Genomic DNA, 55287 nt, shown 5'->3' with positions numbered 1-55287 from the left:
CAGCCCGGCGAGATCAACCGTCAGGTGCCCGACGGTCGCGGAAAAACCAAGGCGTGCAACACAACCGGCACATCGGCCAGCGATGGCTACGCCGAGCACGAATTCACCTGGGACGTCGCCATCCGTGTCCGGGATGCCTTGGCCGCCCGCGGAATTCGCGTCGTGCTGACCCGCGACGACGATGCGGGCGTCGGCCCCTGCGTCGATGAACGCGCTGCCATCGGAAACCGCAGCGGCGCAGCGGCTGTCGTTTCGATCCATGCCGACGGCGCGGACGCGGGCGCGCACGGTTTCCACGTCGCGTACTCCTCGCCGCCACTGAACCCGGCTCAGGGTGAGCCGTCACAGCGACTGGCAACGACATTGCGCGACACCATGATCGGGTCCGGCTTCGTTCCATCGACCTATGTCGGCTCCGATGGCATGAACCCGCGCGCGGATCTGGCGGGTCTCAATCTGTCCGAACGCCCGGTCGCGCTCGTCGAATGCGGAAATATGCGCGATCCGGGTGACGCGGCGCTGATCGAATCGCCTGATGGGCGGGCGAGGTATGCCGACGCCATCGCCGATGCGATCGCCGCGTTCCTGGGTAGGTAGGGTGATCTGGATCACTATTTGTTAGCTGTGCACCTCTACCTCCCTTGAGTTAACGGCGTTACGCTAACGTTGTTAACTGAAGGCAGTCGAACCAGGGGAGTCGCTCATGCTGGTACGGATAGCACATCTGACCACCAGGCATCCGAAGACGATTCTGCTCGCCGCCGCACTGTTGGCCATACTCTGCGGTGCATTCGGCGCCTCGGCGATGTCGCATATGAAGACCGGCGGTTTCACCCCGGACGACGCCGAATCGTCGCAGGTGACCAGGCTGGTCGCGGATAACTTCGGCGGCGCGGAACCCAACCTCATCCTGCTGGTGCGTGATGAGTCCGGCGCGGACAGTCCGGCTGCCAAGGCCGCGGGCGCGAAGGTGGTCGACACGTTGCGCTCGCGCGGCGATGTGATCGGCATCCAGTCCTATTGGAACGCTCCGCCGTCAATGTCGTCCGCATTGCGCAGCAAGGACGGTAAGAGCGCGCTGGTGCTCGGCTATATCACCGGCGAGGAATCTGTGGCCCAGAAGGCCGCGGGTGCGATCGCCGAAGATCTCACCGGAACCGATGACGGCGTCAGCATCTATCAGGGCGGGCTCAGCTCCCTCTACCACGACTCGAACGAGCAGATCACCCACGATCTCGCGGTCGCCGAGAGCGTGGCCATCCCGCTGTCGTTCATCGTGCTGATCCTGGTATTCGGCAGTCTGGTCGCGGCCTTCCTGCCGCTTGCCGTCGGCATGTTCGCGATTTTGACCACCCTGGCGATCCTGCGCACACTCACGGTCTTCACCGATGTGTCGATCTACGCGCTGAATTTGACCACGGCAATGGGCCTCGCGCTCGCGATCGACTACAGCCTGTTCATTGTCAGCCGATATCGTGAGGAACTCGGCAATGGACTCGATGTCGAGGCGGCCGTGGTGCGCGCGGTGCAGACCGCGGGACGCACGGTGCTGTATTCGGCGTTGACCGTCGCGCTCTCGGTGGCCGCGCTGGCCGTGTTCAATCTGTACTTCCTGAAATCCTTTGCCTACGCGGGCGTCGCGGTGGTCGCCGCGGCCGCCGCCGCATCGATCCTGATCCTGCCCGCGGTGCTGATGCTGCTCGGACATCGGGTGAACGCATTGGATCTGCGAAAGCCGTTGGGGCGCTTGCTCGGTCGTGACCTGCACGCGGAGCGGGCAGCCGAGCAGAGCTTCTGGTACCGCACGGTGCAGTGGGTGATGCGCCATGCCGCACCGGTCGCCATCGCGATCATCGTGCTGATGCTGGCGGTCGGATCCCCGTTCCTCGGCGTGAAATTCGGTTATCCGGACGATCGAGTGCTCAATGCGGGCGCTTCCTCCACTAGCCGCACGGTCGGCGACGCACTCCGCTCGGACTTCCAATCCAATGCCGCGACCAATGTCACCGTGGTACTCGACGACTACCACGGAAATCCGGCCGCAATCGGCGATTACGCCGCCGCGCTTTCGAAGGTCGACGGCGTGTCCGGAGTGCTCTCGGGTGTCGGTCTGTACACCGGAGGACTGAAGGCGGCGGCGGCCGGATCGCCGCAGATGACCAACGGCACCGGCGCATTCCTCACTGTCGCGACAACGGTCGATCCCTTCACCACCGCGGGTAAGACCCAACTCGACCGGCTCCGCGATGTCCCGAGCCCGGGACCGGTACTCTTCGGCGGCAGCGCCGCGATAAACCGCGACTCCCTCGACGCGCTGGGTGCGCGACTTCCGCTGGCCGGTGCGCTGATCGCGCTCGCCGCCTTCGTGGTGCTGTTCCTTTTCACCGGTAGTGTGCTGCTGCCGCTGAAAGCCCTTGCCCTCAATACGCTTTCGTTGACCGCGGCGTTCGGTGCGATGGTCTGGATCTTCCAGAACGGGCATTTGTCCAGCGTTTTCGGTAATGACGCGACCGGATATCTGGTCCCGACCATGCCGATCCTGATGTTCTGCCTCGCCTTCGGAATGTCCATGGACTACGAGGTATTCCTGCTCTCGCGCATTCGCGAGGAGTGGGTGGCCTCGGGGCGCACCGCCGCGGACAACACTCGCGCGGTCGCACTCGGTGTCGCGCGCACGGGCCGAATCTTCACCGCTGCCGCGCTTTTGATGGCCATCGTGATGGCCGCAATGGTCACCTCGAAGGTATCGTTCATCCAGATGACGGGCCTGGGGCTGACTTTGACGGTGCTCGCGGACGCTACGCTGATCCGCGGCCTGCTCGCGCCCGCACTCATGCGGTTGCTCGGCACCCTGAACTGGTGGGCCCCCGCGCCGCTCGCAAGGCTGCATGCCAAGATCGGCTTGACCGAGGGCGAAACCTCGCCGGGCACAACCGAATCCGATAAACACCAGCTAGCCGGACGACCGTGAATTTTACTCCGAGACAGCGTTCGGCACGTGGCTCCGGTGCGGAGCTGCGTGCCGAAATCCTTGATGCCACAAAGAAACTGCTTGCCCGTAGCGGGCATGTCGATGCGGTATCGATCCGGCAGATCGCCAAGATCGTCGGTGTCACCCCGCCGTCGATATACCGCCATTTCGCGGACAAGGACCAGCTGATCGAGTCGGTGGTGGCCCAGGTATTCGAGGACCTGAACGCGGAAATGCTGGCCGCATCCGATCCGAACGAGTCGCCGATGGAGCGGCTGCGTCAGCAGGGGCTGGCCTATGTCCGCTTCGCCAGGCAGCATCCCGAGCAGTACCGCCTGGCCATGACGCCCGGTGAGACGGCGGGCGCGGTCGACCAGGTGCTGACCAGCAGTGCCTTCGCCCATTTCGCGGCGACCGTCACCGAATGCATGAACCTCGGCGTGATCACGCCCGGCGACCCGGTGCCGGTCGTCTTGGAGCTGTGGACGAGCGCGCACGGCATCGCCTCGCTGCTGATCGCGAAACCCTATTTGCCGTGGGGCGATGTGGAGGCCTTCACCGATCGGGTAATGCGCTCGATCTGCGTCGGTCGGGTTGTCATCGACAACGTGCTCGGTGCGGATGTGTCCGCCGATGCCCTCGCCCAGTGGGCGGCGGAGAACCGTCGGGTGTCCTGAGCCGCGCACAGCGCCGCGAACGCGAGGGTGGCGGCTACCGTTCGCACCGCATGGGAGAGCTGCCATCGGTCGCGCACGGTCGCCCAGTCATCGGGTGGCATGGTGACGAGCCAATCGCGTTGGTCGGCATTGATCGGCAGGTTGATGATGATCGTCAGGATCAGCACGCCCGCGAGCAGGGCGAACGCAATGATCGGGAGCCAGCGACCTCGGTCGCGGAAGCGGATCGCGATGATGAGGACGGTCGCGACCAGAGCGGGTAATAGGGTGACGCTGGCAAGGACATCGAGCCATTCCAGTTCGATCTGCCTGACCTGGGTATAGACGGCGGCGGTGGCATCTCGCATCGAAAGTTCGAGGACGAGTACGGCGATCAGGAATCCGGCGAAGATCCCGCTGAATATCTGAGCGGCGAAATGGGCGACTGTGCGCATGGCTCGCTCAATTCCGGAAGGCGGCAGCGTGATCGGCGGCCCACTCGGCGAAAGTTCTTGTGCGGCCGAGTATTTTCTCGACGCCGTTGGTGACGGGTGCGGGTTGGCCGACGCCATCGGCGTACCGGGTCAGCAGGGCGTCCACGAAATCCTCGGGAAAGCCGCGCGCCACCATGCCTTGCCGCACCACTGCGGCGGGGACTTCCTCGTAGCGCAACGTCCTACCGACGACCTCGCCGATGATCCGAACCATATCGGTGTGCGTAAGTGATTGGGGCCCGGTCAGTTCCACCCGTCGGCCAAGCAGCTCATCGGTCAGGAAGGCATGCGCCGCGACCGCCGCGATATCGCCCTCGTGCAGCGGACTCTCGGCGAATTCGGCATAGGGTCCGCGCACCACATCACCCGCGCGAATCTGGGCATTCCATCCGCTCTGCACTACATTGATCGCAAAGCTGCTGGCGCGCAGGCTCACCCACTCCAGACCACTGTCGACCACCGCGCTCTCGGCCTCCCTGTTCCGATCGCCGCGGAAGCGTGACGGCTGTGCGCCGAGCGGGTCGTCGATATTGATGGCCGAGAGGGCGACAAGTCGGCGCACGCCACGCTTACCAGCCAGTTCCGCGAATTCGAAGGCCGCATCACCCACGGCACGCGGATGCAGGAATGCCGCGGACGCACCGTCGAGAGCATCGGCGAGGGTGTCCGGCCAGGCAGGATCACCGCCCACCACCTCGACACCGGCGGGCAGCGCGGCACTTTCGGGGGACCGGGTGACGGCTCGTACCTGAACCCCTTGTGCGGCAAGCAGTTCGACGAGCGGACGGCCGACGGTTCCGGTGGCTCCGGTGACAAGGATCATGACATCTCCATCTATTCGAGAATCATATCGTATGAGTCTCATATTAAATTAGGTGGAGTGTTGTGCGGTATGACTTCCGTAACATCTGGTTGGTGGCGACCGTCCGGCGGGATCGGCGCTGCCGCCGGTTGCATGGCTGGACGCCGGGGGTAGTCGAGCTGCTGAGCGCGGAATCTGCGCAAGTTCATCGAACTGGATCTGCGCACGATTAGCGGCGGGCCGGCCGGGCGACCGGTTCGCCCGGACCCGTTTGCCTCTACCAACGATCTTCCACGGCCTCGCGCTTGCGTCGGGTGACGCGGCGAATTGGTGGTCCTGCGTAGTGCCGCCTCGCGCCGCGCGATCCGGCTGCACGGATGCGCGGACAGTACCCTACGTTGTACCCTACATGCTATGAAGACCAAGACCAGCGTGTATCTCGAAGCTGAGCAGGCTGCGCGTCTCAAGAAGGCAGCGGAGGAGTCCGGGCGATCGGAAGCCGACCTGATCCGGGAGGGAATCGCCCTCGTGCTGCTCCGCGCGCACCAGGTGCGCCGCAGTCGGCCATGGCCATCGTTCGACTCCGGTGATCCGAACTTCGCCGCCGACAGTGCAGAACTGCTCGGCGAGGCCTACGGGAAGTGAGCTTCTTCATCGCCGACACCTCGGCCATCATCGCCGCCTACGATCGTGCCGCCGAGTTGCACACCCGCGCAAGAGATTTCCTGGCCACCTCGGTGGCCGTCGTATCACCGCTGGTGCTCGACGAGATCGATCATCTGCTGATCGCGAGGTTCGGCAAGGACCGTCGTATCGCCGATCTCGTCCTCGACGACCTGCTCACCTCGGCCGAGGAGGGCGCGGTACTCGTTCCGGCGGTCGACCATGATGATCTGCGAGTAGCGCAGAAGATCATCGAACAGTATCGAGGGCTCCGCCTGGACCTCGCCGACGCTGTCAATGTGGTACTCGCCGAGCGCTACCTCACCAACGACCTCCTTACGGTGGACGAGAAGGACTTTCGTGCCCTCAGACCACTAACGCCCGCCCATCGGTCCTTTCGGTTACTTCTCCAGGATGAATGAAGCCCACAGCTATCTGGGCTCTCAACCGGCTGCGTGCCGTTTGTGCGGGATGGCCTTCCGTCAACCACACTGCAACGGCCCCGCCTCGACGTCATGGTTTCGTCGCGCGGGACCGCTTTGTGGTGTTCGGATCTGCCTAGCTCAGGCGGGGCGGTTGAACTCCGTCGGTGACGCCGTCGAGCCATGCCACCTCGGCACAGTCGGTCTGGCCGCCACTGTGGCTGCGCCACCGGTCCGCCGCGGGTCGCTGTTGCCTGCGATCAGGAGAACGTCTTGTGTGGCACTCCTACGGTCAGGCCGCCATCGATGACGAATTCCGCCCCGGTTGAATAGGACGATTCGTCGCTGGCCAGATAGGTCACCAGGGCGGATACCTCGGAGGGATCGGCGGCGCGCCCGAGTGGGATCTGCAAAAAGTCCTCCGGAATGCCCTCGGTCATCGGGGTGCGGATCAGCCCCGGATGTATCGAATTCACTCGAATTCCGTACTGCGCCAACTCGAGTGCGGTCGATTTGGTGAGTCCGCGGACCGCGAATTTGGTTGCGGTGTACCCGTGCAGGCCGGGGCTGCCGCGCATACCTTCGACCGAGGAAATATTGACGACCGACCCGCCGCCCGCCTCGATCATCGCCGGTGTGGCGGCCTGCATGCCGAGGAAGGTACCGGTCAGATTGATATCGATGATCTTCTGCCACTCGGACAATTCGAAGTCGACGAGCAGGTTGCCATTGACGATCCCGGCATTGTTCACCAGGACATTCAGCGCACCGAAGCGCTGCACGGCCTCGGCGACCGCATCCTGCCACTGTTGCTTTTCGCGCACGTCGAGGTGGACGTAGGCGGCATTGTCGCCGATTTCCTTGGCCAGTGCCGCGCCCTCCTCGTCGAGGATATCGCCGAGCACCACCCGCGCGTCCTCGGCCGCCAGTGCCCGCGCGTGCGCGGCGCCCATGCCCCGTGCCCCGCCACTGATCAGTGCCACCTTGCCGGTCAACCGCCCCATCGCGGCCTCCTCTCGATCCCGTCGACTTGTTGAAACACGTTACAGATAGTTGCCGGTCGAATCTCGCCTCGGTATCGACCAGTGGAACTCGGCACGACTGTGCGATCTATGAGTGAGCCGACCGTCTTCAGCATGGAATCACTGGGTATCGCAGCGGGTGCGGATCTCGGCGTGCGTCATCCAGGCGACCATCGAACGCGAGGGCGGCGATAAGCCCGCCTGCATCGCCGAATACATCGTCCGCGCTCTCGCTTGAACCGGTCCTATGGCATCATCGATGTAGAACGTGTTCTAGTAGGACCGTGAGGAGGCTGGTGATGACGAATCCGAATCCCGCGGTGGTGGCCCTGCGACGGTTCTCCCGGCGTTCGGGGGTGCCCGATATCGCGGAGGTGCCCGGCGGACGGCTCGTCGAGCTGCCGGGGCGCGGGCGCACCTACGTCGTCGATATTCCGGGCCCCGAGGGCGCACCGACCCTGATCCTGCTGCATGCCACCGCCTGCACGGGCTACCTGACCTGGTTCCCGGCGCTCGACGCGCTGGCGAAGAATTATCGAGTGATCGTGTTCGATCAGCGCTGGCACGGCCGTGGCATCCGATCGGAGCGGTTCTCGGTGCAGGACTGTGCCGACGATGTCGTCGCGGTGGCGGACGCACTGGGCGTCGAGCAGGCGATCCTTGCCGGGTACTCCCTCGGCGGCGTGGTGGCATTGCTTGCCGCACACCGGCATTCGGATCGGGTGAGTGGCCTGGTGCTGTGCGCGACACCGTATCGGTTCCAGGAGAAGTTGCGCGAGCGCGCATTTCACCTCGCCTTCGGCACATTGGCCGGAGCCATCGGCCCCTATTCGTACCGTCGTGCCGCGGAGTTTGTGGGTCGGCTACCGGAATTGCCGGAGTACACCTGGGCCCCGGGACAGCTGAATCGCTGGGCGCTCACCGAATTTCGCAGCAGCAGCGGTTGGGCCATGGCTCAGGTCATCGCCGAGGTCGGCCGATTCGATGCGACCGCTTGGCTTTCCACGCTGCGGATGCCGACCGCCGTCGTGATCACGACGCGGGACCGTGCGATTCCCGTCTATCGGCAATTGGAGATGGCGACCATGATTCCCAGTGCGAGCATTCATCTGGTCAAGGCAGGTCACGCATCCTGTGTGCTCGAGGCCGACCGCTTCGTGCCGGTATTGCTGGATGCCTGCGCCGCCGTTGCCGCAAGGCAGTAAGACTTCGAATGCGGCCCTGTCCGGCGGCGATGGCGAACAGGGCAGCGGTGGGCATTAGCCCAGATCGCGTGCCGCGGTCAGCAATTCATCGACAACGTCGGGGACCGCATCGGCGATCGCTTGCAGATCGGGTACCAGCTCCCGGCAGGCGATGAACCCGAAGTCCAGGTCACCGTTATTGGACAGCACGGTGACGGTCAGTCCCGCGCCGTGGAAAACCGGCCCGAACGGATACATGGCCTCGACCTGAAGGCCGAGGAAATACAACGGCATCGGTGGGCCCGGCACATTCGACACCACCAGGTTGTGTACCACCGGATGCAGCTCGGCCAGTTTCAGCGAGGAGTAGACGCGCGCGGCCAGCTGAAAAGTGTTCGGCGGAGCGTACTTCGACCAGTCCATCAAGAAATCCGCGCCGACGAATTCATGTTCCTGCTTGGCCTCGCGGTTGGCCTCGGCCACCTGCCGCAGTCGCTCCACCGGATCGGCGATATCGGTGCCGAGCTGGGAGAACAGCGTGGAGACCTTATTGATGCCCGCGGTGTGCCGGGAAGCATCGTGCACCGACACCGGCACCGAGGCGATCAGGGATTTGTCCGGCAGCTCGTCGTGCTTCTCCAGATAGGTGCGCAGCACGCCCGCCACGATGGTGAGGACGACATCGTTGATTTTCACATCGAATGCGGCCTTGATTTCCTTGATCGCGGCGAGCTCGGTCTCGGCACAGGCCACCACACGATCCGGGCTGATCGCGCCGTTGAACGGCGTTCGTGGTGCGGTCAACGGTAAGGCCATGCCCGCCTGGCTGTTTCGGCGTCGCTGCGCGAAACCGGCAACCATGCCAAGGGTTTTCGGCACCATGCCGACCAGGCCGAGTTTGTTGGGCAGGTTCAGCACCGCCTCGGCCGCCAGCTTCAAGTCACTCGGCTGCGGCTCGGGCTGCCATTCCTCGGCCGGTTCGGGCTCGCTGAGTCCGGGCTCCAGATCGCACAGATGCATCATCATGTTGGCGCCGGTGATGCCGTCCACGGCGGCGTGGTGGTACTTGCAGATCACCGCCAGTTTGCCGTCCGCCAGGTGCTCCACCACACTCATTTCCCACAGCGGACGGCTGCGATCCATCGGCACACTGGCGATCTCGCCGACCAGGTCCGCGAGTTCCCGGCGTTCCAATGGGTGCGGCGTTTCGATGCGTCGGACGTGGTGGTCCAGGTCGAAATCCGGATCTTCAACCCAGACCGGATGGTCGAGATTGAACGGCACCTCGTGGATTCGCCGCCGCATCTGCGGGATCAGCGGCAGCCTGCGGCCGAGTTCTGCTTTGAATTTTTCGAAGGTGTAGTGCGCGCCCCCTGCGGCGGGATCCAGGATCAGCAGTGCACATACGTGCAGGTGCTGAGTCCCGGTCTCGAGATACAGGAAGCTGGCATCCAATCCGGTGAGTCGCTCCATAGCCAAAGACTACTAGAACGTGTTCTAGTTTACTGCCGGATCGCGGGGATATCGGTCACAGTGGAGCGCTCTATTGTCCAGCGGGATTTCCGGGCCGCATTCGCGCTGGTGGCGCGTGTGTGTAACTGAGGGTTTCATATACGTGTATGCTCATTGCTACGGCCATGAAGGAAGGTACGCAATGTCGCGGCTTCGGGCTGAGGCGCGGCGGGTGAGATCGAGGAGTATCGATGAAGCTACTTCGTAGGGCACAGCGGAGGTTCGACGCCGATCCCGGTGAGGTCGCCCTCAATGCGCGCAATGTGCGGTTCGACTGGGCGGATACTCCCTTGCGCTGGATGCCCGAGGAACCCATCGCCTCGCATCTGATCAATGCGTTGAACCTGTTGCTGCCCGAGGGCGAGCGAATGTTCTGCGCCGCGTATTCCGAAGCGCTGCCGCACGTCAAGGACGAGAAACTGCGCGAGGCCATGCTCGGCTTCATCGGTCAGGAATCCATGCATGCCGAGACGCACGACAAGGTGCTGCACGAAGTGCTCGCCGCCAACGGCATCGATCCGGAACCGTATGTTCGGCAGGCGGAATACCTGTTCCGCAAGTCGCTGGGGCCCAAGGATGTCGATGGTGTCGCGCAGCGGCAGGTCATGGTGGAGCGGCTGGCATTCATCGCCTGCCTGGAACATTTCTTCGCCTACCTCGGCGATTGGGTGCTCAATGCCGATTTGGAAAAGTTCGGCGCCGACCCGAGAGTTGCCGACCTGTTCCGCTGGCACGGAGCCGAGGAGGTCGAGCACCGGCATGTCGCCCACGATGTGGCCGTCTACTTCGGCGCGGGCTATGTGCGGCGAGCTGCGATCATGACGATCGTCTTCCCGATCTTCATCACACTGGTGGTGCGCGGCACCAAATTCATGGTCCACCAGGATCCCGCGCTGCCCGACCTGGGTTATCCGCGCCTGATCACGCGGGTTCTCGGCTCGATGTGGCGCGGTGCGCTGCCCGGGGTGCCCTCGCTGCTGTGGAGTGCGTTGACGACGTTCAAGCCGGGCTATAACCCGGCATCCGTCGGTTCGACCGCACAGGCGGTGGCGTACTTGGCGAAATCGCCTGCGGCCCAGGCGGTTGCGTCTTGAACTGGCGGCCGATGCCCGAGCAGCGGCCAGCCGATCTGTTCGGCAAGCGCGAGCAGGATCGGGCGGTGCGGGTACTCGACGCGGTCGCCTCGGCGCGGCTGCGGTGGACCACGATCATCAACCGCCGTGATCTGTCACCGCGCGCCGATGACCACCGACTGTCGCTGGTCGTGACCGGTCGACGCATCGAGGCGCACGACCAGGATGTGGTCAGCCTCCGGCTGGAATCTCCGGACGCGCGCGAACTTCCGCCGTGGCGACCGGGCGCGCATCTCGATCTGGAGTTGCCGTCGGGTCGGTTGCGGCAGTACTCGCTGTGCGGCGATCCGGCCGATACCCGGGCGTATCGGGTTGCGGTGCGTCGCATTCCGGATGGTGGCGGCGGCTCGGTGGAGGTGCACGACGAACTGCCGGTCGGATCGCGCATTGTGGTCCGCGGCCCGCGCAATGCGTTTCCGTTCGCGGTGCCCGGTCACGGATCGCCCGCCGCGCGTTTGCATTTCATCGCGGGCGGGATCGGGATCACACCGATTCTGCCGATGGCGCGGCTGGCGCTGCGGCTCGGGATCGACTGGTCGATGGTGTACACCGGGCGTAACCGCGACGCGATTCCGTTTCTGGACGAGGTCGCGGGATTCGGGGATCGGGTCACCGTCCGCACCGACGACGAACACGGATTGCCCGACGCCGCAACGCTACTCGCGGGGGTCGCCTCCGATACCGCTGTGTACTGCTGCGGTCCGGTGCCGATGACCACCGCCGTCGCGGACGTGGTGCGCGAAATGCCTGGCGTCGAACTGCATTCCGAGCGATTTTCGCCGCCACCGATCGTGGACGGTGTGGCATTCGAGATCGAATTCGCTTCCACCGGTGAAGTTGTCGAGGTGCCCTCGGATGAGTCGGCGCTCGCAACGATTCTGCGGAGTCGCCCGGATCGGCCGTATTCGTGTCGGCAGGGCTTCTGCCGGACCTGCAAAGTGCGGGTGCTGTCCGGTGAACCCGAGCATCGCGAGAGCGTGCTCACCGCCGCCGATCACGAGGCGGGGGACATGCTCGTCTGCGTCTCGCGTTCGCGCGGTGGGCGATTGGTATTGGACCTGTGAGTAGGAATCGCGAGGAGATACGGCAATGACGACCGACCTGGACTCGACCGCGACGCGGCGGATCGTGCGCAGCGGCGAATTCGATATCGCCGTCTTCGAATACGGCGATCCGAGCGCGGAAACCATTGTGCTGGTGCATGGTTGGCCGGATACCCACCATCTCTGGAATGCGGTGGTGCCGCTGCTGACCGAGCGCTTCCACGTCGTCACCTACGACACCCGCGGTCACGGGGAATCCACCCGCACCCGGCGTGCTCGAGACTTCCGCCTGGATGCGCTGTCCGGTGATTTCTTCGCCGTCGCCGACGCGGTCAGCCCGGATCGGCCGGTGCACGTCCTCGCGCACGACTGGGGTTCGGTCCAGGTGTGGGAGGCGGTGTGCGAACCGCGGGCAGCAGAGCGGGTCGCCTCGTTCACCTCGGTTTCCGGGCCGAACCTGGACCATCTCGCGAAGTGGGTGCGCGCCAGGCTGTCCCGGCCGACGCCGAGCAATCTGTGGCAGCCGCTCACCCAGGCGCTGTCCTCGGGATACACGGTCTTCTCCATGACGCCGGGGCTCAATCAGGTGTTCCGGCTCGTCGCGCACGAAAAACGTTGGCAGCGCATCGTTTCGATCATGAACGACACCACGCCGTCGAATATCGTTCTCGGCCCGACGTTCCGGCGCGACGCCGTCGAAGGCCTGCTCATCTACCGTGCCAATATCCTGCCGCGACTGCTCGCCCCGCGCGAGCGCCGCACCGAGGTGCCGGTGCAGTTGATCGTCGCCGGTCGCGATGTCGCGGTGCGTCCAGCGGGCTATGACGATGAGCGCAAATGGGTTTCGCGGCTGTGGCGCCGCGATGTACCCGCCGGACATTGGCTGCCGTTCTCGCATCCGGAATTGCTCGCCACCGCGACCACCGAGCTCATCGACGCGGTCAACGGCGGTGCGGCGCCGCGCGGCCTGCGTCGTGCCGAAATCGGGCGCGCCCGAAGGTCGTTCGAAGATCAGCTCGTGGTGATCACCGGTGGCGGCAGCGGCATCGGTCGCGAAACGAGCCTGGCGTTCGCCCGGCTCGGTGCGGAAATCGTGCTGTCGGACATCAATCTGGATGCGGCCAAGGAGACGGGTGAGCTGATCGCCGCGGAAGGCGGTGTTGCGCATGCTTATCAGCTCGATGTCTCCGACGAGGAAGCGGTGCACCTGCACGCGGTGGACGTACTCGCCGCGCACGGCGTACCCGACATTCTGATCAACAATGCCGGAATCGGGCAGGCCGGTGGGTTCTTCGATACGCCGTCGGCGGAGTTCGATCGGGTCATGCGGATCAATCTCGGCGGCGTGGTCAATGGCTGCCGCGCCTTCGGTCCGGCGATGGCCGAGCGCGGCCTCGGCGGGCATATCGTCAACCTGTCCAGCATGGCGGCCTACAGTCCGCAGCAGGGGTTCAGCGCATACTCCACCAGTAAGTCGGCGGTATTCATGTTCTCCGACTGCCTGCGTGCGGAACTGGCCGGGCGCGGCATTTCGGTGCACACCATCTGCCCCGGCATTGTGCACACCAATATCGTTGCCACAACAAGGTTTTCGGGTGTCAGCGCGGAGGAGGAGCAGCGCAAGCAGCAGCGGTACGACAAGCTGTACCAGGCCCGGCGCTACGGGCCGGAGAAGGTGGCGGCGCAGATCGTGCGCGCGGTCGAACGTGATCGCAGTATCGTGCCGGTCACTCCGGAGGCGCGGCTGCAGTACCAGCTCAACAAGTTTGCCCCGGCGGTGGTGCGGTTCTTCGCCGCGCGGGTGAAGCTCACCTGAGCTGCTGAGGTGTGCCTGCGAGTTCGGCCTCGATGGCCGTGACTCGCTCGGCGCCGATGCCCCACGGTTGTTCGACGCCCACCTTGCTGTCCAGATCCCACAGCACGCACGCTTCGCCGGGCTTTGCGACCATCGACCAAGCGACCACGGTGCGGCCGAGTTGTTCACCCATGGACCCGTGCGAAATACCTTTTGTCGCAACGCCTTCCGGAAAATGATGGAGGAACCTGCCGTATGCCGCAGTGCAGAACGCGGCGTACATCTCCGTGCACAGAATGAATCCGTGCCAGGCCTCATCCACCGCATGAGACGGCATACCGATGACCTGACCGTCACGCATGGCCGCGCCACAGCAGCGCAGCCACTGCCGCAGGCCGGTCTCCACCAGTTCCCGCGGCTGCCAGGGGCTGGTTTTGAAAACCGCGTCGGGAAATTCGAGTGCGGCTACCACCCGGTCGACCTCGTGCAGGTCGATTCGGCGCTGGGGACGGTTCCGTAAGAAAGCCACGATTCACTCTACGGCGAATGGGTGATTGTTCGGGGAGGCGTTGCTTTTCGTGGGTTCAGTGTGGGGGCGGGCCTATACCATTTCGGAATGGCGGTTTTCTTCGTTGTACTGCTGATCATCCTTCTGGTCGGTGGTGGCATCACGGCACTGGTCGTGTATCTGATCACGCGGGCGACCAACAACGCGTTCTCGCGTGCGCAGCGGGAGTTCGGGGGCTCCAGTGACTCACCGTGGGTTTTCGGGGCCGCTGGGTTCGATTCGGGGACGGGGTTCGATCCGGGTAGTGGTGGGGGTCATGGGCACGGTCACGGTCATGATCACGGGCATGGGCACGGGCATGGGCATGGGCACGATGGTGGCAGCGGCGGCAGTTGTGGTGGGGGGAGTAGCTGTGGTGGCGGGAGTAGTAGCTGTGGCGGCGGGAGTAGTTGCGGCGGTGGGGGGAGCAGTTGTGGTGGCGGGAGCAGCTGTGGTGGTGGCGGGTCCTGAATGCTCGCTCTGCTGCTTGTCTTGCTGATCACGGTCCTCATCATGGGTGGGATCGCCGGGTTCGTGCTGTTGGTGAGCAACCTGCCGAGTCGGCGGGCGCGGCGCGGGTTCGGATGGATCGGAGGGACCAGTTCTTCGTCCTGGGATGCGGGAGACGGCGGCAATGATTCCGGGAGTTCGGGGGGTTGCGGGGGCGGGGGTAGCGGTTGCGGTGGAGGCGGCGGTTCCTGACAGTGCACGCTGCGCCCTTGTGCTCTCCGCGCGCGTGGGGGCTCGGGGGTTGCTTCTATTCCGAGTTCTGCGCTGAGCGTAATCGGCCGCCTCGGCTTGACCTCAACCCTGATTCAGGTTCCAGGCTGGTCCATGTCGGATCGAGTCAGGAATTGATGGAGGTTGTCATGCGCGCTGTGCACGCTACGGAATTCGGTGGGCCCGAGGTTCTTTCGGTGCGTGAGGTGCCGGAACCGGTTGCCGGAGAAGGGCAGGTCGTCGTCGACGTCGCGGCCGCCGATGTCATGTTCCTGGATGTCCAGCTCCGAAGTGGTTGGGGCACCGAGTTTTTCCAGCTCGAACCGCCGTATGTGCCCGGTGGTGCGGTCGCTGGGGTGGTTACTGCAGTCGGTCCGGATGTCGACCCGAGTTGGATCGGCAAACGGGTTGTCACCGATACCGCCGCGAGCGGCATCGGCGGTGGCCAGCCGATCGGCGGCTACGCGGAGCAAGCACTTGCCAAGGCGGAAACCCTGGTCGCGGTGCCTGAAGAGCTGAGCCTGTCGGCGGCGGTGGCGCTGGCGCACGACGGCAAGACCGCGCTCGCCGTCTTCGATCGAGCCGCGATCCAGCCCGGCGAATGGGTGCTCATCACCGCGGCGGGTGGGGGATTGGGCACCTTGCTGACCCAGCTCGCCCGGGCCGCCGGAGCGAATGTGGTTGCCGCGGCGCGGGGCAGCGCCAAATTGGAGCTCGCGGCACGACTCGGCGCAAATGCGGTCATCGACTACTCCGAGTCCGACTGGTCGGCGAAAGCGCGTGCCGCGACCGGTGGGGTCGGGGCCCATGTCGTATTCGACGGCGCGGGTGGCGCATTGGGCGCGGGCGCGCTCGAAGCCGCAGCCGACGGCGGGCGTTTCATCGGATATGGCGCTGCCGCAGGGCAATTCGCCGACTTCGATCGAGAAGCGGTGGCAGCGCGCGGAATCGACGTGCTCGGACTCTTCGACCTGACCGGAACGGGTGATATCGATTGGCTCGCCTTGACCGCACGTTCGCTCGCCGAGGCGGCATCAGGACGGCTGGAAGTCGTTATCGGCCAGTCTTTCCCGCTCGAGCAGGCCGATCGCGCACATGTGGCAATAGAATCGCGAACCGCCGTCGGACGCACACTTCTCACAATATGAACGGTCTTGCGTGGCAACTTGTCACACATACCTGCAGGTAACCCCTTCGGGGCGCTAGGGTGCCCCGCGTGGAAACGCTGATTATCGTTGTCGTCGTCCTCGTCGTCCTCGGTCTCGTCGCTCTCATCGTGCAGTGGGCCAGCCGCCCGCCGCGCGACGAGTCCGCTTGGGACCGTGGCGATATCGACGACGACTACGAGGGCTGGGAGAGCGACTGACCTCAGCTGACCGGAGTCAACACCACCACCGCGATCGGTCGCTTGGTCATCTTCTGGTACGCGCTGTAGCGCCCCTTGTTGGCCTTGTCGACGATCGCCCAGCGCCGCGCATAATCCGGATCGTCGGGCAACGTCGCCCGCGCGATCACCGCCAGTTTGCGCCGCCCGACCTGAATCTCACACTCCGGCTCAGCCTTCACATTCGCCAACCACCCCGGTGGCCGCGGCGACCCACCATTCGACGCGGTCACCAAATAATCCGCCCCATCCCGCCCGTACGTCAGCGCCGACGTCCGCGCCTGCCCCGTTTTGCGCCCCACCGTCCGCAACAACAACGTCGGATTCCCGAACAGCGCCCGATGCCCAACCACCCCACCACTGTGCTCATAAACCCACTGATGCACCTTCAGCACATTCGCGAACAAACTCGCCACAGCCCACCCTCCAGCCAGTTCCCGGATTACACCCCCACCCTAACCACCCCGCACCCCCACCCTGCTGCACCACGCCACCCCTATCCGAGTGGTGCCCACCCCACCCCACCCGGTACCATCCCCAACGCACACGGGGCGGTAGCTCAGTCGGTTAGAGCCGTGGACTCATAATCCATTGGTCGCGGGTTCGAGCCCCGCCCGCCCCACAAATAGCCCTCTCACTGCGGCGGCGCGGATGGCCTCGGATCCGGCGTTGACGCTGCCGGAAGTGCAGACCGTGATGCGGCATCGGCACCTGTCCACCACCGAGGTCTACCTCCAGTCGCGGGTGGAGGAGTTGCACGACAAGCTCGCCGAGCACTATGTCCGCCCACGGCAGGAACGGCGTTTCGCTGCCGATTACGCGGCGGAGGACATCGCGGCGGTGTTCGGTGCCGTGCCCGACCAGCACTGGCGTCAACTGCTCGACCACGCCACCACAGCCGAACCGGACCAGCTGATGGCCCTCGACGGCAGCACCTACCGCCGCTTGTTCACCCAGGCTCGCCGTGCCCGCATAGCGCGCCACGGCGAAGCGAACATCCGCGTCCGCGCCGAACACACCGGCAAGGCGATCGACCTCAGCCTCAAAGAAGACGCCGCGTTCTGGGAGTGGGCGGTCATCGAGACTTTCCGCCATAGCGGTCTGCGCTGCGAGGAACTGCTAGAACTGTCGCAGCTGAGCATCCGCCAGTATCAACGCCCCAACGGCGAGGTCATAGCCCTTCTGGTGATCGCGCCGTCCAAAACCTATCGGGAACGTGTCATCCCGATGTCGGCGCAGCTGTTCCACGTCATCGCCTGCATCATCCGGCGACTTACCAAGGGCCGCAAGATGATCCCGTTGGCAACCCGATACGATTCCATGGAACGGGTCACACTCCCCAGGTGGTGGACACGCGTTGACGGTTACTGTTGACAGCCCGAAAGCGCCGACAAGGGCGAGCGTGCTTGGGATGGTCAGAGCCGCGCGTAGGTCAGGCTGACCACGCCGGAGTCCAGTGTGTGGGTGTCGGTGAGTCGCAGCGTCGCGCTGACGCCGCCCTGCGGGAACAGTGGGGTTCCGCCACCGAGCACGATCGGGTGCACCGCGATCCGGAATTCGTCGATCAGGTTGTGCCGCAGCAAAGTCTGCACCAATGTCGCGCTGCCGTACACCTCGATGTCGCCGCCGGATTCCGCTTTGAGCCGGGTGATCTCGGCGACCACGTCCCCGTTGATCGCGGTCGCGTTCCATGGCAGCGGCCCGGTCAGCGTGGTGGAGGCCACCAGCTTCGGGATTTCGTTCATCCGGTCCAGGTATTCGCTGCCTTTGATGTCTGCCCAGGTCTTGTGGAGCAGTTCGTAGGTGAGACGACCGACGAGGAAGTAGTCGGCGGCCCGCAGATGGTCCAGCGCGTTCCGCTGTGCGTCCGGGGTGAAGAACGGGTTCGCCCAGCCGCCGTATTCGGTCTCACCGAACCCGCCCGGGTCCTGGATGACGCCGTCCAGGCTCACCAGGGTCGACACACTCAACTTGCGCATGATGTTGCTCCTTCGGTTCCGACGGGCCACTCGGCACCGTCGGAAAGGCAGACTCGGCGCGTCCGCGAAAGGAATCGGTCGGATATCCTCGACATCCTGACGCCGCGAGGGGATGACGGATGCCCGCTTCGATCGAGACCGCCCTGAGCGACGACGATTTCGTCCGTCGTGCCGAGCCCTACCGTCGGGAGCTCCTGGTGCATTGCTACCGGATGCTCGGCTCCATGGTCGACGCCGAGGACGCGGTGCAAGAGACCTATGTGCGCGCATGGCGCTCGTTCGACTCGTTCGAGGCGCGATCGTCGGTGCGGACATGGCTCTACCGCATCGCCACCAACACGTGTCTGACCGCCCGGCAACACCACAGCCGACGAGTCCTGCCCTCAGGGTTGGGTGCGCCATCGGATGATCCGTCCGCCCCGCCGAACTCCGCGGATCCCACCGTCGCATGGCTGGGACCGATCCCCGACGCCCGCGTCGGTTCCGACACCGCCGACCCCGCCTCGATCGTGGCCGCTCGCGACAGCGTCCGTCTCGCCCTCATCGCCGGTCTGCAATACCTGCCTTCACGCCAGCGCGCCGTGCTGATCCTGCGCGAAGTGCTGGCTTTCCCCGCAACCGAGGTCGCGGAAATACTCGACATGTCGCAGGCCGCGGTCAAAAGCACGTTGCAGCGGGCGCGTGCTCGCCTTCGTGAGGTCGCTCCCATGGCCGACGATATCGCCGAGGACATCGAGCCGGACTATCGCGAGCTGTTGGAGCAGTACATCGCCGCCTTTCAGAACGCGGACGCCGCGGCGTTGGAGAAACTGTTGCGCAAGGACGCGATGCTGGAGGCCCCGCCACTGCGCACCTGGTACTCCGGTATCAAGTTCTGCATGCCCTACATGGCATCGCATGTGCTGGGCTCGCCCGGCCACTGGCGGATGCTGCCGACCAGCGCGAACGGTCAGCCCGCGGTCGCCGCGTACTATCGCGGCGGCGATGGCGCCTACCTGCCGTACGGCATCGCCGTGCTCACCGTGACCGCGGGAGGCATCTCACATATCACCGCATTCGGCGACCCCGCCCTGGTCACCGCGTTCGGCTTCCCACCGACGCTACCGGCAGGCGACAACTACGCATCGTGAATATCCTTCGGCCGACAGGGTGATGGCTGCGCGCGTCAGGTCCTGCGCGAGATAACCATGATGTATTCGCAGAGAGACAAAGTCCTGCTCGTGGCAGGTGGTGTATCCATGGAGTCGGTCGAGAAGAACGCGCCGGGCTGCCTCCCGTTCAGCACCGAAGTCGCGATGACCGTCCCGGCCGGCCCGAACTGAACCGGCCGACGCTGCCGAATTCGGGCAGATGATGCGGCGGTTCCTCTAGAGCGTGTGCCGACACTGAACAATGCGATTGCGAATCACCTAATCCATCACCGGCCTGTCGATGTAACCTGAGGCCTGTCGCCGACGATCAGCAGGCCGTGCGCGGCATTCGTGACCAGTGCCAAACCACCGACACCGCACTGTTTTTCAAACTTCTCTGCACCCTGACTGGCACAAGCCATGACGAGGTGCTGGGTTTGTCAGGCGCTGCGCAGCCGAATTCTTCGGGTCGCGTCGAGATATCGGTCGACGGTGAACTGTGCGGTGGTGCCGACGACGGGGGGTGTGCCCGACCAGGACAGGCTGGACCAGAGGCCATCGAATGCGACGGAGTATTCGCGGTTGCTGGGGAAGACGTCGGTGATCTCGGCGGTGACTGCGGAGCCGACGGGGTGGCGGTTCTTGGCGGCGCACCATTCGGACTCGCTCATGACGGGGAACCTTGTTGTGCTCGATCGGAAGGCGGGATCGAGAGGCCAGAGGCGAACCTGGCCGTGTGTGTGCTGGAGGACCTCGAACTCGGTCACTGTGCCGACGGCTGGCCATTGGTCGGCGGAAAACGGCAGATTCAGGATGTCGACGAATCCGGTGGGTGGATGGCCCAAGTCGACGAACAGTCCGATGGTGCCGGGTCGCGGAATCAGTGTGACCACTCCGGTCACATGGTCGCCGATCGGATAGAGGCTGTGAGCGGCGTTGAGTTCCTCTTCGAGTTGGGGGTCAGGCTCGATCATCGTTGGACTATTTCAACGATCATTTCTGCCGGTTGTCAATGGTCAGGACTTAGTGGGAGATCAGTCCCGACCGTTGCCCACGGTGCATTCGTGGTGCAGTCAACTGGGCAGTGGGGTGCCCGCCACCCCAAACAACTCGGCCGCGAACTCGACGGTCGCATCTGGGGTCAGATGCCGCAATCAGGCCCGGTCCGCCGCCCCACTGCGGCCGGGTGAACGCACATGTCGCTCCGCAATTTCAAGGATGCTGGCGCTGCCAGCTGTCAACTATCTGATCCGGTTCTCTCTGAAATCCAGGATGCCGATGGCGACCCCGTTCACCCCGGGATGGCCGCACCGACGCCGATCGGTGATGTGGCCAGACTGACGCGGTCTCAGCGGGAAATCCGCGTGCGTCGCCTGATCGAACAGGCTGAGCAGATCGTTCAAGTAGCGGTCTCGGCTCACTTGGGTGGACGTCGGATCGCGGCGTTGTGTGTGTGCTGTTCTCCGGCGGTAACGACTCCACGGCGCTGGCACATCTGTTCCGTCACAAGGCAACACACGCCGTTCACTGCAACACCACGCTCTTGGACGTGCACCTCGTGCGACGAACGCGTGACCGACCGCGGCCCCTATGAAGGCCACCCGGCCGACAACGAGACCGGCCACGCGACGGACTGCCCGCGACACCAACGCGAAATTCTCGCCTACCGAACCAGATTCGACCTCGATCAGGACTGGGAGTTCGAGCGATGACCGCAACGAACGATAGCAATGGTGTTGCACCGCGACGCCGCAATGTCGCAGCCGCCAGCACTGTTGAACAACAGCGTCGCCGTGCGCGTCGCCCCGGCACCACTGGACGCGACGCCGTTGCATCCCACAGAAACAGTTGGGTGCGTGGCTGGGTTGGGTACGGAAGCTGCGGTTGGCAAGGTGGTTACGCGACAGGGCTCGTGCGTCGAGTCGTCCGCCGGGGCGGCCTTTGTCGCCACACAAGGCCAGCGTTGCTACGTCGGGCACTCCGCTGCTGAGCACGACAAACAGAAAGCTGCGGTACTTTTTCCGGCGCGGGACCGGTCGAGCCTGCTTGTGATCGGCAAGGGCGGTCGGCCGCGGACGTGCCCGTTCGGCGACAAGACCCGAACAGCGCTGCGGAGGTACCTCCGTGTCCGGGCTAAGCATCCCGGCGCGAAGAACGACAACCCGGACCTGTGGCTCGGATACCGCGGTTCTATGACGGATTCCGGCATCCGGCAGATGCTCGAACGTCGTTGTGACGCCGCGGAATAGAACGCTTGCATCCGCATCAGCTCCGACACTTCTTCGCACACTCCTGGCTCGACAGCGGCGGCCAGGAACAAGACCTGATGATGCTCGCCGGATGGCGATCGGGGAGTGCGAACTTCGACGGCAGCGTTGATCGGACAGCTGGATCGTGGCTGGGGGACCATCGGCAACACCTCGCGAGTGGAAGAAGTGGTTGCAATTAGCAAGCACTACCGTATATGGTTTCCACCAGTGATTGCGAAGTGCAACCACTTGACCGATCGGAGTGTCTGATGTCCCTCGTCCGGATCCACAACTTTTCTGTCTCACTCGACGGCTTCGCCACCGGTGAAGGCCAAGCGCCCGACGCGCCGTTCGGTCATGCGGGCGAACGGCTACACGAGTGGATGTTTGCCACCCAGTTCGGCAATCGGATGTTCGGCACTCCGGGCGGCAGCACCGGCACGGACAACACGTTCGCCGAACGGTTCCTCCCCGGAATCGGCGCCGAGATCATGGGAGCGGGCAAGTTCGGTCCGCCGGGCTGGCAGGACGATGCCGAGTGGAAGGGCTGGTGGGGTCCCAACCCCCCGTTCCACACGCCGACCTATGTGCTCACGCACCGCCCGCGTCCGTCGATCGAGATGGAGGGCGGCACCACCTTCCATTTCCTCGACGCGTCGCCCGCCGAGGCGCTGGCGGTCGCCCGCGACGCCTCCGGGGGCCAGGATGTTCGCATCGGTGGCGGGCCTACCGTCGTCCGTGACTTCCTGCGAGCGGGTCTCGTCGACCAGCTGCATGTTGTGCAGGTCCCGATTCTGCTCGGCCGTGGTGTCCGGCTCTGGGACGGCCTGGAGTCCCTGGAGGACGCGTACGACGTCGAGATGGTTTCGACGCCCAGTGGCGTCACCCACATCACCTTCTCGCGGCGCGCTTGACGCTTAGTGCCGCAACGTCACTCGCGTGAATTAGTGCTGGTAGACCCGTCGGGTGGTGTTGGATCGGCTGGTGGCCGAACTGGATTCGTTGATGGCGCGGGTCGGGGACCGGTTCTGTCGTTCCGAGCCACGGCACTGCAGCGACTGCTGCGTAAAGCCGACTGGGATGTTGGTGGTGTCCGCGACGAGGTGCGTGGCTATGTGGTCGAGCACCCCGGTGACCCCGAGGGTGCGCTGATCGCTCCAGCTGGAATCGGAGTCACCGGTAACAGCAGCGCTGCGCGCACATCGTCGGTCGGGCGGACAGGGCGCGCACCGTGATGGTGCGCCTACGTCGGGCTTTGTTCTCTCTGGTACTGGGCTTGCAGTTGCCGTTTGTACACCTTGCCCGAATCGTCACGCGGCAGCGTGCTGACGATGCGGATTTCGGCCGGGATTTTGTAATTGGCGATCTGTCCGGCCAAGGCCGCCCGGATGTGCTCTTCGGTGAGCTGGGTGCCAGGTCGTGGGACGATATGGGCGGCAACGGATTCGCCGAGGTCTCCGTGGTGGGGGATGGCAAAGACAGCGACGTCCTCGACACCGTCGACCGCGGCGATGGCTGCTTCGATTTCGGCGGGGTAGATGTTGACGCCGCCGGAGATGATGATTTCGCTCGAGCGGCCGGTGAGGTACAGGTAGCCGTCGTGGTCGAGGTATCCGGTGTCGCCGACGGTGATGAATCCGGGGACCGAGCCCGCCGATGCGGCGTCCTGGTTGAGGTAGGTGAAACTCGGCCAGTAGTCGGCTCCCCGGACGAACACTTGCCCGATTTCTCCTGGGGCACAGGGGGTTCGGTCGTCATTGACGACCACGGCGGCGGAGCCGTCGGCACCACGGCCGACACTGCCGGGGTGTGCGAGCCATTCGGAGGCGGTGATCCAGGTGATGGTGCCCGCTTCGGTACAGCCGTAGAACTCGATGAGGGCATCGCCGAACCATTCGATCGCGGCGCGTTTGACCGACGGCGGGCAGGGGGCGGCGGAGTGGATCACATGGGTGAGGCTGGAAACGTCATAGCGGCTACGGATTTCGGGAGGAAGTGACAGGAGCCTGGAGAGCATTGTTGGGACTACTTTGGCCTGGGTTATGCGGTGTTCGTCGACGAGTTGGAGGAATCGCTCGCTGTCCCAACGCGGCATGATCGTGATGTTGGTGCCCATCCGCAGCGCGAGCACCGCGACCGCGTTCGGGCTGGTGTGATACAGCGGACCGGCCACGAGCATCCGCCCGCCGGGCGCGAGTCCCATGCGGTTGGCGGTGCCGCCCGCGATGGATAGCAGTTGATGCGGTGTCATGCGTTCGCGGAGAACGCCTTTGGGTGTGCCGGTGGTTCCGGAGGTGTAGATCAGCCCCATCGAATCCGCGATGGCTCCCTCGAGGTAGCCCAGAGGTTCGAGGTGATCCCCGATCCGCTCCTCGAGGGTGCGGTGGCGGTGTGTCGGCTGTGCGAGCGCCCGGTCCAGGCCCGCTTCATCGAGGAGTTCGACCGGCATGGCGACTTCGATCACGTGCGCTTCGACGCCGGATCGGGCGATTGCCCGTTCGATCGTGTCGATGAACTCGGTGTGGGCGATGATGACTCGCGCGCTGCTGTCGGTGAGAACGTGGGCGACCTCTGGCGCCTGCCACCGGGTGTTGATCGGGACCGGATTCGCTCCGCATGCCGCGATGGCGAGAGAGGTCTCCAGGAACTCGATGTCGTTGCGCAGCATGACCGCGACGCGGTCTCCGCGATTGATACCGTCGGCGACGAGAGCGGCGGCGAAGCGGCCAGCTCGACTGTGGGCGTCGTGCTGGTTGCGTGTCCGGGTTCCGCAGGCGATGGTGGGGTTCGTCGGGTCCTTGGGCGAGACGTCATCCATGAGCCGCAGTGTGCCACCACGGCGGGGGTTGCGGTTTGCGCTGCTGACTCAGCCGGGAGTGAGGTCGAAGAAGTCGGCAATCGCGCCGGTAGCATCGAAGCCCGAGACAGGGTTGCCGAAAACCCATCGCAGCCCGGTCGAGGCACCGGGAATCTGATGTCCGCCACCGACGACGGCGTAGAGGGTGACTGGTGCGTGACCGGATTCTCGATAGTCGGTCCGACACACGTGCCCCTCGCCCGCGATCGTGTCGTCGGCGTTCATCCAACGAAACGACGGCGGCGCGGTGATCCCGTTACGGTGGGCGAAGTACGCCGCCGTTTGCGCCGCTGACAGGTGTGCCCCTTTGGGGAACCATCCCCGGAAGCTGACGTAGCCACCGCTGTAGGGCGCGAGAGGGTCTTCGGTGCCATGGATGAGGACCACTGGCACTGCCAGCGGTGGTCGAGACGATGTCGTGAGGTTTTCCGCAGTGGGCTGATTACTCGCGATGAGTGCCGCTCCCGCCAGCAGTTCGGGCGCATCGTGCAGCAGCCGAATCGTCATCTGCCCGCCGAGTGAGAATCCGACCGCGTACACCCGGTGTCGATCGATCGACCAGGCCGACGAGATCTCATCGACCAGAGCGCCGAGGAAACCGACGTCATCGATGTTCTTCACATTGCGGGCGAGCATGGTTGCTTTGCGCGCCCCGTTCCATTCCCGCTGAACGGCGTCGGGGTAGGCCACGATTGCTCCGCTCGACTCGACGAGAGAGTCGAAGGCTCCGGCAGCGAATTCGCGGATGGAATCACCGGTTTGCAGGGTGCCGTGCAGAACCATCACCAGTGCCGCGTCGGCACGTAGGTGCCGGGTTCGAACGAGGGTATAGGTACGCCGTCGTTGCGAATGGGTCAGCGTGTGATGGCTGACGACAACGTCCGGCCCGTTCTGCGTTCGAGTCCCCACAGCTGATGAGTGTGACCCCACAGCGCGACACATGACTAGCCGAGACCGAAGCGCTGAGCGCACCAATTCGGCTCAACCGGAAACAAATTCGCTGATAGTAGACTCCGAATTCGACTTCCGTGGACGACCAGCCGGAAAGTTGCGGGGCGCGACCACAGCAGGCGATGAAGGACCGCCAGACAGTCGAATGAACGGGGGAAGAGCAAAGCGTGTGGTATCTGATCGATGCCGCGACACCGGGGATGGTCATCCGTCACGTGCCGGAGGAAGGCATGCCCCGCGAGCGGACCCTGCATCGCGCGATCCGTCCGAAGTCCTTGGCCGGTATTGCGTCTTCGGCGATCACGGACGCCATCGCATCGAACCGGATGTGCGCGCGCGAAATCCGGATCCGCGGCGACGGATACAAGGTCTTTGCGCTACCGGTGCCGGGACCCGACGGAGGGCCTCTGGCCGTTCAGATGTGGGTCGGTCCACGGGACGATATCCCCGCGGACCCTCCCGCGATCGATGTCCTGGTGTGGGATGGCAAGCAATGGACCGTGCGCACCAGCGGGCGGGGTGGGGCAGTGCTGCCCGAGGAATTTCCACTGCTGCACGGGGCGTGGTTTCTGTCGCGGATCATCGAGTGCGAGGAACGCGACCGGCTGATAACCGCAGCGCTCGACGCGCAACCAGGAACGCAGTGGCAGGGACCGATGCGCGTCCTGACCGCCGATGGCGAGAAGACAACTCGTGTCTTCGGACTCTTCCGCTACCACTCACCGCATTCCCTGCGTGGGCTGCTGCTCCAGGTGGAGCAGGATCGGCAACCGGGCATCGTGCTACCGACCTATCACGGCGACGCGGCTGTCGGGCTGCTCGGCGGCACGATCGCATTGATCGACACCGAAACCCTCCAGATTGTCGAGTGGCTGACGCCGCCGCTGACCAGCATCGCCTGGCGGCATCATCCAGCATCCCGTGGCACCGACCCGTCGGCGGACCGAAAAGAATTCAACTTGACCACAACACATCTCATCCATCCGGACGATCTTGCGTACTACCTCACACCGCTCTTGGACTTGGTGAAAGACCGCATCAAATCGGCCCGATCGGTCGTTCGGCTGCTCACCCTTGAACATGATTGGCAGCTCGTCGAGCTCTACTGCATACGGCTACCGCACGGGCTGCCCAGGTTCCTGACGTGCCTGATCCGACCAGTGGGGGACGACATGCGGCCGGGGCTCGTTTCCGAAAACTGAATGTCGCCGTGCTGTGGGCTAGGTCCGGATGGCGTGTTACACGCATGGGAACACATGGCGAGGCGATGGACCCGGACGGCAACCGGATCTCGCTGCGTCAGCAGCGCAAGCCGTGACTGCTCACCCGTCCGGCCTGTTAGCCGAGGGGTTCGAAGCCCAGCGCGATCGGTTGCGTACCGTCGCGTACCGCGTGCTGGGTTCACACGCCGACGCCGAGGACGTGGTCCAGGAAGCCTGGATGCGCCTCGTCCGTCAGGACGCGGCGGCCATCGGCAACCTGGCGGGCTGGCTGACCACGGTGGTCGGTCGAATCAGTCTGGACCTGCTGCGCTCCCGCCAGGCCCACCCTGAAACCTCCTATGGCAGCAGTTTTCGGACTTCGTGGTGCTGCCAGATGACGACCCGACCCCGGATGAGCAAGTGGCGCTGGCGGATTCGGTCGGCCTCGCGCTGCTCGTCGTGCTCGATTCGCTCACCCCGAGCGAGCGCCTGGAGTTCGTCCTGCACGATATGTTCGCGGTTCCGTTCCACGAAATCGGCCAGATCCTGGGCAAACCCGCCGCCGCAAGCAAGGTGATCGCCAGCCGCGCCCGCCGCAAGGTTCAAGCCACGGACCGGCCGGCGGATCCCAGCCGACCGCTCATCGGCCGGTGAAGGCTGGCGGTCTGCGCTCCAGCATGGCAGCGACCGCTTCGCGGTGATCGTCGGTATGGTGGGCGGCCGCCTGCATCGCGGCGGACAGCTCGAGGTGGCTGTCCAGGCTCTGGTTTCGGCCCTCGCGCAGTAGTCGTTTCGTCATCCGGAGTACGTGCGGCGGGTTGGCGGATATCCGGGCGGCGAGGCGGTGGGCGGTGTCGAGGAGGGCGTCGGGTTCGACAACATCGGAGATCAGGCCCCAATCGAGCGCGGTGTGCGCATCGATCGGTTCTCCGGTGAAGGCCATTTCGCACGCTCGGGCCATGCCGATCGCCCTCGGCAACAGCCATGCGCCACCGTCGCCGGGTACGAGTCCGACCCGGACGAAGCTCTCGGCGAATACCGCGGTGCGCGTGGCGATCCGCAGATCACAGAGCAACGCCAGATCACACCCGGCACCGATGGCCGGACCATTGACGGCGGCGATCGTCGGGATCTCACAGTGGTACAACGCTTTTGGAATACGCTGAATACCGTGCCGGTACCCTTGGCGTAGCTCCGCCGGTGCGCCACCGAACATTCCGGCACGATCGCGCATCTGTTTTACGTCGCCGCCGGAGGAGAAGGCCGTCCCGGCCCCGGTGAGAATCGCCGCCCGCACGCTGTGGTCGCGATTTACCGCCGTCACCGCGTCCTCGAGGGCGGTAATCGTGTCGACCGCGGATATCGGGTTGCGCGCCGCCGGGCGGTTCAGTGTCCAGACGACTACATGGCCGACGCGGTCGATGCGGATCGGCTCAGTCATTGCCGTCTCCCGTGTTCTCGCGCAACACAATTCGAATATCGACAGGGACTATGCCGGAGCCGGAAGCGATCACCGGATTGAGATCGAGTTCGGATATCTCCGGGTGCGCGGCTACGAAATCACCGACGCGGACCAGAAATCGGGCCAGCTGGTGCCGGTCGACCACCGGGAGATGGCGGTAGCCGTCGAGCATGCGGGCGGCGATCGTCTCATCGATCATTTCCCGGGCCTCGAACTCGGTGAAGGGCGCGGCGCGAAATGTGACGTCGCGCAACGCCTCGACCATCACCCCACCGCTACCGAAGGCGACCACCGGCCCGAAAATCGGATCGCGAGTGGCACCGACCAGCAGTTCGATTCCGGCATCGGCCATCGGGGCGACGATCATCCCGTCGATGCGGGCGTCGGGCAGATGCGCGAGGACAGAGTCGATGATCGCCTGTGCGTGCTCGGCGGCCTTGGCGGCCACTACGCCGACCTTGACTCCGCCCACCTCGGATTTGTGGATGACTTGCGGGGAAACAACTTTCAGCGCGCACGGTCGCTGATAGTCGGTGACAGCTGTGGCCACATCATCGACGGTGCGTGCGAAAGTCCATGCGCCGAGCTCGATTCCGGTGGCGGCGACAACCCGCCGTGCGGTCGGTTCGTCGAGGAGTCCCGATCCGGGGATGGCAGGGGCCGGTGGTGGAAGTACGAGGGTGGAGCGTTGCGGGGCAGTCGCCAACAGGCGACCACGCCGATCCAGGGCCGCCACGACCCGCACGGCGTGATCGATGGAGCTGATCACCGGTATGCCGCCCGCTCTCAGACGGTCGTGGTTGGCGATATCGAGACCGGCGTAGCAGCTCTGGATCACCAGCGGGACACCGTGTTCGGCGACGAGCGTGAGCAGTAATCCTGCGGTGGAATCCTCGATCGCGCGCAGCTTTGGGTCGAAGCGCAGATGGTAGCCGCCATAGAGGCCGATGACCAGTACGAGACCGACCTCGGGATCGCGCATGAGGATGTCTGCGGCCTCGGCGAATACCAAGGGGTCGGTGTCGGTGGCGCCCGCCACGTCAACGGGGCCGGCCACGGCTGCGGTCGCGCCGAGTAGGTGCCGCAGCCGCTTCTGGGTCCGCTCGCTGAGCCGGGCCAGTTCGATGCCGCGGGCGGCGAGGGCGTCGGCGGCCAGCGTGGCGTGGCCACCACCGTCGCTGAGGATCGCGACTTTACGTTCCGCTGCGATCGGGGCGCAGTCGGCAAGTGCACCGGCGACGACCGCGAGCTCGTCGGAGCGGTCGACCAGCTCCACCCCGGCCTGCCGCAGCACGGCCGCCGCCACGGCGTCCGATCCGGCGACTGCGCCGGTGTGCGATCGTGCGGCGCGGCGGCCCGTCTCTGAGCGCCCACCGCGCAGCATGGCAACCGGTGTGTCCGGCACCGCACGAGCGGCGGCGATCAGGATTGACCGTCCGTCTGTAAATCCCTCGGAATGAATTGCCACGACGCCCGTACCCGGATCACGGACGAATTCGGCGAGGCATTCGTCGTACCGGATATCAGCCTGGTTTCCCAGCCCGACACAGATGTGGAAACCGGGACCTTTGAACGCCTGATTATCGTTGACCAGCGACAGCAGCATATTTCCGCTTTGTGTGATCACACTGATCGGGCCACACGGAACCTCCTCGAGGCCAACGAGATTCGCGCCCGAGGCGACGTTGAGCAGGCCCGAGGTGTTGGGCCCGATAACCCGAATGCCGGTCTCGGCGATCGCGGTTGCGAGCGCGGCGGCGAGTTCGGCGCCGGTTTCCCCGATCTCTGCGAAACCGTTGGCGAGCACGACGGCTCCCGCGATACCGGCGGCGGCGCACCGGCGCAGCACGTCGGGGACGGCGGCGGCAGGCAGAGCGATCAGCGCGACGTCGATGCCATGGGGGAGCCGATCGATCGAGGAATACACGCCGAGGCCGAGGATCTGCAGTGCTGTCGGGTGGACCGGGTAGATGGGATAGGCGTAGCCGGACCGCTGTAGGGCGCGGATAGCCTGGAATCCGCGCTTGGCGGGATTGGCGGACGCGCCGACGATGGCGACGGAATGTGGGTCGAACAGCCGCTCGAGTGCGGTGCGGGTGGGAGCTTCGATGCTGGACGCGCGGTCGTCGATGCTGGTCATCGCTACTTTCCTTCGAAGACGGGGGTGCGGCGTTCGGCGAATGCGGCGACGCCCTCTGCCCAATCCCGGGTGGCCATCAATGCCAGCAGCTCGCGCGGCTCAGTGGCCAGCGCCACATCGAGGGGGTCATCGCGGTGCAATGCCGCCTTCATCCGGGCCAGCGCGAGTGGTGCCTTCGCCGCGAGGGTTTCGGCGAGCGATTGGGCCGAACTGAGCAGAAGATCCCCGGTTACCGCGGAATGGGCCAATCCCCACTCGAGTGCCTGCCGACCGGTGAACCGCTCTCCGAGGATCAACATGTCCGTGGCCATACGCAGGCCGACCAGCCGTGGAAGCCGATTGGTCACGCCACCACCGACGAAGGTGCCGATGCTGACCTCGGGAAACCCCATTTGCGCGTCCTCGGCCATGACCAGGAAGTCCGCGCTGACGGCCAGCTCCGCACCGGCACCGAGGGCGTATCCGTTGACCGCCGCCACCACCGGGGTGCTCATCGTCTGGATCTGCTCGCAGGCGCGCTGGCCCAGCTCGACGTAGCGCGCCTGCTCCGCCGGGGTTCTACTGCCGGACTTGTGCGCTTTCAGGTCGGCGCCCACACAGAACGCCCGTCCGGCACCGGTGAGGACGACACATCGAATCCCCGGGTCGAAGTCGGCGGCGGTCAGTTCGTCTATCAGCGTCCGGTACAGCTCCGCGTTGACGGCGTTGAGCCGTTCGGGGCGGTTGAGAACGAGCGTTGCGATGGAACCGGATCGGCTCACCAGCACTGTGGACATGGACCTCACTTCTTCCTCGGGGGTTCGATACCTGCACTATGCCATGACATTTGCAATCGGTACATCTTATGCAATTTCTATTGCATAGAACCGGCTGAGCGTGTTGTATGTCACTACTCGCCCACGGTTCATGGAAGAAGGCATCGTGCCCAGCTCGGGAAATCTGAAGCACAGCATCAACACTCGGCAGCTGACGATGATCGGCATCGGTGGAGTGATCGGCGCCGGGTTGTTCGTCGGCAGCGGCAAAGCGATCTCCGCGGCAGGCCCGGGCATCGTCATCGTCTACCTGCTCACCGGCCTGGTGATCATCCTGGTAATGCGCATGCTTGCGGAGCTTGCGACGGCCAGCCCCGAAACGGGATCGTTCTCGAGCTACGCCTCCCGTGAACTCGGCACCTGGGCAGGACTGTCGGTGGGCTGGGTCTACGCCTATCACTGGTGTGTCACAGTCGCTTTCGAGGCCGTCGCCGGTGCGGCGGTCGCCGGTCAGCTCCTGCCGTCGGTGCCGACCTGGCTGTATTCGCTGCTCTTCATGAGCGCCTTGACCGGCGTAAACCTCGCGGCGGTAACGTCTTTCGCGCGTTTCGAGTTCTGGTTCGCCATGATCAAGGTCGTCGCGATCGTCGCCTTCATCGCAATCGGCATCGCGGCCATCTGCGGCCTGCTTCCGCACTATCGGGCGCCGTGGACGGCCAACCTGCTCGGGCACGGTGGCCTTTTCCCGAATGGCTTGATGCCTTTGCTCGTGGCGTCGTTGACGGTGTTCTTCTCCTACTTCGGCACCGAGCTGGTGACGATCGCCGCGGGCGAGGCGCAAGATCCGGTCAGCGCGGTGCGCGCGAGCATGCGCAGCGTCGCCGGACGCATCCTGATCTTCTACGTCGGCTCGGTACTCGTCGTGGTCACGCTATTGCCTTGGAACGCAACGCAAATCACGGAGAGCCCGTACACCGCGGTGCTGGACCTGCTCGGCGTTCCCGGTGCGCGGACCACCATGAATCTGGTTGTACTCACGGCGGTGTTGTCGTGCCTGAACTCGGGTCTCTACTCGTCATCGCGGATGCTGTTCTCGCTCTCGCGCCGCGGTGAAGGCCCCCGCGTGTTGGGGAGGACCGCGCGCTCCGGGGTGCCTGTCGCCGGTGTTCTCGCCGCCTCCAGCGCCGGATTCCTGGCCGTCGTGGCGAACTACTTCCTGCCCACCGGAGCGGTGTTCACCTTCCTGCTCAGCTCCTCGGGTGCGGTCGCGGTCGTCGTCTACCTGTGTATCTGTGCCACCCAGATCATCGGGCGTCGGCGTAAGACCGCGGCGCAGATCACTGCACTGCCGGTGAAGATGTGGGGCACTCCGTACCTGTCCTACGCGGTCGGAGTCGTCCTGCTGGCCATCGTCGGTGGAATGGCGCTGAATTCCGGTACCCGGACGCCGCTCGCGCTGACCCTCCTGGTTACCGCGACCGCGGTCACCGCGGGTCTGATTCATCAGCGCCGAGCCCGCGCGGCACAGTTGGCGACGGCCGAGTAGCCGACCGCGCCGCTGTCACTCGGGGGCGTAGACGCCGAACTCGCTCAACAGCTTCTCCTCCTCGAGCAAGGTCGGGCGAACCTCATGCCCCAGGACTTGTGCAACGGCACCCGTCATCGCCTGCGCGAGGGAGATGAAGGCGGTCATCGATCGCAGGATGCTCGCGCTGGACGCATCGACGTAGAACGTATCGTGCGCCGACACTGCCAGCGGAGATACGGCGGTATCGGTCAGTGCGACGACGTGGGTACCGCGCTGTCGAGCCCACTGTGCGGCACGCACGGTGTCCAGGCTGTACCGGTGGATCGACATCGCGACGAAGCAATCGCCCGCACGTACCCGACGCAGTTCGTCGGTGAGTGTTCCCGCAGTGGCATCAATCGCCGACACATCCTCGCGCAGCATCCGCAGCAGGTAGGTCAGCAGATATGCGGGGGCGTGGCATTTGCGCAGACCCATGACATGCACCCGGGGCGCGTGGGCCAGCCGATCGATGGCCGAATCCCACATCGCGTCGTCGATACGCGCGAACGTGCGGGCGATATTCGCTTGATCCAGCGCCACGGTCTGTTCGCGCGCTCCGACACCTTCGGCTACGAGGTGTTCGAGATTGTCGAAGCGCCGCAACAGTTGCGCTTGCTCCTGCAACCGTTCGCGACACAGTCGCGTAAGCCCCGGATACCCCTTCAGACCCAGGCCATTGGCAAAGCGCACGACCGTGGCCTCATTGACATCGACCGCGCTGGCGAGCTCGGAGACAGTCATGAACGCCACCGCTTCGGGGTCCGACAGCACTCGCTGAGCCAGCTTCTTGTGTGCGGTGGACAGCGAATCCATCCGACGGCGTATCTCGACCGCCAGTTCGTCGAAACTCGCGGAACCCGTCGTCTCCGCGTTCGTATCCACCGAACCTCCTCAGCACCTCGCACCGCTTGCCTTGCCACGCGGTTCTCTGCCAAGTTAGCCGATTCCCCTGATGGTCCGGCGGGCCGAGCACATCATGTGCCGCTCATGTCGGGGTCGATTCGGCGCAGGGCGGAAGCCAGCCATTCACTCTCGCGGTGCTCGGTTGGCATCGCGGCCAGCCCGTGTGTCGCCGCTGCGACCGCTTCGCCGGTGTACCCGAGCATGGCCAGCACACCGCCGCGTTGGACGGCACCGAATCCGGTACTCCACCAATACATCGACGCGGGGGGTTCGACGCCGTCGGCTGCTTCGGCCGCTGCTTCGGCCATGGCCAGCGCGCGCTGTGCGTCGCGCTTCTCGCCGTGGGCGGCCAGCAGTTCAGCTCGTCGCATTCGGCCGTAGGCGCTAATGATCGGGTGCGCGCCCGGCACCGCCAGTGCGGCATCTGACAGAGCGACGACCTCGTCATAATTCCCCGCACTTACCGTCACGTAGCCGAGAAAGCCCAGACTATGGGCAAGCCGGTCGGGGTCGCGGGACTCCTTCGCCAGGCTTACGGCCGTGCCGAGGCTACGCCGGGCGGCAACGTCAGCGCCGATCGCATGCTCCAGCCAGCCCCGGTACTGCGTGACCTCTGACGCGAGACCTGCCGCCGCGGCCCGTGCCGTGCGCGCTTCACTGGCAAATGCCTCGGCCATAGCAGACATGCCTCGCACCGCCGGAAGTACCGCGACCGCCCCAGCCGCGTCCTCGATTCGGCGCGTAGCCGCCAACATCACTGCCACGTCGGACAGGGCAGTGGTGTCCACGCTGGCCGGTGTTCGCGTCACTACCGTCAACCGCTCCAGATCCGCGCCCAGCACTCGCTCGTAGGCCGCGAAGACACCGGCGGGTACTGGACGCTGGCCGGTCTCGATCAGTGACAGGTACGCCTTGCTGTAGTAGCTCCGCTCCGCCATTGCGCGCAGCGAGACGCCCGCCGCTTCACGAGCGGCGCGCAGGAGCGCACCCGGTTCCATTACTCCAGCCTAACGGGTTGGCTGACCTGTGGACGCCTGTGAACAGCGAAATCGTATGCGGCCCAGGCTTTTCCTCATAGCGTCGATTCCGGCCCCGCTGCCGGGTCGGAAGTGTTCCTCGGTAGCGGGAGCTAACCAATGACAGGGGACGAAGGGCAGGGGAATGCATGCGCTCGGATGGATAGACCCGACATCGCCGACGCTCGAATGGGACTTGGCTCAGGTGCGCCGGTTGGCGCGGCGCTTGGGGTATCCGCTGCGCTGGGCAGACCCGGGTTCGGTACTGGGTCTGGCCGAACAGGTTGAGTCGTCGGGTGCGGATGTGGTGTTGCTGCCGTCCTCAGCGCACGTGGACGCCGTGACGTTGGATCGCGTGATGGCTGTCGCCGACGTCGAATGTGCTGCCCCGAGAGTGTCGTTCGGTCGCTGGTCTCCGATGGGTGGGGTGCGCCGGTGAGCGCGGCGCAGGTCGGGCTTGTGTTCGCTATCGGGCTGCCGCTCGCGGTTGTCGTGGTAACGGTCTTCTGGCCGTCAGATTTCGATTGATTGCCTGGACTGCCCGAGTTCGTCCGCGGTGGGAACTTCAGGTGGCGTCGGTGCCGATCACCGTCGCGTGACGGTGACCTGCACGGTGTCCTGTCCGGGGGTGGTGCTGAGTTGGAGTAGCTGGGCGTCGGGTGACGATACGACTTCGGCGCCCTGGACTTCGACCCGGTAGCCGTTGGGGTAGTTGCTCGGCGGCAGGTATATCTCGGTGCGGGCGCCCGGTGGGAACGGTTGGCCGGAATCGGCTCGGCGGGAACTGTATTGGATGGTGAATGTCCCGGTCGCGCCGTCGTAGTGCCACTGCTGCGGCGTGCCTGCGATCGCACGGGGATATGGCCGGACGAGGGTCGGGTCCATGAGGTTTGGGCCGGTCGGCGGCTCCTGGGGATGACCAGGTGTCTGATTCTGCGCTTGGGACCAGAACAGCCACGAAGCCATGTTGTCGTCGTAGGTGTCGGCGAGACGAGTCAGCCTCGTCGCATCTTTGGTTGCGCCGAACTCGGTCACCAGCCCGACAACGCCGTCGGCGTCGGCGCGATCCAATCCGTTGCTTATGCAAGTGTCGACCGGGCCGACGCAGTAGTCGTGAAAGCTCAGGCTCGCGTTCGGATCGCCGGTGGGATTCGGCATCCAGTCCGGCGTACCCAAATCGTTGGTTACAGACGGCTCGTAGAACAGCAGGTGTTTCGGGTCGGCTCGGCGGATGGCGTTCATCGCTTTGGCTTGCGACGGCGCGAGCACATCGCGCTCGAACCGGGGGCAGCCCTGTGGAAAGCAGGTCGGGTATTCCCACCCGGGCCACGGCTCATTGATCAGGTCGTAGCCCAGCACGTACGGCTCGTCCGCGAACCGTTGCGCGACATGCTCCCACATGGACGCATAGTGTTCCTGTAGTCCGATGCCATCGGGGGCAGCGCGGTTGTGCCATAAGTTCGCCCACGTTTGGTTTTGCGCGGGGCTCGTAAAGTAGACCAATGGAAAGCCGGGGTCGGGCTGCAAGGGGAACCCGTCGGTGATCGTCGCCCAGTCGGGGAATCCGCTCCAACTCGCGCCCACCGATTCGTTGAACGCGTCTTGATGGGAATCGATCAGGCTGTAGATGTTGTACCGGGCCAGCAGCTGCTGGGTCTGCTCGAGCTGCGCGATGTAGTTGTCGTCGTAAACGCCGGGCTGCGGCTCGACCGCGTTCCATGCGAATCCCAGCCGCACCGCGTTGAAACCGTTGTCGGCCAGGAACTGGGCGTCGTTCTCGCCGAAACCTCCCGCCGCTGGGAAGTACGGCGGGTACTTGTAGACCAAATTCACGCCGTGCAAGGTGACCACTCGGCCGTGCTCGTCGGTGAGCCAGCGGCCCGCGTGCCCCAGCTCGGGAGCCGTCGGTGTCGCCGCGGCCGGTGTGGTCAGTCCCAGCAGCAACACGACCAACCCGAGACACCGCACTGTCGAGGACATGATGGTCAATGCGCAAACCTTTCGACGAGTATGCGCCGACGACACTTCTGCGGCGCTGACGACTGCGGTGGATCAATCCGTACGACGAGATGGTCGGGGCCACGGCTCTGATGCGGAAATGCTATATATCGCTGGCCGGATTCGGTTACGACACTCCGCCGCACATCGGAGGAGGAAAGTTGGGGCCCGCGAAGCTCCGGAGGCAGGAGGTGGTCGCTCGATTCGTCAACCAATTGGACGCGTTCCATCGGTCTATCGAGTCCTCGGCGGACGGGAACCGCAACGCCACCCTCGTTGATGGTGAAGTGCCGCAATGTATTTGAGCGGGGCTTGATCGACTGATCGCGAGCGGAGATCGACGCGGCGGGTCAGGTCGCCTGCGCGCCGATGCTGTACTGACGGTGCAGGCGCTGGACGGCGTCGTCCATGTGCTCGACAAGCAACGTGCGCGCCCGGCGCACCGGCCCCGATCCGATCGCATCGCGCAACTCAACATGCTCGCGGGCCTGTTCGCGCAAGTCGGGATACGTTGTTTGCAACGCCCCCAAGCACATTCGGGTTTCGATCAGCAAGGTGCGGGCCGCTCGGACCAGGCGCGGACTGCCCGCGCTCTCGACCAGCGCCTCGTGGAAGGCTTGGTCGGCGTCGGAAACGCCTGCGGCATCACCGTTTTCGGCGCACGCGCCCATGGCGGTGACGCTCGGCTCCAGCGCCGCATAGGCGACATCCCGGCGGCCGTCGAGGATGAGGGCAAGGGCGCCGCCTTCGATGGCGGTTCTGGCGCGGTAGATGTCGATGACGTCGTCGATGGTCAGTTCGATGACGAAGATGCCGCGGTTGCGGATGCTGTACAGCAGGCCCTCGGTGAGCAGGCGTTGCAAAGCCTCGCGAACCGGGCCGCGCGATACCCCGAATCGGGTGGCGAGGTCGGCTTCGCCGAGTTGGGCGCCGGGGGCGAGGTTGCCGCGCATGATCGCATCGCGGAGTCGGTCGGCGATCATTTCCGCCGTCGACTGCCGATTCACCGGCTCGAAATCAACGACCGACATGGATATGCCTTTCCGAGAAGAGGGAACCGAGCACAGCGGATGCCACCGTGCTGCCCGTCAGCCGCAGGCCCTCCCAGATGGTGACCTGATTGGCCGTCAACACGATCTTGCCCAAGCGCGCCTCGAGTTCCGGTAGAACCCCGAGGGTGTGCATGGCGGTGTCCGGGATCAGCAGCGCCTGCGCGTCGGGATGGTCATTCGCCACAGCCAGTTCGCGCACCTGTGCGGCGGTCAAGGTGCCGACCTCGGCGGCGGTATCTATACCCGCGCTGGAGAAGGCGACCACTTCGATTCCGGCATCGGCCAGGAACTCCACGAATAGCTGCGCGACATCGTCCGGGTAGCTCGCGGCGACCGCGACGCGCCGCACGTCGAGCGCCTGCGCGGCGGCGACGAAGGCGAGGCTGGTGCTCGACGCCGGTACACCCGCGGCCGAAGCCAGCTCGCGCACCTGCTGCCGCGCACCCTGCGGGCCGTACACGAAACTCCCTGAGGTGCAGGCCCAGACGACGGCGTCGGGCTCGTCGGGTGCGAGCAGTGCGGCGCCGTGGCGCAGCTTGTCCGGACTGCCGAGATCGAGCAGCTCCGGAATGGCGTGCAGATCGGTGCCGTAGATGTGGGCCACCGGCAGCCGCACGCCGAGCAGCGACGCGGCGAGTGGGTAGTCGTCCTCGGCCGCGTGATCCGGGTAGATGAAACCGACGGTGGGTGCCTGCATGTTCTTCCAATCAGAAAACGTTGAGTAGCCACTTTCCCGGACCCGTCATCGGCAGCTTCATCCGGCCCAGGCAGGCCCACATGGTGAGCTGATTCGCGGTCAGGACGGGTTTGCCGAGCGCCTGTTCGAGCGGCTCGATGACGTCATAGGTGGGCAGGTTGGTACAGCTGACGAAGATGGCCTGGGCGCGCGGATCGTCCGCGCCGACAATGCGTTCGGCGATGGTGCGGTAGTTGACCTTCCAGATGCCGCCGCCCAAACCCAGGTGGTCCGAACGGATTACGGTGCAGCCCGCCTCGGCGAGGAAGTCGTGCAGTTTGTGGGTGAGGATTTCGTCGTAGGGGGTGAGCACCGAGACTCGGCTGATGTCCAGATGCTGGATTGCCTCCACGAGCGCACCGGAGGTGGTGACGGCGTCTTGGGCTCCGGCCCGGCAGATGGTGTCGCGCAATGACTTCTCATAGGCGAGGCCCCTGATGAAGCTGCCCGAAGTGCACAGGTAGGCAACGACTTCCGGCTCGACATGCATCACATCGCGCGTCGCGGCCGTCAGATGTACCGGATTGGAGACCAGCTCGGCCATCGCCATCGAAACCGGCACCGGTTCATACGGCGTGCGGGCCAGGTGCAGGCTGACGTCCAGCGGTGCCCAGCGCCAGAGTTCGCGTTCGAGCGCGAGGTCGAACGGTGCGATGATCCCGATCCCCCGTTGTGCCACGGGCCCTTCGATATCGGGAAAGCCGAGTTCCAATGCGGCCCCTCTCGCGCTCAGCCGTTAGACCTCCGAGAACGATCGGATTGTTGACAATCATACGATGCGATTTTAGTGTGTCAATGTGGAACAGGGCCCGATTGTCACCGTCCTGCACAGTGACAGTGTGCCCGACGCGGACCTCATGGCCCCGGTGGCCGATCGAGCCGAAGTACGGTACACGGAAGCGTCCGGACTCGCCGACGCACTGCGCGGCGCCGACGTGTTATTCGTCTACGACTTCCTGACTCGCGCGATCCCCGGTGCCTGGCACGCGGCCGACCGGTTGCGCTGGCTACATATGGGTTCGACCGGGGTGGATCCGGTGATGTTCGGCGAACTGCGGGAGAGCGAGGTCGTGGTCACCAACACACGTGGCGTATTCGATACGGCCATCGCGGAATATGTCTTGGGTCAGATTCTCGGCTTTGCCAAGGATCTGTCCGGATCGCTGCGCTTGCAGCAGCGGCACGAATGGCGGCACCGCGAATCCGAACGCATTTCGGGCGCCACCGTACTGATAGTCGGAACCGGATCGATCGGTCGCGCCATCGCGCGTTTATTGCGCGCCGCCGGAATGACCGTGCGCGCGGTGGGCCGCCGCGCGCGTGCCACCGACCCGGATTTCGGCACCGTGAGCACCGATCTGCACGCCGAACTTCCCATTGCCGACTACGTGGTCGCGGTGGCGCCGCTGACGCCGCAGACCCGGGAAATGTTCGATGCCAAGGCGTTCGCCGCGATGAAACCACATGCCAGGTTTGTCAATGTCGGACGTGGGGAACTCGTTGTCACCGACGACCTTTTCGCCGCACTCAGCACCGGATCGATATCCGGGGCGGCACTCGATGTGGTGGATCCGGAACCGCTACCGGCGCGGCATCCGCTATGGGATCTGCCGAATGTGCTTATCACTCCGCACAATTCGGGCGATTTCAGCGGCTGGCGAACCGAGGTCGTCACGGCGTTCACCCGAAATTTCGATAATTGGATCGCCGGCCGGACTTTGGACAACGTGGTCGATAAAGAGCTGGGGTACGTGCCCGGCTGAAGGAGAGCCCTGCCATGAGCTACCCGGACAGCAATACTCAACCGGCCGCGATGACCGCCGTCGAATTGGTTTCGGCGTACGCGGCGGGCACCCTGTCCCCGGTCGAGGCGACCGAGGCGATTCTGGAAGCCATCGCGGCGCGCGACGGTGCGGTGAATGCCTACTGTCTGGTCGATCCGGATCGCGCACTGGTACAAGCCAAAGATTCTGAGGCGCGCTGGAATTCGGGCTATGCCCGCGGACTGCTCGACGGTGTGCCGATCTCGATCAAGGACATCTTCCTGACCGAGGGCTGGCCGACTCGGCGCGGCAGCACCTCGGTCGATCCGAGCGGTCCCTGGCAGGTCGACAGCCCGGTCGCGGCCCGGCTGCGCGAGGACGGCATGGTGTTCCTCGGGAAGACGACAACGCCCGAAATCGCTTGGAAGGCCGTCACCGACAGCCCGCTCACCGGCATCACCCGCAACCCGGTCGATCCCACGACAACCTCGGGCGGCTCCTCGGGTGGCAGCGCGGCGGCGGTGGCGGCCGGGATGGGTCCGGTATCGGTCGGCACGGACGGCGGTGGGAGCATTCGCATTCCGGCCGCGTTCTGCGGCATCGTCGGTTTCAAGCCGACGCACGGCCGGGTCCCGCTGTATCCGGCGAGCCCGTTCGGTCCGCTGGCCCACGCCGGGCCGATGACCAGGACCGTCGAGGATGCCGCGCTGCTCATGGACATTCTGTCGCTGCCCGATCCGCGCGATCCGACCGAGCTGCCGCCCACGGTGACGACCTTCCGCGGCCAGATGTCGCGCGAGGTGCGCGGACTCACCGTCGCCTACTCGTCGACGCTCGGTTATGCGAAGGTCGATCCGGAGGTCGCCGCGATCGTGGATGCGGCGGTGCGGCGGCTGGCCGATGCCGAGCTACGGGTCATCGCGACCGATCCGGGCTTCGATGACCCGCGCGAGGCGTTCGAAGTGCTGTGGGCCGCCGGTGCGGCCACCATGTTGTCGAAATTCCCGGACGGTGCGCGCGAGAATGTGGACCAGGGACTGCGCGCGGTCTGGGAGCGCGGCGAAACCGTCAGTGCCGTCGACTATCTCGACGCCCGCGCGGTTGCCGCTCAACTCGGCATCACCATGGGTGCCTTCCACACCACCTATGACCTGCTGATCACCCCGACGATGCCGATCACCGCCTTCGAGGCGGGACACGATGTTCCGCCGGGCAGCGGGCTCGACAGCTGGCCGCAGTGGACGCCGTTCACCTATCCGTTCAATATGACCCAGCAGCCCGCGATCAGCATCCCCGCGGGCAAGACCGCGGCGGGGCTGCCGGTCGGACTGCAGATCATCGGGCCGCGCCACTCCGATGATCTGGTCCTCGCGGTCGCCCGCTATGCCGAGTACGTGTTGGGTTAGGCGCGGGCGAATGCCAAGGTTTCGCCCTGGACACCGTGCAGCCAGAGAGTGTTGCAGGCGGCGGCGAGATCGGTGAGGCCCTCTTCGATGGTGGCGAAGACATTGCCGGGCACCCAGCCCATATCACCATTGATGAGTAAGTTGTTGCGGCCGTAGAACAAAGCGAGGTCGGTGGCGCCCTGCTCGTGGTGCGCCGCCGTCCCCGGCTCGTAGCCGTAGGCCGGATTGCCGATCTCCCACGCTTCGAAATCGAACAGGCACACGTCGCCCGGAATGGGGGTGACGGTCGGGTTCTCCCGATGTGGTGCCGCCGCGATCCGTGGCAGCAGCGTGTACACCTCGTTGCGGGCGTACTTGGCGTGGAATGCGTCGCCCTCCTTGGGCAGCGCATCCCACACCGCCGCGCAGGTCTGCGGTGCTTCCGCGTCGAGCAGTCGGGCTCGGCAGGTCACGCCCGCCTTGGTCAGAGTGATCGAGATGTAGCGGGCCATCGGTTCTGCCTCCTGGTCACGCGGGGAGTTCGGCGAGCACGGTCGACCAGATCGCGAGCGCGTCGTCGATCTGGGTATCGGTCACGATCAGCGGCGGGATCATCCGCACCACATTCATATACGCACCGCAGGTGAGCAGCAGCAGTCCCTTCTCGACCGCGAGCCGCTGGGCGGCGGCGGCCGTGGCGGTATCGGGTTCGCCTGTGGCCGTAGTGAATTCGGTGCCGCAGAGCAGTCCGAGGCCGCGCACATCGCCGATCGCCTTGGTGGCACTGTCGCGCAGTCCCGTGAGCAGTTGAGCACCGCGCGCGGCGGCGTTGTCCACCAATCCCTCCGATTGGATCACCTCGAGTGTCGCGATCGCCGCCGCGCAGGCCACCGCATTGCCGCCGTAGGTGCCGCCCTGCGAGCCCGGCCAGGCCTTGGCCATCAGCTCGCGCGGCGCCGCGATGCCGGACAGCGGGAACCCGCTGGCCAGGCCCTTCGCGATGGTGATGACATCGGGACGGACGTCGAAGTGCTGATGTCCGAAGAACTTTCCGGTCCGGCCGAAGCCGGTCTGGATCTCGTCGAAGATGAGCAGAATGCCGTGCCGGTCCGCGCGTTCGCGCAGCCCGCGGAAGAACGCGGCGTTGCCGGGGATGTAGCCGCCCTCGCCGAGCATCGGTTCGACCACGAATGCGGCGGTCTCGGCGGGGGAGGTGACGGTGGCGAAGAGGTAATCGAGTTCGCGCAGTGCGAAGGCGGTGGCCTCGGCCTCGGTCCAGCCGTAGCGGAACGCGGTGGGGAACGGCGCCACGTGCACACCGGACATCAGCGGGCTGAACCCGGCGGAGAACCGGGTGCCCGAGGTCGTCATGGTCGCCGCCGCGACGGTGCGACCATGGAATCCGCCTTGGAAGACAACGATATTCGGCCGTCCGGTGGCCTGGCGGGCCAGCCGCAGCGCGGCCTCGACCGCCTCGCTGCCGGAGTTGGCGAAGAACAGCGTGTCCAGACCTTCGGGCAGGACGGTGCCGAGTCGCTCGATCAGTTCGAGCAGCGGCCGATGCATGACAGTGGTGTATTGGCCGTGGATCAGGCTGGCGACCTGGGCCTGGGCCGCCGCGACCACGTGCGGGTGGCAGTGGCCGGTGCTGGTGACGCCGATGCCCGCAGTGAAATCGAGATAGCGGCGGCCGTCGGTGCCGTAGAGGTAGCAGCCCGACCCGTGGTCGACGGTTACCGGGGTGGCCTGCTTGAGAACGGGGGATAGCTCGGTCATGTTCCGCCTCCCGGGGCGCGTATCCACTGATTGTCTATTGTCGGATTGTTGACAATATGCATAACATGGGCACCGGGTTCGCAGCAATGGCCGAAGGCCGCGTCGGGAATGAAAAGGAGCCCACATGCTCACCGAAACCGCCCTGACCGCAGCCGAACGCGCCGCGATCGACACGGTTCCGACCGGACTGTTCATCGACGGCGGATGGCGCGGAACAGCCGCCACGCTCCCGGTCATCGATCCGGCGACCGGTCAGTTGTTGTGCCAGGTGGCCGATGCCGATTCGACCGACGGACTGGACGCCTTGGCCGCGGCCCACCGGGCACAGGCGGAATGGGCGCGAACGACGCCTCGGCAGCGCAGCGACATCCTCATGGACGCGCACCGGGCGCTGCTCGCCGATACCGAACGACTCGCGCTGATCATGACGCTGGAAATGGGTAAGCCATTGGCCGAGGCGCGCGGTGAAATCGCTTATGCGGCAGAGTTTTTCCGGTGGTTCGCCGAAGAGGCTGTTCGGCTGGACGGTGGGTATATGCCTGCCCCCGCGGGTGGTTCGCGATTTCTGGTGACCAGACAACCGGTCGGTCCGAGCCTGCTCATCACGCCGTGGAACTTCCCGATGGCCATGGGTACCCGCAAGATCGGTCCGGCACTGGCCGCCGGATGCACCTGCGTTGTGAAACCCGCTGAGCAGACACCACTTTCGATGCTGGCGCTGGCGGACATTCTGGATCGGGTCGGTGTTCCGGCCGGTGTGGTCAATGTGATCACGACATCCGATCCCGGGGCGGTGATGACCCCGATGATTCTGGACAACCGCTCGCGCAAACTGTCGTTCACCGGTTCGACCGCCGTCGGGAAGTTGCTGCTCGAGCAGTGCGCGCGGACCGTGATGCGCACCTCGATGGAGCTCGGCGGCAATGCGCCGTTCATCGTATTCGAGGACGCGGATCTCGATGAGGCCGTCGAGGGAGCGCTGGCGGCGAAGATGCGCAATATCGGTCAGGCGTGCACCGCCGCGAACCGAATCTTTGTGCAGCGCAGCGTCGTCGATGAATTCGCGACTCGGCTGGCGGATCGGCTGGCGGCGCTGCCGATGGGGCGCGGCACCGAGCCGGGAGTGGTCGTCGGTCCGCTGATCGACGCCGACGCGGTCGCGAAGGTGACCAGTCTGGTCGCCGATGCGGTCCGTCGCGGAGCCACCGTCCGCACCGGCGGCGCGGCACTGGATGGTCTCGGAAACTTCTATCCCGCAACGGTATTGACCGATGTGCCGGATGAGGCCGAGATGTGCCACACCGAAATCTTCGGACCGGTCGCGGCGATTGCCGCCTTCGATACCGAAGCCGAGGTCGTCGCGCGCGCGAATAACACGCCATACGGATTGGTGGGCTATGTTTTCACCGAAAATCTGCGGCGCGGATTGCGGGTGTGTGAGGCGTTGGAAACCGGCATGGTCGGTCTGAATCAGGGGGTAGTCTCCAATCCCGCCGCACCGTTCGGCGGCGTGAAAGAATCCGGGCTCGGCCGTGAGGGCGGACTTACCGGCATAGACGAATTCCTGGAGACCAAATACATCGGAGTGCGAGTATGAGCAACTACCGGATAGCCACCATTCCCGGCGACGGCATCGGTGTCGATGTCACCGCCGAGGCCGTCGCGGTACTCGACGCGGTACTGCCCGGCATCGAATGGACCGAATTCGACTGGTCCTGTGAGAATTACCTGCGTACCGGAGCGATGATGCCCGCCGACGCACCCGGTCAACTCGCCGGATTCGACGCGATCCTGCTCGGCGCGGTTGGCTTTCCCGGTGTGCCCGATCATATTTCGCTGTGGGGATTGCTGATTCCGCTGCGCCGTGCCTTCGGCCAGTACGTGAACCTGCGCCCGGTCCGCCTGCTGCCCGGCACCGAATCCGCCTTGCGCGACCGCAGCGCCGAAGACCTGGATATCCTGATCGTGCGGGAGAATTCCGAGGGCGAATACTCCGCGATCGGTGGCATGCACCATCCGGGTCGCACCGACGAATTCGTCCGACAGGAATCGATCTTCACCAGGGTCGGCTGCGAACGGATCATCCGCTACGCCTTCGAAAGGGCGCTCGAACGCGACGGACGCCTGTGCTCGGCGACCAAATCGAACGGTCTGCTGCACTCGATGCCCTACTGGGACAGCATCTTCGAACGCATTTCCTCGGAGTATCCGCAGGTGCAGACCCGGCAACTGCATGTCGACGCGCTGGCCGCCGAAATCGTGCTGCATCCGGATCGGCTCGACGTGATCGTCGGATCGAATCTCTTCGGTGACATCCTGTCCGACCTCGCCGCCGCGGTGACCGGTGGCCTCGGCCTGGCACCATCGGGCAATATCAATCCCGAGCGCACGGCGCCATCGATGTTCGAGGCGGTACACGGCAGTGCGCCCGATATCGCCGGGCAGGGCATTGCGAATCCGGTCGCGCAGATTCTCGCCGGAGCAATGCTGTTGGAGCATTTGGGCGAACATGCCGCCGCCACGGCCGTCGATCGAGCGGTCTGTGACGTCCTGCGCGAAGGTCGAATTCGCACACCCGATCTCGGCGGCACGGCGACGACCAGTGAGCTCGGTAGTGCGATCGCGCGCCGTGCGACCGAATTGGTCGAGGCCGGTTCGGTATTCGCGCAACCATAGTTCGTGTCGTCATGTGACCGCAAAGAATTCGGCAGGGCGATCGCAAAGTTCATCCGCGACCATGGGTCGACTCGTGTGTCTGCGGAAGGACGGGGTCATGAAGTTCGAATTCAAAGGTGCGCGATTGCGGCGCGCCATGGCCGCAGCGGTGGCCGCGGCCAGCCTCGTGGTGGTAGCGGGCTGTGGATTGGGCGGCGACGATGCGGCGGCGGTGACCTACGAGGATGCGAAATCCTCGGGCAAGATCAAGGTCGGCTTCGCCAATGAGGCACCGTGGGCATTCCTCGGTGCGGACGGCCAGTTGACCGGATATGCCCCGACCGTCGCCCGCGCGGTATTGAAACGACTCGGTATCAATGAAATCGAAGGTGTGGTCACCGATTTCGACGGCCTGATCGACGGCGTGCGAGCGAAGAACTACGCATTCGTAGCGGCGGGCATGTTCATCAATCCGAAGCGATGTGCGAGCTCGGCATTCGCCGTTCCCGACTACCAAGTCGGTTCGGCATTCCTTGTGCCGGAAGGCAATCCGCGCAATATCAACCGTTTCGAGGACATCACCCGGGAGAACGTCCGGATCGCCACATTGGGCGGCGCGGTCGAAAACGGCTACGCGCAATCCTCCGGTGTGCCATCCCAACTCGTCGAGCCGATGGCCAAACAGGACGACATCCTGCGCGCGGTGCGCAACAAGGACGTCTACGGCGCGGCAATGCTCGACGTCACCGCCGCATGGCTGGTGAAGAACAATCCGGATGCCGGATTGGCGGTCGGCCCGTCCTTCCGCTTCGGCAATAAGCCGGATGTCGGCACCTTCAACTTCCGCATCGGCGACGACAAGTTCCGCGAGGACTTCAACCGCGAACTGCGCGCACTGCACGAAAGCGGTGAATGGTTGAAGCTGGTGGAGCCGTTCGGCCTGACCAAGGCCAACGAGGCGGATCCGGCCGCCACCGCCGAGCAGTACTGCACGGCTTGACCTCGTGTCCTCGCATTTCTCGACCTACCTCGAGCGGGTACTCCAGGGTCTTCCCTTCACGCTGTGGGCGGCGGTCGGTGGTATCACGCTGACCGTCGTGCTGTCCTTCGTCGCCGGGATCGCCATGCTGTCGCCGTATCTGCCGGTGCGGTTCGTCACCCGGATCTATGTGGAGGGGTTCCGGGGCAGCTCGGAAGTCGTGCAGCTGTTCTTCTTCGCGGTGGCGATACCGATCTTCTTCGGAGTATCGCTCGGTGCGACGGCGAAGGGGCTGTTGGTCATCGGCATCATCGTGCTCGGTCTCAACCATGGTGCCTACGGTGCCGAAATCGTCAGGGGCGCGATCGGATCGGTGCCGCAGTCGCAGGTCGAAGCCGCGATCGCGCTGAATCTGTCACCGGCGCAACGGATGTGGCGGGTGGTCCTGCCACAGGCCGTGGTGGAGATGCTGCCGTCGTTCAACAATCTGTTCATCCAACTCGTGAAAGCCACCGCGCTGCTGAGCTTTATCGCGGTGCCGGAGGTTTTCAAGAAAGCCGATGAACTGCGTGCGGTGCCAGCGTTCTCTCGCGAACTCGGTCTCATCTACGCGATCCAGCTGGTCGTGTACTTGCTCATCGCGGTGGTGATCACGGTGATCATGCGGGTGCTGGAGCTGTTGGCGGCCCGGCGGGTCGGGCGGCGGCCGAAGCGATCGAGCATCCGACTCTCGGCACACGTGGGGGTCTGATGGAGAAATGGCGGTGGGACCGCTTCTTCGACGCCTTTCCCTTCATCTGGGACGGGCTGCTCGTCACGATCCAGTACACCCTGCTCGGATCGTTGGTCGCGTATGCCCTCGGACTGATCTTCGCGGTAATCCGGCGGCTGCGGATTCCGGTGATCGATCAGCTGCTGTGGGCGTTCATCGAATTCATCCGCAGCACACCGCTTTTGGTGCAGATATTCTTCCTCTACTGGGTGGTGCGTCCGGATCTGCTCGGCGGGTTCTCCATCGACACCCAACGGTTGGTGGTCGGTGTGACCGCACTCGGCGTGCACTATGCCTGCTACACCTCGGAGGTGTTCCGCGCGGGCATCGACGCGGTGCCCGCGGCCCAGTGGGAGGCGGCCACGGCGTTGAATCTGCCGCGCACCCGCACCTGGACCGATGTGATTCTGCCGCAGGCGGTGCCGAGGGTGCTGCCCGCGCTGGGCAATTACACGATCGCCATGTTCAAAGAGGTGCCGCTGCTGTCCTCGATCGTCATTCTCGACATGGTCTACCAGGTCAAAACCGAATACGCGGCCGATACCGGTGGCGCGGGACCCGAGGCCTGGTTCGCGGCCGGTCTTACCTTCCTCGCGTTGAGCTATCCGTGCTCGATCCTGGTACGAAAGTTGGAACGACGTGTCTGAACCGATGATCCGGTTCACCGGTGTGGAAAAGCGCTACGGCGCCACGGTGTGCCTGGACGAACTCGATTTCGCCATTGCGCCGGGCGAGTTCGTCACCTTGATCGGGCCGTCCGGCTCCGGCAAGACCACGATTCTGCGTCTGCTCATGGGACTGGAACGGATAGACGCGGGCACCATCGAGGTCGGCGGCGAGTTGCTCAGCCACCAGCGGCGCGGTGACAAATTGGTGCCCGCCGGTCCGGCGCACCTGCGTCGGATGCGACGCAAGATCGGCATGGTCTTCCAGCAGTTCAATCTGTTCCCGAATATGACCGTGCTGCGCAATGTCACCGAAGGCCCGATCCGCGGTCTCGGCCAATCCAAAGATGCCGCCGAGGAGCGGGCCCGAAAGCTGCTCGAACTGGTCGGGCTGACCGACAAGATCGACGCCCGCCCGGCACATCTGTCCGGCGGCCAGCAGCAGCGAGTCGCCATTGCCAGGGCGCTGGCCATGGAACCGGAAGTGCTGCTGCTCGACGAGGTGACCTCGGCGCTCGATCCGGAGCTGGTGACCGGGGTGCTGCATCTGCTGGCGGATATCGCGGCCGATACCGAGATCACGTTTCTGTGCGTGACTCACGAAATGCAGTTCGCCCGAAAGGTCTCCGATCGGGTCATGATGTTCGACGCCGGACGGGTGCTCGAGGACGGTGATCCGGACAGGATCTTCACCGATCCCCGGCAAGATCGGACTCGCGAATTCTTGAAGGCGGTCTTGGATGAAAACTGACCGCCGATCTTCCACAATCTGAAGCATGACCAAGCCGTGTCTAGTCCTGCAGTTGCGGCCGGAGCGACCCGCCGCGGATGACGAATACCGCGCCGTCCTGCGCATGGCCGACCTCGATGTGAGTGACACGGTCCGGGTGCAGATGGACCAGGATTTCCCGGATATCGACCTCGACGATTACTCGGCGGTCATCGTCGGTGGCGGACCGAGCAATGTCAGCAGTCCGGACCCCGAGAAATACGGATACCAGCGGACATTCGAACCCAAGCTGAAGAAGCTGATGACCGAAATCGTCGGCCGGGATTTCCCGTATCTGGGCGCCTGCTACGGATTGGGCATCCTCGCGGACGTGCTCGGCGGCGAGGTGAGCGTCCGGCAATATAGTGAGCCGGTCGGCGCGCAGACCATCGACCTGACCGAGCACGGCCGCGCGGACGCGCTGCTAGCGGGCCTGCCACGAACCTTCCGGGCCTTCGTCGGCCATAAGGAAGCCTGTCAGGACGTGCCGCCCGGTGCGGTATTGCTGGCCGAATCGGCCGATTGCCCGGTGCAGATGATCCGCGTCGGTCAGCACGTGTACGCGACCCAATTCCATCCCGAATTGGACAGCGACGGACTGGCGTTACGCATCGAGGTCTACCGGCACGCGGGCTATTTCCAACCGGACGAGGCCGAGAACCTGATCGAGCTCGGTCATCGTGAATCGATCACGGTGCCCAGCGCGATTCTGAGCCGGTTCATCGCGCGGTACTGCCACGGGTGAAGCCGACTTACCGATCGGAGTCGAGACGATGGCGCCTTCGCTGTTCGGACTCCGAGCTGCTACGCAGCCCCCAGCTGGGTGAGTCGGGACGCACATCGGTGATCACCGGCCAGGATCCGGTTGTCGTCGCCAACGGTTCGCGTGGTCCGCGTCGGGCGGGCAGCGTTTCGCGGGTGCTGCGTTCATCGATCTCGGCCAGCCCGACAACGACCATCAGCATCATGATGACCATCGTGACGGTCACGATCAGCGGCGTCACCAGTTGCAGCGGATCGATACCGCCGCTGTCGACCTCGTGATCGGAATGGCTGGCGTGCATGGAGGTCATCCCCACGTAGTGCATTCCGCATACCGCGACACCCATGATCAGTGCGGCGCCGATGGTGGCGAACAGACCGCGGACATGCAGCATGAACCACAGCGCCGCGGTGGCCGCGACCACCGCGATCACCACCGACACGGCAACCGTTTTGCGGTCGTATTCGACGTGTGCGGCGGTTTTCATCGCGTACATGCCCAGGTAGTGCATGGCGGCCACGCCGAGTCCGGTGATCGCGCCGCCGATCGGCAGTGCCACGAATTCGTTTCGACCGCGCACGACGATCGATAGCCCGATCCAGACGACCACGATCGCGATGACCGCGCTGAGCAGCGTCATCGGCACGTCGTAGCGAATGGTGGCGCCGTGGATGGAGAAGCCGAGCATGGCGGTGAAATGCATGACCCAGATGCCCGCCCCGCCGAGGGAGACGGCGGCGGTGGCGAGCCACCCGGCAGGCCAATCGGAGGACCGAGCGTGCACCACACAACGGAGGGCGAGTGCGGATCCGATAAAGGACACGAGGTAGGCCATGACCGGGGTCAACCAGCCGTGGCTGAAATGATCGAGTTCTAGCATGTGCACTCCGCGTTCACCAGTTGTGTCGTGGCCCCGGGCAGTTCGGGCGACCAGCTATCGATCGGCGGCGACCAGCTACCTGTTGAGCGCAACGGCAGTAAACCAATGAACATCGGGTGGAACCTCACGATCTGTGGAAATTTACACTGGCATTTCCACCAGGCGCTGACAATAGCCAGGCCGGTCGCTCATGGCCAGCTCGGGTTCCAGATTCACAGCTAACGCATAGTTTCCCGCTGAGCCGCGGCGGAGCAATCGGCCAGCGTTCAGTTCCGGGAGCCGGGTTCGCGCCGCAGCGCGATTCCGGCGTTCGCGGCGGTCGTCGAAGCCGTTCGAACTCGCATGTCCCGAACCGAACTCAGCTGTGTCGCGATCTCATCCACGAACCAGGCGGGCTACTGATTTCCGAGTTCCCGCAGTGCCTTTTCGGATGCCGAGCCCGCCTCGGCGGCGAACAGGTCCAGGCCGCAGCACGACGGCGCGTCGGGGAGTGCGATGAGTTCGCCGTGCAGCGTCAGCTCGCCGACGCGCGGGTGGTGCAGCGTGTACGTCCGGTTGCGGACCTGCGCGACCGGATGTTCGGCCCACGTTCGCGCGAAGTCCGGGCTCAGTTCTCGCATGGTGTCGATGTGCGCGACGAGTTCGGAGTGTCCGCGATACCGTCCGAGCAGGACGCGCAGATGCGCCACATGCGCGAGTGCCGCCTGATCCCATCCGGTGCCGAGCAGTTCGCGCAGGTGCGGCTCGATGAACAGCAGGTGTGAGAGGGTGCGGCGGCCGTCGGGGAGTGCGGGGAAGTCGCCGAACACCGCGACGGCGAGTTGGTTCCATCCGATGATCTGGGTATGGCGACCGACCACCAGCGCCGGTGTCATCACGAACGAATCCAGCAGATAACGCAGCCCCACAGGCATATCCGTCGAGGGTGTTTCCTGTGCGCACGGTGGCGGACGCCGCGCGATCCGGTGCAGATATGCCGATTCGTCCATGTCCAGGCGAAGCGCCACACTGATGGCTCGGAGAACCTCGTCCGAAACGCTGTCGGTCTTGCCCTGCTCCAGGCGCGTGTAGTGGGCGATGCTCACTCCCGCCGCCTGAGCCAGCTCCTCCCGTCGCAGGCCCGCGACTCGGCGAACGCCGCCGTGGTCACGCAGCCCGACATCCTGCGGGCGTAGGCGGGCGCGGCGCGATTTGAGGAACCCGCTGAGCTCGGTCCGGTCGTCCACTCGACAACCCTATGTCGGCGCCCGGCGACCATCCCTCGCCGTGGGTGATCACGCGGTGAGTACGCAGCACACGGGTCTGGTCGCGCGGTCGTGGCGGATCCACGCTGTCAGGCGGCACTCACACCGACGAATGGAGATAAGCCGTGCATCGAACGCTCGGACTCATCGGCAGCGGAATGATCGGTACTTCCATTGCCCGCCTGGCCATCTCGGCAGGCTTCGGCGTTGTCGTCAGTAATTCGCGAGGTCCCGAGACCCTCGCCGACCTCGTCACCGAACTGGGTGGGCAGGCCCGAGCGGCTACACCAGCAGAGGCAGCGCGCGCCGCAGATCTCGTGGTGGCAGCGATACCGCTGGTTGCCCATCGAAAGCTTCCCGCGGCAGCGCTGGCCGGAAAGACGGTGCTGGATACGGCCAACTACTACCCCGAACGAGACGGCCACCTGACCGAGCTGGACACCGGCGCATCGACTTCCAGTGCTCTGATCCAGCGCCACCTCGCGGATTCCCACGTGGTCAAGGCATTCAACACGATCACCCCACACCAGCTGCTCTCCCTCGCCCGCCCCGCCGACGCCACCGACCGCAGCGCCCTGCCCATCGCGGGCGACAACGCGTCAGCCAAAGCCGAGGCCACTCACCTTCTGAACCGCCTCGGCTACGACGCGGTGGACATCGGTCCACTGACCGACAGTTGGCGCACCGAACCGAACACCCCGGCATACATCCGCCCCTACCTCGGCGAAATCCCCGCGACGGATGTCGACGCCTTTCTCCGGTGGACCCGACAAACTCCCGGCATCCCCGTCCCCGCAACCCAACTCACCGAACTCATCGAAGCCGCCGTCCGCCAGACCGCGGGTGAAGCGAAACTTCCGAGCGCCGACTGAACGGCCCCGAGCAACGCCCGTCGAGCAGCATGTTTCGGCCGCACATCCAGTACAGCCGGTGTGCAACTGCCGTCGAGAGTGTGGGCGTGCAGCGACTGCTCGCCGAGCTTAGATCAGCCACGTGATCCATAGCAGCTCAACATATTTGCCGGTGGCGATGGGTTCGCCGTCGGCGTGCTTGCGTTGCGGACTGATCTGGAGAGAGTTCTTCCGGATGCTGATAACGTGGGCGGGTCGTCGAGTTCTGGGCGGCTGGTAGGGCGTCCGGTGATTGTGCGTCGAAATCGCCTGTCCTACAGGGACTGTGGGGTGACCGCAGTCGGCTGTGGTTGCCTCGCCAGGGTTCGAGTTCTCGACGCGGACCTCATGGCCGGGGTCACATACGGTCGGCGTCGCGAGGAGGGCTGAACTGAGTGCTGTGGCCGCAGGCTGTGTTATCGCCGCGGTGCTTCCATTGATCCTGGCCGCCTTGCTGATCCAACGTCTGGAGTCACGCCTTTGACCACGTCATCGTCAACCCACACCACCGCGACCGGAGCCTGCCCCGCCCTGCACGGCTCGCCCCTCGATGCGGCCGAGCCCCGAGTGTTGTTGCATACTCCGGAGTTCGCCGCCGATCCGCATCGGGCCTATCGGGAGGCTCGCAGCCAGTACGGGTCGCTGGTGCCGATGGAGTTGGCGCCGGGCGTGCCCGCCACCCTGGTGGTCGGCTATCAGACCGCCGTGCGGATCCTCAATGATCCGGAACACTTTCCGGCGGATCCGCGGCATTGGGAGCAGACGGTTTCCGACGAATCACCCGTCAAGCCGATGATGATGTGGTACCCGAACGCACTACGCAATACCGGTGCGGCGCATGCCCGCTACCGGCAGGCGTATACCGGCAGCATCGACGGAATCGATCTGCACGAACTGCATTCGACGGTCGAGAAGATCGCCATCCCGGTGATCAACTCCTTCTGCGAGGCGGGCGAGGTCGACCTGGTCACCCAGTACGCGCTGCCGGTTGTCTTCGAGGTCATCAACCAGATGGTCGGCTGCTCAGCGGAACTGGGGCAGCGGGTCGCGACCGGTATGGCGATGCTCTTCGACACCGTCGAGGCCGCCGCCGGCATGGCAATGCTCAGCGAGGCGCTGCTGGAGTTGGTGCAGCTACGCAGGGCCGAGCCCGGTGACGATGTCACCTCGCGAATGGCCCACCACCCCTCCAAGCTCGACGATACCGAAATGCTGTGCCAGCTGATCAGTTTCTACGGCGCGGGCATCGAACCGATGCAGAATCTGATCACGAACACCCTGCTGCTGATGCTCACCGACGACCGATTCGGCGGCGACATGCTCGGCGGTAGCCTCTCCACCCGCGACGCGCTCGACGAGGTGTTGTTCAACGACCCGCCGATGGCCAACTTCAGCATCACCTACCCGCGCCAGCCGATCCTCATCGACAACACCTGGTTGCCCGCCCATCAGCCGGTCGTGGTCAGCCTTTCGGGCTGCAATAACGATCCGGCGATCCGCGGCGGCGATCGCACCGGCAACCGCTCGCATCTGGCCTGGGGCGCCGGGCCGCACGCCTGCCCCGCGAAATCCGTTGCCTACCTGGTCGTTCAGGACGCCATCGATCAGCTGCTCGACGCGCTCCCCGAGATGGAACTGGCCGTGCCCACGGACGAATTGACTTGGCGGCCCGGCCCGTTCCACCGGGCACTGGCGGCACTGCCGGTCGTCTTCCCCAAGTCCCCGCCACTGCCCGTCTTCTAAGGAGATAACGATGGAGCATGAACCGCTGGTCCTGGATCTGACCGGCGCCGATATCCAAGGCGAGAACGAGCGGATCCGGGAGCGCGGGCCGGTCGCGCTGGTCGCCCTGCCCGGCGGCGTGCCCGCATGGTCGGTCACCGATGCCGCCGTGCTCAAGAGTCTGCTCGCCGATCCGCGGGTGTCGAAAGACGCACGGCAGCACTGGTCTTCGTTCATCAATGGCGAGATCACCGAGGAGTGGCCGCTGCTTCCGTGGATCGCGGTCGACAACATGTTCACCGCGTACGGCACCGACCACCGCCGCCTGCGCAAGCTGGTCTCGCCCGCGTTCACGCACCGTCGCACCACGGCGCTGCGTCCGCGCATCGAGGCGATCACCGAGGGGCTGCTGAACGCGCTCGCGGCCACTCCGAAGGGCGAGGTGGCCGATCTGCGCGAGGGGTACGCCTATCCGGTGCCGATCGAGATCATCACCGAAATGATGGGTGTGCCCGAACATCTCGGACCTGGTCTGCGCAAATGCGTCGACGGCTTCTTCGACACCTCGTTCGGTCCGGAGGAAGCACAGGCCAACTACCTCGAGATGTACCGCCTCGTCAGCGAACTCGTGGCCTACCGGCGCGAGACTCCGGGCGACGATGTCACCAGCGTTCTC

General features: G+C 64.9%; 56 protein-coding genes, 1 tRNA gene and 3 pseudogenes (2 of these 60 only partly in view). 37 read left to right on the top strand and 23 right to left on the bottom strand.

Features of this window, described 5'->3' with window-relative positions; translation table 11 throughout:
* The 3 genes from ACQP1T_RS29800 to ACQP1T_RS29790 all read left to right on the top strand — a co-directional run.
* Positions 1-597 carry the 3' portion of an N-acetylmuramoyl-L-alanine amidase gene (locus ACQP1T_RS29800; protein ID WP_433756353.1) on the top strand. Its footprint begins 204 nt before the window's first position, so 597 of the gene's 801 nt are visible here — the last part of the coding sequence; its start codon lies off the left edge, out of view; its stop codon occupies positions 595-597.
* A gap of 106 nt (positions 598-703) precedes the next feature.
* Positions 704-2971: an MMPL family transporter gene (locus tag ACQP1T_RS29795; protein WP_433756352.1), complete on the top strand. Its 2268-nt coding sequence runs from the start codon at positions 704-706 to the stop codon at positions 2969-2971.
* Positions 2968-3648: a TetR/AcrR family transcriptional regulator gene (locus tag ACQP1T_RS29790; RefSeq protein ID WP_433756351.1), complete on the top strand. Its 681-nt coding sequence runs from the start codon at positions 2968-2970 to the stop codon at positions 3646-3648. The genes ACQP1T_RS29795 and ACQP1T_RS29790 overlap by 4 nt, the downstream gene beginning before the upstream one ends.
* Positions 3649-3674: 26 nt before the next feature.
* Here the strand turns inward: ACQP1T_RS29790 and ACQP1T_RS29785 are convergent.
* A pseudogene (locus tag ACQP1T_RS29785) lies at positions 3675-3995 on the bottom strand (anthrone oxygenase family protein); the annotation flags it as partial.
* 94 nt (positions 3996-4089) lie between these two features.
* The gene (locus ACQP1T_RS29780; protein WP_433756350.1) at positions 4090-4944 is read right to left on the bottom strand and encodes an SDR family oxidoreductase; all 855 of its coding nucleotides are present in this window, start codon (positions 4942-4944) and stop codon (positions 4090-4092) included.
* 393 nt (positions 4945-5337) lie between these two features.
* Here ACQP1T_RS29780 and ACQP1T_RS29775 point away from each other — a divergent pair, with 393 nt between their 5' ends.
* Together ACQP1T_RS29775 and ACQP1T_RS29770 are read left to right on the top strand one after the other, a co-directional pair.
* Complete coding sequence (locus ACQP1T_RS29775) at positions 5338-5568, top strand: CopG family transcriptional regulator (protein WP_433756349.1); 231 nt, start codon at positions 5338-5340, stop codon at positions 5566-5568.
* Positions 5565-6008, top strand: a complete 444-nt coding sequence (locus tag ACQP1T_RS29770; protein ID WP_433756348.1) for a PIN domain-containing protein — start codon at positions 5565-5567, stop codon at positions 6006-6008. The genes ACQP1T_RS29775 and ACQP1T_RS29770 overlap by 4 nt, the downstream gene beginning before the upstream one ends.
* Before the next feature lie 260 nt (positions 6009-6268).
* Here ACQP1T_RS29770 and ACQP1T_RS29765 read toward each other — a convergent pair whose 3' ends face one another.
* Positions 6269-7012, bottom strand: coding sequence for a glucose 1-dehydrogenase (locus tag ACQP1T_RS29765; protein ID WP_433756347.1), 744 nt, complete (start codon positions 7010-7012; stop codon positions 6269-6271).
* 112 nt (positions 7013-7124) lie between these two features.
* Here ACQP1T_RS29765 and ACQP1T_RS29760 point away from each other — a divergent pair, with 112 nt between their 5' ends.
* Both ACQP1T_RS29760 and ACQP1T_RS29755 read left to right on the top strand, forming a co-directional pair.
* Positions 7125-7268, top strand: a complete 144-nt coding sequence (locus ACQP1T_RS29760; protein WP_433756346.1) for a hypothetical protein — start codon at positions 7125-7127, stop codon at positions 7266-7268.
* 61 nt (positions 7269-7329) lie between these two features.
* Complete coding sequence (locus tag ACQP1T_RS29755) at positions 7330-8235, top strand: alpha/beta fold hydrolase (protein WP_433756345.1); 906 nt, start codon at positions 7330-7332, stop codon at positions 8233-8235.
* 54 nt (positions 8236-8289) lie between these two features.
* Here the strand turns inward: ACQP1T_RS29755 and ACQP1T_RS29750 are convergent, their stop codons facing one another.
* On the bottom strand, positions 8290-9687 hold the full coding sequence (locus ACQP1T_RS29750) for a WS/DGAT/MGAT family O-acyltransferase (RefSeq protein WP_433756344.1): 1398 nt from the start codon (positions 9685-9687) through the stop codon (positions 8290-8292).
* Between the two features lie 230 nt (positions 9688-9917).
* On the opposite strand from ACQP1T_RS29750, the gene ACQP1T_RS29745 reads away from it, so the two are divergent.
* From ACQP1T_RS29745 to ACQP1T_RS29735, 3 genes are read left to right on the top strand one after another with little or no spacing between them, the layout of a single operon-like run.
* Positions 9918-10820 carry a metal-dependent hydrolase gene (locus tag ACQP1T_RS29745; protein WP_433756343.1) on the top strand — a complete coding sequence of 301 codons (903 nt, stop codon included), beginning with the start codon at positions 9918-9920 and terminating at the stop codon, positions 10818-10820.
* Between the two features lie 11 nt (positions 10821-10831).
* A complete protein-coding gene (locus ACQP1T_RS29740; protein ID WP_433756342.1) occupies positions 10832-11923 on the top strand; it encodes a PDR/VanB family oxidoreductase in 1092 nt (363 codons plus the stop codon).
* 25 nt (positions 11924-11948) lie between these two features.
* Positions 11949-13718, top strand: coding sequence for an SDR family oxidoreductase (locus ACQP1T_RS29735; protein WP_433756341.1), 1770 nt, complete (start codon positions 11949-11951; stop codon positions 13716-13718).
* On the opposite strand, the gene ACQP1T_RS29730 is transcribed toward ACQP1T_RS29735, so the two are convergent.
* Positions 13711-14226, bottom strand: a complete 516-nt coding sequence (locus ACQP1T_RS29730) for a hypothetical protein (RefSeq protein WP_433756340.1) — start codon at positions 14224-14226, stop codon at positions 13711-13713. The two genes, ACQP1T_RS29735 and ACQP1T_RS29730, sit on opposite strands and share 8 nt — an antisense overlap.
* 887 nt (positions 14227-15113) lie before the next feature.
* Between ACQP1T_RS29730 and ACQP1T_RS29725 the strand changes: the two genes are divergently transcribed.
* Both ACQP1T_RS29725 and ACQP1T_RS29720 read left to right on the top strand, forming a co-directional pair.
* A complete protein-coding gene (locus ACQP1T_RS29725) occupies positions 15114-16112 on the top strand; it encodes a zinc-binding dehydrogenase (protein WP_433756339.1) in 999 nt (332 codons plus the stop codon).
* Positions 16113-16180: 68 nt separating this feature from the next.
* Positions 16181-16330: a hypothetical protein gene (locus ACQP1T_RS29720; RefSeq protein WP_433756338.1), complete on the top strand. Its 150-nt coding sequence runs from the start codon at positions 16181-16183 to the stop codon at positions 16328-16330.
* 2 nt (positions 16331-16332) lie between these two features.
* Here the strand turns inward: ACQP1T_RS29720 and ACQP1T_RS29715 are convergent, their stop codons facing one another.
* Positions 16333-16764 (bottom strand): nitroreductase family deazaflavin-dependent oxidoreductase, encoded by a 432-nt coding sequence (locus ACQP1T_RS29715; protein WP_433756337.1) that lies wholly within the window; start codon positions 16762-16764, stop codon positions 16333-16335.
* Between the two features lie 132 nt (positions 16765-16896).
* Between ACQP1T_RS29715 and ACQP1T_RS29710 the strand changes: the two genes are divergently transcribed.
* Positions 16897-16970: transfer RNA gene (locus ACQP1T_RS29710), tRNA-Ile, on the top strand.
* 29 nt (positions 16971-16999) lie between these two features.
* On the top strand, positions 17000-17722 hold the full coding sequence (locus ACQP1T_RS29705) for a hypothetical protein (RefSeq protein WP_433756336.1): 723 nt from the start codon (positions 17000-17002) through the stop codon (positions 17720-17722).
* Between the two features lie 41 nt (positions 17723-17763).
* Here ACQP1T_RS29705 and ACQP1T_RS29700 read toward each other — a convergent pair whose 3' ends face one another.
* Complete coding sequence (locus tag ACQP1T_RS29700) at positions 17764-18327, bottom strand: dihydrofolate reductase family protein (RefSeq protein WP_433756335.1); 564 nt, start codon at positions 18325-18327, stop codon at positions 17764-17766.
* Between the two features lie 119 nt (positions 18328-18446).
* On the opposite strand from ACQP1T_RS29700, the gene ACQP1T_RS29695 reads away from it, so the two are divergent.
* Positions 18447-19457, top strand: a complete 1011-nt coding sequence (locus ACQP1T_RS29695) for a sigma-70 family RNA polymerase sigma factor (RefSeq protein WP_433756334.1) — start codon at positions 18447-18449, stop codon at positions 19455-19457.
* 440 nt (positions 19458-19897) lie between these two features.
* Here ACQP1T_RS29695 and ACQP1T_RS29690 read toward each other — a convergent pair whose 3' ends face one another.
* Positions 19898-20431: a hypothetical protein gene (locus ACQP1T_RS29690; RefSeq protein ID WP_433756333.1), complete on the bottom strand. Its 534-nt coding sequence runs from the start codon at positions 20429-20431 to the stop codon at positions 19898-19900.
* A 90-nt stretch (positions 20432-20521) separates the two neighbouring features.
* Between ACQP1T_RS29690 and ACQP1T_RS29685 the strand changes: the two genes are divergently transcribed.
* From ACQP1T_RS29685 to ACQP1T_RS29665, 5 genes and pseudogenes are all read left to right on the top strand, one after another.
* Positions 20522-20647 (top strand): hypothetical protein, encoded by a 126-nt coding sequence (locus ACQP1T_RS29685; protein WP_433756332.1) that lies wholly within the window; start codon positions 20522-20524, stop codon positions 20645-20647.
* A gap of 6 nt (positions 20648-20653) precedes the next feature.
* Entirely contained in the window at positions 20654-21169 is a 516-nt protein-coding gene (locus ACQP1T_RS29680; protein ID WP_433756331.1) for a hypothetical protein, read from the top strand.
* 18 nt (positions 21170-21187) lie between these two features.
* Positions 21188-21706 (top strand): hypothetical protein, encoded by a 519-nt coding sequence (locus ACQP1T_RS29675; protein WP_433756330.1) that lies wholly within the window; start codon positions 21188-21190, stop codon positions 21704-21706.
* A gap of 269 nt (positions 21707-21975) precedes the next feature.
* Positions 21976-22620: a dihydrofolate reductase family protein gene (locus ACQP1T_RS29670; protein ID WP_433756329.1), complete on the top strand. Its 645-nt coding sequence runs from the start codon at positions 21976-21978 to the stop codon at positions 22618-22620.
* Between the two features lie 52 nt (positions 22621-22672).
* Positions 22673-22860 (top strand): annotated as a pseudogene (locus ACQP1T_RS29665) (IS701 family transposase); the annotation flags it as partial.
* 89 nt (positions 22861-22949) lie between these two features.
* On the opposite strand, the gene ACQP1T_RS29660 reads toward ACQP1T_RS29665, so the two are convergent.
* Positions 22950-24524 carry an AMP-binding protein gene (locus ACQP1T_RS29660; protein ID WP_433756328.1) on the bottom strand — a complete coding sequence of 525 codons (1575 nt, stop codon included), beginning with the start codon at positions 24522-24524 and terminating at the stop codon, positions 22950-22952.
* Between the two features lie 48 nt (positions 24525-24572).
* Positions 24573-25472 (bottom strand): alpha/beta hydrolase family esterase, encoded by a 900-nt coding sequence (locus ACQP1T_RS29655; RefSeq protein ID WP_433756327.1) that lies wholly within the window; start codon positions 25470-25472, stop codon positions 24573-24575.
* A gap of 209 nt (positions 25473-25681) precedes the next feature.
* On the opposite strand from ACQP1T_RS29655, the gene ACQP1T_RS29650 reads away from it, so the two are divergent.
* From ACQP1T_RS29650 to ACQP1T_RS29640, 3 genes and pseudogenes are all read left to right on the top strand, one after another.
* The gene (locus ACQP1T_RS29650; protein WP_433756326.1) at positions 25682-26716 is read left to right on the top strand and encodes a GAF domain-containing protein; all 1035 of its coding nucleotides are present in this window, start codon (positions 25682-25684) and stop codon (positions 26714-26716) included.
* 28 nt (positions 26717-26744) lie between these two features.
* Positions 26745-26996: pseudogene (locus ACQP1T_RS29645) on the top strand (sigma factor); the annotation flags it as partial.
* A gap of 104 nt (positions 26997-27100) precedes the next feature.
* The gene (locus tag ACQP1T_RS29640) at positions 27101-27370 is read left to right on the top strand and encodes a sigma factor-like helix-turn-helix DNA-binding protein (RefSeq protein WP_433756325.1); all 270 of its coding nucleotides are present in this window, start codon (positions 27101-27103) and stop codon (positions 27368-27370) included.
* Here the strand turns inward: ACQP1T_RS29640 and ACQP1T_RS29635 are convergent.
* The 3 genes from ACQP1T_RS29635 to ACQP1T_RS29625 are packed head-to-tail and all read right to left on the bottom strand — an operon-like array spanning position 27357 to position 31094.
* Entirely contained in the window at positions 27357-28157 is an 801-nt protein-coding gene (locus ACQP1T_RS29635; RefSeq protein WP_433756324.1) for a crotonase/enoyl-CoA hydratase family protein, read from the bottom strand. The genes ACQP1T_RS29640 and ACQP1T_RS29635 overlap by 14 nt on opposite strands.
* A complete protein-coding gene (locus ACQP1T_RS29630; RefSeq protein ID WP_433756323.1) occupies positions 28150-30318 on the bottom strand; it encodes an acetate--CoA ligase family protein in 2169 nt (722 codons plus the stop codon). Before ACQP1T_RS29630 ends, ACQP1T_RS29635 begins: the two co-directional genes overlap by 8 nt.
* A gap of 2 nt (positions 30319-30320) precedes the next feature.
* Positions 30321-31094, bottom strand: a complete 774-nt coding sequence (locus ACQP1T_RS29625; protein ID WP_433756322.1) for an enoyl-CoA hydratase/isomerase family protein — start codon at positions 31092-31094, stop codon at positions 30321-30323.
* Positions 31095-31239: 145 nt separating this feature from the next.
* Between ACQP1T_RS29625 and ACQP1T_RS29620 the strand changes: the two genes are divergently transcribed.
* A complete protein-coding gene (locus tag ACQP1T_RS29620; RefSeq protein ID WP_433756321.1) occupies positions 31240-32619 on the top strand; it encodes an amino acid permease in 1380 nt (459 codons plus the stop codon).
* A 15-nt stretch (positions 32620-32634) separates the two neighbouring features.
* Here the strand turns inward: ACQP1T_RS29620 and ACQP1T_RS29615 are convergent, their stop codons facing one another.
* Both ACQP1T_RS29615 and ACQP1T_RS29610 read right to left on the bottom strand, forming a co-directional pair.
* Positions 32635-33525 carry a MurR/RpiR family transcriptional regulator gene (locus tag ACQP1T_RS29615; RefSeq protein ID WP_433756320.1) on the bottom strand — a complete coding sequence of 297 codons (891 nt, stop codon included), beginning with the start codon at positions 33523-33525 and terminating at the stop codon, positions 32635-32637.
* Between the two features lie 92 nt (positions 33526-33617).
* On the bottom strand, positions 33618-34544 hold the full coding sequence (locus tag ACQP1T_RS29610; RefSeq protein ID WP_433756319.1) for a helix-turn-helix domain-containing protein: 927 nt from the start codon (positions 34542-34544) through the stop codon (positions 33618-33620).
* A 163-nt stretch (positions 34545-34707) separates the two neighbouring features.
* Between ACQP1T_RS29610 and ACQP1T_RS29605 the strand changes: the two genes are divergently transcribed.
* Positions 34708-35001: a hypothetical protein gene (locus ACQP1T_RS29605; RefSeq protein WP_433756318.1), complete on the top strand. Its 294-nt coding sequence runs from the start codon at positions 34708-34710 to the stop codon at positions 34999-35001.
* Positions 35002-35147: 146 nt separating this feature from the next.
* Here ACQP1T_RS29605 and ACQP1T_RS29600 read toward each other — a convergent pair whose 3' ends face one another.
* From ACQP1T_RS29600 to ACQP1T_RS29585, 4 genes are all read right to left on the bottom strand, one after another.
* The gene (locus ACQP1T_RS29600) at positions 35148-36542 is read right to left on the bottom strand and encodes a cellulase family glycosylhydrolase (protein WP_433762418.1); all 1395 of its coding nucleotides are present in this window, start codon (positions 36540-36542) and stop codon (positions 35148-35150) included.
* A 368-nt stretch (positions 36543-36910) separates the two neighbouring features.
* Positions 36911-37591 (bottom strand): GntR family transcriptional regulator, encoded by a 681-nt coding sequence (locus ACQP1T_RS29595; RefSeq protein ID WP_433756317.1) that lies wholly within the window; start codon positions 37589-37591, stop codon positions 36911-36913.
* The gene (locus ACQP1T_RS29590) at positions 37578-38309 is read right to left on the bottom strand and encodes a maleate cis-trans isomerase family protein (RefSeq protein WP_433756316.1); all 732 of its coding nucleotides are present in this window, start codon (positions 38307-38309) and stop codon (positions 37578-37580) included. The genes ACQP1T_RS29595 and ACQP1T_RS29590 overlap by 14 nt, the downstream gene beginning before the upstream one ends.
* A gap of 10 nt (positions 38310-38319) precedes the next feature.
* Positions 38320-39060: a maleate cis-trans isomerase family protein gene (locus ACQP1T_RS29585; protein WP_433756315.1), complete on the bottom strand. Its 741-nt coding sequence runs from the start codon at positions 39058-39060 to the stop codon at positions 38320-38322.
* 85 nt (positions 39061-39145) lie between these two features.
* Between ACQP1T_RS29585 and ACQP1T_RS29580 the strand changes: the two genes are divergently transcribed.
* On the top strand, positions 39146-40111 hold the full coding sequence (locus ACQP1T_RS29580; protein WP_433756314.1) for a D-2-hydroxyacid dehydrogenase: 966 nt from the start codon (positions 39146-39148) through the stop codon (positions 40109-40111).
* Positions 40112-40125: 14 nt separating this feature from the next.
* On the top strand, positions 40126-41517 hold the full coding sequence (locus ACQP1T_RS29575; RefSeq protein WP_433756313.1) for an amidase: 1392 nt from the start codon (positions 40126-40128) through the stop codon (positions 41515-41517).
* Here the strand turns inward: ACQP1T_RS29575 and ACQP1T_RS29570 are convergent.
* Complete coding sequence (locus tag ACQP1T_RS29570) at positions 41514-42008, bottom strand: DUF3830 family protein (RefSeq protein WP_433756312.1); 495 nt, start codon at positions 42006-42008, stop codon at positions 41514-41516. The genes ACQP1T_RS29575 and ACQP1T_RS29570 overlap by 4 nt on opposite strands.
* Positions 42009-42024: 16 nt before the next feature.
* A complete protein-coding gene (locus tag ACQP1T_RS29565; protein ID WP_433756311.1) occupies positions 42025-43272 on the bottom strand; it encodes an aspartate aminotransferase family protein in 1248 nt (415 codons plus the stop codon).
* 124 nt (positions 43273-43396) lie between these two features.
* On the opposite strand from ACQP1T_RS29565, the gene ACQP1T_RS29560 reads away from it, so the two are divergent.
* The 7 genes from ACQP1T_RS29560 (at position 43397) to ACQP1T_RS29530 (ending at position 49857) form a co-directional block, all read left to right on the top strand.
* Complete coding sequence (locus tag ACQP1T_RS29560; RefSeq protein WP_433756310.1) at positions 43397-44869, top strand: NAD-dependent succinate-semialdehyde dehydrogenase; 1473 nt, start codon at positions 43397-43399, stop codon at positions 44867-44869.
* Complete coding sequence (locus tag ACQP1T_RS29555; RefSeq protein ID WP_433756309.1) at positions 44866-45948, top strand: tartrate dehydrogenase; 1083 nt, start codon at positions 44866-44868, stop codon at positions 45946-45948. Before ACQP1T_RS29560 ends, ACQP1T_RS29555 begins: the two co-directional genes overlap by 4 nt.
* Positions 45949-46045: 97 nt before the next feature.
* Entirely contained in the window at positions 46046-46927 is an 882-nt protein-coding gene (gene ehuB, locus ACQP1T_RS29550) for an ectoine/hydroxyectoine ABC transporter substrate-binding protein EhuB (RefSeq protein WP_433756308.1), read from the top strand.
* Between the two features lie 4 nt (positions 46928-46931).
* Positions 46932-47657 carry an amino acid ABC transporter permease gene (locus ACQP1T_RS29545; RefSeq protein WP_433756307.1) on the top strand — a complete coding sequence of 242 codons (726 nt, stop codon included), beginning with the start codon at positions 46932-46934 and terminating at the stop codon, positions 47655-47657.
* Positions 47657-48325, top strand: coding sequence for an ectoine/hydroxyectoine ABC transporter permease subunit EhuD (gene ehuD, locus ACQP1T_RS29540; protein WP_433756306.1), 669 nt, complete (start codon positions 47657-47659; stop codon positions 48323-48325). Before ACQP1T_RS29545 ends, ehuD begins: the two co-directional genes overlap by 1 nt.
* Positions 48326-48329: 4 nt before the next feature.
* Entirely contained in the window at positions 48330-49094 is a 765-nt protein-coding gene (ehuA, locus tag ACQP1T_RS29535) for an ectoine/hydroxyectoine ABC transporter ATP-binding protein EhuA (RefSeq protein ID WP_433762417.1), read from the top strand.
* Positions 49095-49119: 25 nt separating this feature from the next.
* Positions 49120-49857 carry a glutamine amidotransferase gene (locus ACQP1T_RS29530; RefSeq protein WP_433756305.1) on the top strand — a complete coding sequence of 246 codons (738 nt, stop codon included), beginning with the start codon at positions 49120-49122 and terminating at the stop codon, positions 49855-49857.
* 7 nt (positions 49858-49864) lie between these two features.
* Here the strand turns inward: ACQP1T_RS29530 and ACQP1T_RS29525 are convergent, their stop codons facing one another.
* Positions 49865-50755, bottom strand: a complete 891-nt coding sequence (locus ACQP1T_RS29525; RefSeq protein ID WP_433756304.1) for an MHYT domain-containing protein — start codon at positions 50753-50755, stop codon at positions 49865-49867.
* Between the two features lie 395 nt (positions 50756-51150).
* On the bottom strand, positions 51151-51981 hold the full coding sequence (locus tag ACQP1T_RS29520) for a helix-turn-helix domain-containing protein (protein WP_433756303.1): 831 nt from the start codon (positions 51979-51981) through the stop codon (positions 51151-51153).
* A 143-nt stretch (positions 51982-52124) separates the two neighbouring features.
* Between ACQP1T_RS29520 and ACQP1T_RS29515 the strand changes: the two genes are divergently transcribed.
* The 3 genes from ACQP1T_RS29515 to ACQP1T_RS29505 form a co-directional block, all read left to right on the top strand.
* Positions 52125-52871, top strand: coding sequence for an NADPH-dependent F420 reductase (locus tag ACQP1T_RS29515; RefSeq protein ID WP_433756302.1), 747 nt, complete (start codon positions 52125-52127; stop codon positions 52869-52871).
* Positions 52872-53369: 498 nt separating this feature from the next.
* Complete coding sequence (locus ACQP1T_RS29510; protein WP_433756301.1) at positions 53370-54632, top strand: cytochrome P450; 1263 nt, start codon at positions 53370-53372, stop codon at positions 54630-54632.
* Between the two features lie 10 nt (positions 54633-54642).
* A protein-coding gene (locus ACQP1T_RS29505; protein ID WP_433756300.1) for a cytochrome P450 family protein crosses the window boundary here: on the top strand, positions 54643-55287 show its 5' portion. The gene runs 576 nt beyond the window's last position; the window shows 645 of its 1221 coding nt (coding positions 1-645); the start codon lies at positions 54643-54645; the stop codon falls past the right edge of the window.

Source organism: Nocardia sp. CA-135398, from assembly GCF_050955845.1.
Lineage (GTDB): Bacteria > Actinomycetota > Actinomycetes > Mycobacteriales > Mycobacteriaceae > Nocardia.
The sequence above is the reverse complement of the archived record's forward strand: the minus strand, read 5'-3'. Positions and strand labels throughout refer to the sequence as shown.

Bases quoted from the DNA above. Each gene is read 5' to 3' on its own strand.
- ACQP1T_RS29675 (WP_433756330.1), top strand. From the start codon at position 21,188: ATGGTGTTGCACCGCGACGCCGCAATGTCGCAGCCGCCAGCACTGTTG.
- ACQP1T_RS29695 (WP_433756334.1), top strand. From the start codon at position 18,447: ATGCCCGCTTCGATCGAGACCGCCCTGAGCGACGACGATTTCGTCCGT.
- ACQP1T_RS29560 (WP_433756310.1), top strand. From the start codon at position 43,397: ATGCTCACCGAAACCGCCCTGACCGCAGCCGAACGCGCCGCGATCGAC.
- ACQP1T_RS29755 (WP_433756345.1), top strand. From the start codon at position 7,330: ATGACGAATCCGAATCCCGCGGTGGTGGCCCTGCGACGGTTCTCCCGG.
- ACQP1T_RS29740 (WP_433756342.1), top strand. From the start codon at position 10,832: ATGCCCGAGCAGCGGCCAGCCGATCTGTTCGGCAAGCGCGAGCAGGAT.
- ehuD (WP_433756306.1), top strand. From the start codon at position 47,657: ATGGAGAAATGGCGGTGGGACCGCTTCTTCGACGCCTTTCCCTTCATC.
- ACQP1T_RS29705 (WP_433756336.1), top strand. From the start codon at position 17,000: ATGGCCTCGGATCCGGCGTTGACGCTGCCGGAAGTGCAGACCGTGATG.
- ACQP1T_RS29610 (WP_433756319.1), bottom strand. From the start codon at position 34,544: ATGGAACCGGGTGCGCTCCTGCGCGCCGCTCGTGAAGCGGCGGGCGTC.
- ACQP1T_RS29575 (WP_433756313.1), top strand. From the start codon at position 40,126: ATGAGCTACCCGGACAGCAATACTCAACCGGCCGCGATGACCGCCGTC.
- ACQP1T_RS29630 (WP_433756323.1), bottom strand. From the start codon at position 30,318: ATGACCAGCATCGACGACCGCGCGTCCAGCATCGAAGCTCCCACCCGC.
- ACQP1T_RS29595 (WP_433756317.1), bottom strand. From the start codon at position 37,591: ATGTCGGTCGTTGATTTCGAGCCGGTGAATCGGCAGTCGACGGCGGAA.
- ACQP1T_RS29795 (WP_433756352.1), top strand. From the start codon at position 704: ATGCTGGTACGGATAGCACATCTGACCACCAGGCATCCGAAGACGATT.
- ehuA (WP_433762417.1), top strand. From the start codon at position 48,330: ATGATCCGGTTCACCGGTGTGGAAAAGCGCTACGGCGCCACGGTGTGC.
- ACQP1T_RS29660 (WP_433756328.1), bottom strand. From the start codon at position 24,524: ATGGATGACGTCTCGCCCAAGGACCCGACGAACCCCACCATCGCCTGC.
- ACQP1T_RS29670 (WP_433756329.1), top strand. From the start codon at position 21,976: ATGTCCCTCGTCCGGATCCACAACTTTTCTGTCTCACTCGACGGCTTC.
- ACQP1T_RS29690 (WP_433756333.1), bottom strand. From the start codon at position 20,431: ATGATCGAGCCTGACCCCCAACTCGAAGAGGAACTCAACGCCGCTCAC.
- ACQP1T_RS29605 (WP_433756318.1), top strand. From the start codon at position 34,708: ATGCATGCGCTCGGATGGATAGACCCGACATCGCCGACGCTCGAATGG.
- ehuB (WP_433756308.1), top strand. From the start codon at position 46,046: ATGAAGTTCGAATTCAAAGGTGCGCGATTGCGGCGCGCCATGGCCGCA.
- ACQP1T_RS29725 (WP_433756339.1), top strand. From the start codon at position 15,114: ATGCGCGCTGTGCACGCTACGGAATTCGGTGGGCCCGAGGTTCTTTCG.
- ACQP1T_RS29765 (WP_433756347.1), bottom strand. From the start codon at position 7,012: ATGGGGCGGTTGACCGGCAAGGTGGCACTGATCAGTGGCGGGGCACGG.
- ACQP1T_RS29555 (WP_433756309.1), top strand. From the start codon at position 44,866: ATGAGCAACTACCGGATAGCCACCATTCCCGGCGACGGCATCGGTGTC.
- ACQP1T_RS29750 (WP_433756344.1), bottom strand. From the start codon at position 9,687: ATGGAGCGACTCACCGGATTGGATGCCAGCTTCCTGTATCTCGAGACC.
- ACQP1T_RS29600 (WP_433762418.1), bottom strand. From the start codon at position 36,542: ATGTCCTCGACAGTGCGGTGTCTCGGGTTGGTCGTGTTGCTGCTGGGA.
- ACQP1T_RS29745 (WP_433756343.1), top strand. From the start codon at position 9,918: ATGAAGCTACTTCGTAGGGCACAGCGGAGGTTCGACGCCGATCCCGGT.
- ACQP1T_RS29775 (WP_433756349.1), top strand. From the start codon at position 5,338: ATGAAGACCAAGACCAGCGTGTATCTCGAAGCTGAGCAGGCTGCGCGT.
- ACQP1T_RS29680 (WP_433756331.1), top strand. From the start codon at position 20,654: ATGTCGCTCCGCAATTTCAAGGATGCTGGCGCTGCCAGCTGTCAACTA.
- ACQP1T_RS29525 (WP_433756304.1), bottom strand. From the start codon at position 50,755: ATGCTAGAACTCGATCATTTCAGCCACGGCTGGTTGACCCCGGTCATG.
- ACQP1T_RS29530 (WP_433756305.1), top strand. From the start codon at position 49,120: ATGACCAAGCCGTGTCTAGTCCTGCAGTTGCGGCCGGAGCGACCCGCC.
- ACQP1T_RS29565 (WP_433756311.1), bottom strand. From the start codon at position 43,272: ATGACCGAGCTATCCCCCGTTCTCAAGCAGGCCACCCCGGTAACCGTC.
- ACQP1T_RS29635 (WP_433756324.1), bottom strand. From the start codon at position 28,157: ATGACTGAGCCGATCCGCATCGACCGCGTCGGCCATGTAGTCGTCTGG.
- ACQP1T_RS29780 (WP_433756350.1), bottom strand. From the start codon at position 4,944: ATGATCCTTGTCACCGGAGCCACCGGAACCGTCGGCCGTCCGCTCGTC.
- ACQP1T_RS29590 (WP_433756316.1), bottom strand. From the start codon at position 38,309: ATGCAGGCACCCACCGTCGGTTTCATCTACCCGGATCACGCGGCCGAG.
- ACQP1T_RS29700 (WP_433756335.1), bottom strand. From the start codon at position 18,327: ATGCGCAAGTTGAGTGTGTCGACCCTGGTGAGCCTGGACGGCGTCATC.
- ACQP1T_RS29625 (WP_433756322.1), bottom strand. From the start codon at position 31,094: ATGTCCACAGTGCTGGTGAGCCGATCCGGTTCCATCGCAACGCTCGTT.
- ACQP1T_RS29735 (WP_433756341.1), top strand. From the start codon at position 11,949: ATGACGACCGACCTGGACTCGACCGCGACGCGGCGGATCGTGCGCAGC.
- ACQP1T_RS29570 (WP_433756312.1), bottom strand. From the start codon at position 42,008: ATGGCCCGCTACATCTCGATCACTCTGACCAAGGCGGGCGTGACCTGC.